54 protein-coding genes and 1 riboswitch (2 of these 55 cut by a window edge) are annotated in these 57,263 nt (G+C 64.6%); of the genes, 31 read left to right on the forward strand and 23 right to left on the reverse strand.

Translation table 11 applies throughout. The features are described 5' to 3' along the window. Positions 1-591: the end of an ABC1 kinase family protein gene (locus tag CH291_RS08615; protein ID WP_094687213.1), read on the forward strand. The gene continues 750 nt to the left of window position 1, outside the view; 591 of the gene's 1,341 nt are visible here — the last part of the coding sequence; its start codon lies off the left edge, out of view; its stop codon occupies positions 589-591. Positions 592-611: 20 nt separating this feature from the next. Here the strand turns inward: CH291_RS08615 and CH291_RS08620 are convergent, their stop codons facing one another. Continuing rightward, entirely contained in the window at positions 612-1,589 is a 978-nt protein-coding gene (locus CH291_RS08620) for an NADPH:quinone oxidoreductase family protein (RefSeq protein WP_094687214.1), read from the reverse strand. 138 nt (positions 1,590-1,727) lie between these two features. Here CH291_RS08620 and CH291_RS08625 point away from each other — a divergent pair, with 138 nt between their 5' ends. After that, positions 1,728-2,414: a dienelactone hydrolase family protein gene (locus CH291_RS08625; protein ID WP_094687215.1), complete on the forward strand. Its 687-nt coding sequence runs from the start codon at positions 1,728-1,730 to the stop codon at positions 2,412-2,414. After that, positions 2,401-3,309, forward strand: coding sequence for an amidohydrolase family protein (locus tag CH291_RS08630; RefSeq protein WP_068048596.1), 909 nt, complete (start codon positions 2,401-2,403; stop codon positions 3,307-3,309). The genes CH291_RS08625 and CH291_RS08630 overlap by 14 nt, the downstream gene beginning before the upstream one ends. A 9-nt stretch (positions 3,310-3,318) precedes the next feature. Here CH291_RS08630 and CH291_RS08635 read toward each other — a convergent pair whose 3' ends face one another. Together CH291_RS08635 and CH291_RS08640 are read right to left on the reverse strand one after the other, a co-directional pair. Next, positions 3,319-4,164 (reverse strand): patatin-like phospholipase family protein, encoded by an 846-nt coding sequence (locus tag CH291_RS08635; RefSeq protein WP_094687216.1) that lies wholly within the window; start codon positions 4,162-4,164, stop codon positions 3,319-3,321. A 28-nt stretch (positions 4,165-4,192) separates the two neighbouring features. Then, the gene (locus CH291_RS08640; protein WP_094687217.1) at positions 4,193-5,047 is read right to left on the reverse strand and encodes an alpha/beta hydrolase; all 855 of its coding nucleotides are present in this window, start codon (positions 5,045-5,047) and stop codon (positions 4,193-4,195) included. A gap of 173 nt (positions 5,048-5,220) precedes the next feature. On the opposite strand from CH291_RS08640, the gene CH291_RS08645 reads away from it, so the two are divergent. Continuing rightward, positions 5,221-6,408 (forward strand): alkane 1-monooxygenase, encoded by a 1,188-nt coding sequence (locus CH291_RS08645; RefSeq protein WP_094687218.1) that lies wholly within the window; start codon positions 5,221-5,223, stop codon positions 6,406-6,408. A gap of 1 nt (position 6,409) precedes the next feature. Here the strand turns inward: CH291_RS08645 and CH291_RS08650 are convergent, their stop codons facing one another. After that, on the reverse strand, positions 6,410-7,612 hold the full coding sequence (locus CH291_RS08650; protein WP_068048586.1) for an ATP-binding protein: 1,203 nt from the start codon (positions 7,610-7,612) through the stop codon (positions 6,410-6,412). A 229-nt stretch (positions 7,613-7,841) separates the two neighbouring features. Between CH291_RS08650 and CH291_RS08655 the strand changes: the two genes are divergently transcribed. Beyond that, positions 7,842-8,309, forward strand: coding sequence for an alpha-isopropylmalate synthase regulatory domain-containing protein (locus CH291_RS08655; RefSeq protein WP_094687219.1), 468 nt, complete (start codon positions 7,842-7,844; stop codon positions 8,307-8,309). 64 nt (positions 8,310-8,373) lie between these two features. On the opposite strand, the gene CH291_RS08660 is transcribed toward CH291_RS08655, so the two are convergent. Further along, positions 8,374-9,567 carry an ATP-binding protein gene (locus CH291_RS08660; RefSeq protein ID WP_094687220.1) on the reverse strand — a complete coding sequence of 398 codons (1,194 nt, stop codon included), beginning with the start codon at positions 9,565-9,567 and terminating at the stop codon, positions 8,374-8,376. Between the two features lie 171 nt (positions 9,568-9,738). Continuing rightward, complete coding sequence (locus CH291_RS08665; RefSeq protein WP_094687221.1) at positions 9,739-10,254, reverse strand: hypothetical protein; 516 nt, start codon at positions 10,252-10,254, stop codon at positions 9,739-9,741. Between the two features lie 114 nt (positions 10,255-10,368). On the opposite strand from CH291_RS08665, the gene CH291_RS08670 reads away from it, so the two are divergent. From CH291_RS08670 to CH291_RS08680, 3 genes are read left to right on the forward strand one after another with little or no spacing between them, the layout of a single operon-like run. Then, positions 10,369-11,268: a metal-dependent hydrolase gene (locus CH291_RS08670; protein ID WP_068048582.1), complete on the forward strand. Its 900-nt coding sequence runs from the start codon at positions 10,369-10,371 to the stop codon at positions 11,266-11,268. Next, positions 11,265-12,371: a PDR/VanB family oxidoreductase gene (locus tag CH291_RS08675; protein ID WP_094687222.1), complete on the forward strand. Its 1,107-nt coding sequence runs from the start codon at positions 11,265-11,267 to the stop codon at positions 12,369-12,371. The genes CH291_RS08670 and CH291_RS08675 overlap by 4 nt, the downstream gene beginning before the upstream one ends. Positions 12,372-12,383: 12 nt before the next feature. Further along, complete coding sequence (locus CH291_RS08680) at positions 12,384-13,286, forward strand: alpha/beta fold hydrolase (protein WP_094687223.1); 903 nt, start codon at positions 12,384-12,386, stop codon at positions 13,284-13,286. On the opposite strand, the gene CH291_RS08685 is transcribed toward CH291_RS08680, so the two are convergent. From CH291_RS08685 to CH291_RS08705, 5 genes are all read right to left on the reverse strand, one after another. Beyond that, positions 13,287-14,555, reverse strand: coding sequence for an LLM class flavin-dependent oxidoreductase (locus CH291_RS08685; RefSeq protein ID WP_094687224.1), 1,269 nt, complete (start codon positions 14,553-14,555; stop codon positions 13,287-13,289). A gap of 1 nt (position 14,556) precedes the next feature. Then, a complete protein-coding gene (locus CH291_RS08690) occupies positions 14,557-15,318 on the reverse strand; it encodes a 3-oxoacyl-ACP reductase (protein ID WP_094687225.1) in 762 nt (253 codons plus the stop codon). Between the two features lie 49 nt (positions 15,319-15,367). Continuing rightward, a riboswitch (TPP riboswitch) is annotated at positions 15,368-15,460 on the reverse strand. 74 nt (positions 15,461-15,534) lie between these two features. Next, entirely contained in the window at positions 15,535-16,830 is a 1,296-nt protein-coding gene (locus CH291_RS08695; protein ID WP_094687226.1) for an alpha-amylase family glycosyl hydrolase, read from the reverse strand. After that, positions 16,830-18,008: an alpha-hydroxy-acid oxidizing protein gene (locus CH291_RS08700; RefSeq protein ID WP_094640522.1), complete on the reverse strand. Its 1,179-nt coding sequence runs from the start codon at positions 18,006-18,008 to the stop codon at positions 16,830-16,832. The genes CH291_RS08695 and CH291_RS08700 overlap by 1 nt, the downstream gene beginning before the upstream one ends. Positions 18,009-18,017: 9 nt before the next feature. Continuing rightward, a complete protein-coding gene (locus tag CH291_RS08705; RefSeq protein WP_068048557.1) occupies positions 18,018-18,731 on the reverse strand; it encodes a type 1 glutamine amidotransferase in 714 nt (237 codons plus the stop codon). A 48-nt stretch (positions 18,732-18,779) separates the two neighbouring features. Between CH291_RS08705 and CH291_RS08710 the strand changes: the two genes are divergently transcribed. The 3 genes from CH291_RS08710 to CH291_RS08725 all read left to right on the forward strand — a co-directional run bounded on the left by CH291_RS08710 (position 18,780) and on the right by CH291_RS08725 (position 22,153). Then, positions 18,780-20,729, forward strand: a complete 1,950-nt coding sequence (locus CH291_RS08710) for a helicase-related protein (RefSeq protein WP_256980776.1) — start codon at positions 18,780-18,782, stop codon at positions 20,727-20,729. 93 nt (positions 20,730-20,822) lie between these two features. Further along, positions 20,823-20,978, forward strand: a complete 156-nt coding sequence (locus tag CH291_RS26745; protein ID WP_094611554.1) for a DUF6131 family protein — start codon at positions 20,823-20,825, stop codon at positions 20,976-20,978. A gap of 422 nt (positions 20,979-21,400) precedes the next feature. Further along, on the forward strand, positions 21,401-22,153 hold the full coding sequence (locus tag CH291_RS08725) for a GTP pyrophosphokinase (protein ID WP_068282717.1): 753 nt from the start codon (positions 21,401-21,403) through the stop codon (positions 22,151-22,153). 65 nt (positions 22,154-22,218) lie between these two features. Here the strand turns inward: CH291_RS08725 and CH291_RS08730 are convergent, their stop codons facing one another. Continuing rightward, positions 22,219-23,802, reverse strand: coding sequence for an MFS transporter (locus CH291_RS08730; protein WP_094640520.1), 1,584 nt, complete (start codon positions 23,800-23,802; stop codon positions 22,219-22,221). A 119-nt stretch (positions 23,803-23,921) separates the two neighbouring features. On the opposite strand from CH291_RS08730, the gene CH291_RS08735 reads away from it, so the two are divergent. Further along, complete coding sequence (locus tag CH291_RS08735) at positions 23,922-24,488, forward strand: TetR family transcriptional regulator (protein WP_094648551.1); 567 nt, start codon at positions 23,922-23,924, stop codon at positions 24,486-24,488. 181 nt (positions 24,489-24,669) lie between these two features. On the opposite strand, the gene CH291_RS08740 is transcribed toward CH291_RS08735, so the two are convergent. The 5 genes from CH291_RS08740 to CH291_RS08760 all read right to left on the reverse strand — a co-directional run bounded on the left by CH291_RS08740 (position 24,670) and on the right by CH291_RS08760 (position 29,739). Then, the gene (locus tag CH291_RS08740; protein ID WP_094669911.1) at positions 24,670-25,650 is read right to left on the reverse strand and encodes an NAD-dependent epimerase/dehydratase family protein; all 981 of its coding nucleotides are present in this window, start codon (positions 25,648-25,650) and stop codon (positions 24,670-24,672) included. Between the two features lie 81 nt (positions 25,651-25,731). After that, the gene (locus CH291_RS08745) at positions 25,732-27,051 is read right to left on the reverse strand and encodes an MFS transporter (protein ID WP_094687228.1); all 1,320 of its coding nucleotides are present in this window, start codon (positions 27,049-27,051) and stop codon (positions 25,732-25,734) included. Continuing rightward, positions 27,048-27,596, reverse strand: a complete 549-nt coding sequence (locus CH291_RS08750) for a 3-isopropylmalate dehydratase (RefSeq protein WP_094687229.1) — start codon at positions 27,594-27,596, stop codon at positions 27,048-27,050. Before CH291_RS08750 ends, CH291_RS08745 begins: the two co-directional genes overlap by 4 nt. Continuing rightward, positions 27,593-28,858: a 3-isopropylmalate dehydratase large subunit gene (locus CH291_RS08755; protein WP_373455120.1), complete on the reverse strand. Its 1,266-nt coding sequence runs from the start codon at positions 28,856-28,858 to the stop codon at positions 27,593-27,595. The genes CH291_RS08750 and CH291_RS08755 overlap by 4 nt, the downstream gene beginning before the upstream one ends. Positions 28,859-28,863: 5 nt before the next feature. Beyond that, entirely contained in the window at positions 28,864-29,739 is an 876-nt protein-coding gene (locus CH291_RS08760; RefSeq protein ID WP_094687230.1) for an isocitrate lyase/PEP mutase family protein, read from the reverse strand. 109 nt (positions 29,740-29,848) lie between these two features. Between CH291_RS08760 and CH291_RS08765 the strand changes: the two genes are divergently transcribed. Continuing rightward, positions 29,849-30,655, forward strand: coding sequence for an IclR family transcriptional regulator (locus tag CH291_RS08765; protein ID WP_094687308.1), 807 nt, complete (start codon positions 29,849-29,851; stop codon positions 30,653-30,655). Between the two features lie 41 nt (positions 30,656-30,696). Here CH291_RS08765 and CH291_RS08770 read toward each other — a convergent pair whose 3' ends face one another. Next, the gene (locus tag CH291_RS08770; protein WP_068048522.1) at positions 30,697-31,530 is read right to left on the reverse strand and encodes a DUF72 domain-containing protein; all 834 of its coding nucleotides are present in this window, start codon (positions 31,528-31,530) and stop codon (positions 30,697-30,699) included. Between the two features lie 94 nt (positions 31,531-31,624). On the opposite strand from CH291_RS08770, the gene CH291_RS08775 reads away from it, so the two are divergent. Beyond that, a complete protein-coding gene (locus tag CH291_RS08775; RefSeq protein ID WP_094640514.1) occupies positions 31,625-32,728 on the forward strand; it encodes a S1C family serine protease in 1,104 nt (367 codons plus the stop codon). A 3-nt stretch (positions 32,729-32,731) separates the two neighbouring features. On the opposite strand, the gene CH291_RS08780 is transcribed toward CH291_RS08775, so the two are convergent. After that, positions 32,732-33,145: a VOC family protein gene (locus tag CH291_RS08780; RefSeq protein ID WP_094640513.1), complete on the reverse strand. Its 414-nt coding sequence runs from the start codon at positions 33,143-33,145 to the stop codon at positions 32,732-32,734. A gap of 59 nt (positions 33,146-33,204) precedes the next feature. Between CH291_RS08780 and CH291_RS08785 the strand changes: the two genes are divergently transcribed. The 6 genes from CH291_RS08785 (at position 33,205) to CH291_RS08810 (ending at position 37,476) form a co-directional block, all read left to right on the forward strand. Then, entirely contained in the window at positions 33,205-34,182 is a 978-nt protein-coding gene (locus CH291_RS08785) for an LLM class F420-dependent oxidoreductase (RefSeq protein WP_179276489.1), read from the forward strand. Between the two features lie 67 nt (positions 34,183-34,249). Next, on the forward strand, positions 34,250-34,858 hold the full coding sequence (locus CH291_RS08790) for an AIM24 family protein (protein ID WP_037194903.1): 609 nt from the start codon (positions 34,250-34,252) through the stop codon (positions 34,856-34,858). 1 nt (position 34,859) lies between these two features. Further along, positions 34,860-35,537 carry an AIM24 family protein gene (locus tag CH291_RS08795; RefSeq protein ID WP_094687231.1) on the forward strand — a complete coding sequence of 226 codons (678 nt, stop codon included), beginning with the start codon at positions 34,860-34,862 and terminating at the stop codon, positions 35,535-35,537. Then, positions 35,507-36,286: an AIM24 family protein gene (locus CH291_RS08800; protein ID WP_094640510.1), complete on the forward strand. Its 780-nt coding sequence runs from the start codon at positions 35,507-35,509 to the stop codon at positions 36,284-36,286. The genes CH291_RS08795 and CH291_RS08800 overlap by 31 nt, the downstream gene beginning before the upstream one ends. An 84-nt stretch (positions 36,287-36,370) precedes the next feature. Continuing rightward, a complete protein-coding gene (locus CH291_RS08805) occupies positions 36,371-36,697 on the forward strand; it encodes a hypothetical protein (RefSeq protein ID WP_094640509.1) in 327 nt (108 codons plus the stop codon). A 257-nt stretch (positions 36,698-36,954) separates the two neighbouring features. Beyond that, on the forward strand, positions 36,955-37,476 hold the full coding sequence (locus tag CH291_RS08810) for a hypothetical protein (protein ID WP_094687232.1): 522 nt from the start codon (positions 36,955-36,957) through the stop codon (positions 37,474-37,476). Position 37,477: 1 nt separating this feature from the next. Here the strand turns inward: CH291_RS08810 and CH291_RS08815 are convergent, their stop codons facing one another. After that, complete coding sequence (locus CH291_RS08815; protein ID WP_094687310.1) at positions 37,478-38,626, reverse strand: macrolide family glycosyltransferase; 1,149 nt, start codon at positions 38,624-38,626, stop codon at positions 37,478-37,480. A gap of 204 nt (positions 38,627-38,830) precedes the next feature. Between CH291_RS08815 and CH291_RS08820 the strand changes: the two genes are divergently transcribed. The 3 genes from CH291_RS08820 to CH291_RS08830 all read left to right on the forward strand — a co-directional run bounded on the left by CH291_RS08820 (position 38,831) and on the right by CH291_RS08830 (position 43,733). Further along, on the forward strand, positions 38,831-39,418 hold the full coding sequence (locus tag CH291_RS08820; RefSeq protein ID WP_094687233.1) for a GNAT family N-acetyltransferase: 588 nt from the start codon (positions 38,831-38,833) through the stop codon (positions 39,416-39,418). A 9-nt stretch (positions 39,419-39,427) separates the two neighbouring features. Then, a complete protein-coding gene (locus CH291_RS08825; protein WP_094687234.1) occupies positions 39,428-41,797 on the forward strand; it encodes a lysylphosphatidylglycerol synthase transmembrane domain-containing protein in 2,370 nt (789 codons plus the stop codon). A gap of 91 nt (positions 41,798-41,888) precedes the next feature. Further along, positions 41,889-43,733: a bifunctional diguanylate cyclase/phosphodiesterase gene (locus CH291_RS08830; RefSeq protein ID WP_231893754.1), complete on the forward strand. Its 1,845-nt coding sequence runs from the start codon at positions 41,889-41,891 to the stop codon at positions 43,731-43,733. A gap of 23 nt (positions 43,734-43,756) precedes the next feature. Here CH291_RS08830 and CH291_RS08835 read toward each other — a convergent pair whose 3' ends face one another. Continuing rightward, positions 43,757-44,053 carry a putative quinol monooxygenase gene (locus tag CH291_RS08835; RefSeq protein ID WP_094687235.1) on the reverse strand — a complete coding sequence of 99 codons (297 nt, stop codon included), beginning with the start codon at positions 44,051-44,053 and terminating at the stop codon, positions 43,757-43,759. A 24-nt stretch (positions 44,054-44,077) separates the two neighbouring features. Beyond that, the gene (locus CH291_RS08840) at positions 44,078-45,583 is read right to left on the reverse strand and encodes a PucR family transcriptional regulator (RefSeq protein WP_256980777.1); all 1,506 of its coding nucleotides are present in this window, start codon (positions 45,581-45,583) and stop codon (positions 44,078-44,080) included. Between the two features lie 148 nt (positions 45,584-45,731). Between CH291_RS08840 and CH291_RS08845 the strand changes: the two genes are divergently transcribed. From CH291_RS08845 to CH291_RS08880, 8 genes are all read left to right on the forward strand, one after another. Further along, positions 45,732-46,598 (forward strand): FAD binding domain-containing protein, encoded by an 867-nt coding sequence (locus CH291_RS08845; RefSeq protein WP_094668606.1) that lies wholly within the window; start codon positions 45,732-45,734, stop codon positions 46,596-46,598. A 2-nt stretch (positions 46,599-46,600) separates the two neighbouring features. Next, positions 46,601-47,074, forward strand: coding sequence for a (2Fe-2S)-binding protein (locus CH291_RS08850; protein WP_068048485.1), 474 nt, complete (start codon positions 46,601-46,603; stop codon positions 47,072-47,074). Continuing rightward, positions 47,071-48,423, forward strand: a complete 1,353-nt coding sequence (locus CH291_RS08855) for an 8-oxoguanine deaminase (RefSeq protein ID WP_094687236.1) — start codon at positions 47,071-47,073, stop codon at positions 48,421-48,423. Before CH291_RS08850 ends, CH291_RS08855 begins: the two co-directional genes overlap by 4 nt. Then, complete coding sequence (locus CH291_RS08860) at positions 48,420-50,744, forward strand: xanthine dehydrogenase family protein molybdopterin-binding subunit (RefSeq protein WP_256980778.1); 2,325 nt, start codon at positions 48,420-48,422, stop codon at positions 50,742-50,744. Before CH291_RS08855 ends, CH291_RS08860 begins: the two co-directional genes overlap by 4 nt. Before the next feature lie 122 nt (positions 50,745-50,866). Next, on the forward strand, positions 50,867-52,309 hold the full coding sequence (locus tag CH291_RS08865) for an NCS2 family permease (RefSeq protein WP_068048478.1): 1,443 nt from the start codon (positions 50,867-50,869) through the stop codon (positions 52,307-52,309). 1 nt (position 52,310) lies between these two features. Further along, positions 52,311-53,393, forward strand: a complete 1,083-nt coding sequence (locus CH291_RS08870) for an XdhC family protein (protein ID WP_217901107.1) — start codon at positions 52,311-52,313, stop codon at positions 53,391-53,393. An 85-nt stretch (positions 53,394-53,478) separates the two neighbouring features. Then, the gene (locus tag CH291_RS08875) at positions 53,479-53,808 is read left to right on the forward strand and encodes a hypothetical protein (RefSeq protein ID WP_094687237.1); all 330 of its coding nucleotides are present in this window, start codon (positions 53,479-53,481) and stop codon (positions 53,806-53,808) included. Positions 53,809-53,956: 148 nt separating this feature from the next. Further along, positions 53,957-56,230 (forward strand): HNH endonuclease signature motif containing protein, encoded by a 2,274-nt coding sequence (locus tag CH291_RS08880; protein WP_094687238.1) that lies wholly within the window; start codon positions 53,957-53,959, stop codon positions 56,228-56,230. 4 nt (positions 56,231-56,234) lie between these two features. Here CH291_RS08880 and allB read toward each other — a convergent pair whose 3' ends face one another. Continuing rightward, positions 56,235-57,263: the 3' portion of an allantoinase AllB gene (gene allB / locus CH291_RS08885; protein WP_094687312.1), read on the reverse strand. It continues 345 nt past the right edge of the window; the window shows 1,029 of its 1,374 coding nt (coding positions 346-1,374); its start codon lies beyond the right edge, outside the window — the gene reads right to left on this strand; it ends in the stop codon at positions 56,235-56,237.

Genomic DNA, 57,263 nt, shown 5'->3' on the forward strand with positions numbered 1-57,263 from the left:
GACCGCTACGAGCCGGGAGAGCAGTCCGAGCTCATCGTCCGCCGCGCCGCCAAGGTCTGGATGGAAGCCCTTGTGCTGCATGGTCTCTTCCACGGCGACGTGCATGCGGGCAACGTGTGGGTGCTCGACGACGGCAGGGTGGCGTTCCTCGACTTCGGAGTCATGGGCGAGGTGGACGAGCAGTGGCGCGCACTGCTGCTCGATCTGTTTCACGCCACCGTGATCGACGGCGACTTCACCCGACTGGCCGGTACCGTCAAGCGGCTGGGAATCGTTGCGCCGCAGATGGGTTCGGACGCCGAGGTCGGGGCGATCCTGCAGTCGGTGTTCGCTCCGATGCTCTCGGCAACTCTCGCCCACTTCAGCCTGGCCGACTTCATTCGGGCGCTGGTGAGTATGGGTAAGCAGTACAAGACGTCGAGCCCGGAAGAATTGATCCTGGTGGCCAAGCAACTCGGCTACTTCGAGAGATACGCCATCGAACTGGCACCGAACTGGGCCCTGGGTACCGACCCGTTCGTGTTCAAGAACGTCTTTCCCGCCGAGATCGCGGCACTGGCCGAGGCGCGAGGCGTCGAACTGCCGGAGTGACCCGGCAGCTCGACCCAGCATCAGTGGGTGAAGTCCAGCACCACTTTGCCTGCCGCAGTACGGTTTTCCAGTGACGCGATGGCCGAGGCAGCGTCTGCGGCCGGGAACACCGACGGCTCCGGCGCACCGAGAGAACCGTCGGCGAGGAGCGGTTCGATCTCGGCCCACTGGGTGGCGAGGTAGCCCGGGCGCGTCATCCACCACGCACCCCAACCGACGCCGACGACGTCGACGTTGTTGAGCAGCAGTCGATTTACCTTGACCGTCGGGATCTCACCACCGGTGAAGCCCAGCACCAGGATTCGGCCCGAGGGCGCGAGCGAGCGAATGCTGTCGGTGAACCGGTCACCACCCACCGGATCGACGACGATGTCGACGCCACGGCCGCCGGTCAGTTCCTTCACCGCGTCCTTCCAGCCGTCGACGAGAACGACGTCGGTGGCTCCGGCGGATCGTGCGATGTCGGCCTTGGCCTCCGAGCTCACCACAGCGATCACGCGAGATGCCCCGAGCACCGGAGCCATTCGCAGCGCGGAGGTTCCGATGCCCCCTGCTGCGCCGTGCACCAGAACCGTCTCGCCCGGTGCCAACCGGCCACGTTCCCGGAGCGCGAAGTGCACCGTCAGGTCATTGAACAACAGCCCAGCGCCTGCGGAGAGCGACACCGACTCCGGCAGCGCGAACACCGTGTCCGGGGATACGACGGCGACCTCGGCCATACCGTCGCTCAGTCCCGTCAGGGCCGCTACTCGATCACCGGCGGAGAAGCCGGACTCCGGCGGAGCCGACCGAACGATGCCGGCGATCTCGCTGCCGGGGACGAACGGCAACTCGGGCTTGTACTGGTAGAGCCCGCGAGTGAGCAACGCATCGGGAAAAGCGACGCCGGCGGCATGGACCTCGATGACCACCGACCCGTCGCGCGCAGCAGGCTCGTCGATGTCCACCACACTCACCGAGTCGGGTCCGTCGAGGCTGGAGATCTGTACCGCGCGCATGAGTTGTCCTCTCGGTCGGGATCGTTCCCTGCACGCCACCGTACAAAACTGCAGCAATCACCGTCGCTACCGGCATCCACTCCTGCCTGCTGGGTCGTTCCGCAGGCTCCACTCCTGGTGGTGTGCTCCAATCGACGGATGAACACCACTCCCCTCACCGTCGTCCGTCCCGACGGGGATGCCCGCGGCGGCGTCATCGTCATCCAGGAAGCCTTCGGCGTCACCGATCACATCGTCGACGTCTGCAACCGGCTCGCCGCCGCCGGTTGGGTCGCGGTCGCACCGCACCTGTTCCACCGACAGGAGGGTGTGACCGTGTTGTCGTACTCGGACATGGATTCGGCGATGGCGGCAATCGGGCGGCTGCAGGCGGACGAGGTGGACTCCGACGTGGACGCGGCGGCGAGTGCGCTCGCCGAGCTCGGACTCGAGCCGTCGTCCATCGCGATCGTCGGCTTCTGCATGGGCGGCACCGTCGCGTTCCACACCGCTGTTCGACGGCAACTCGGTGCGGCAGCGACGTTCTACGGCGGCGGAATCGGCAAGGGCCGCTTCGGTTATTCCGCAATGGCGTCGGTGGGCGACGCACTGCAGACACCCTGGCACGGATTCTTCGGGGATCTGGACGAGGGCATCCCCGTCCAGGAAGTCGAGACGCTGCGCGAGATCACCGCAACGGCGCCGGTCGACACGGAGATCACCCGCTACGAACACGGCAAGCACGGGTTCCACTGCGACGACCGCCCCGCCGTGTTCGACGCCGACGCCGCCGCCGACGCCTGGGGCAAGACGCTCGAGTGGTTCGACGCCCATGTCGCACGCTGAGCCACCCCGCTCCGACGCCGAACTCGCAGACGAGACCGAAGGCATCGTCGCTTTCTGGACCGAACTGTCGCTGCCGGGACTGTTCGACGTCCACACGCACTTCATGCCGAAGAACGTGATGGACAAGGTGTGGAGTTACTTCGACAGCGCCGGGCCGCTGACCGGCAGCGTCTGGCCCATCTCCTACCGGTTCGCCGAAGAGCAACGGCTCGAGGTCATTCGGGGGTTCGGAGTCCGGCACTTCACGTCGATGATCTACCCGCACAAGCCGGCGATGGCAGCCTGGCTCAATTCCTGGGCAGCAGATTTCGCGGCGCGCACCCCCGACTGCCTGCACACCGCGACCTTCTACCCCGAGGACGGTGTCACCGGGTACGTCGAGCAGGCGTTGACGAGCGGTGCCCGAATCTTCAAGTCGCACATTCAGGTCGGGAACTATTCACCGAACGATCCGCTGCTCGACGGCGTCTGGGGCGCACTCTCGGACGCGCAGGTACCCGTGGTGATCCACTGCGGGTCCGGCCCGGCTCCCGGCACCCATACCGGCCCGGAGCCGATTGCGGCACTGCTGCAACGGTTTCCCGAACTCCCGTTGATCATCGCGCACATGGGGATGCCGGAGTACGGCGACTTCCTCGATCTGGCCGATCGCTACCGGAACGTGCGACTCGACACCACGATGTCGTTCACCGACTTCTCCGAGGCGAGCGCACCGTTTCCGAAACACGAACTGCCCCGGCTGGTCGACCTGCAGGATCGCATTCTGTTCGGCAGCGACTATCCGAACATCCCGTACCCGTATCTGCATGCCCTGCAGGCGGTGCGCCGACTCGACCTGGGAGACGACTGGGTTCGTGCAGTGTGCTGGGGCAACGGCGCCGCACTGTTCGGATAGAGAGGTTCTCTAGACCCAGAACTCGGCAATACGCTCGGCGATGGCATTGCCCTGCGCCCGTCCGGCAACGGCCGCAGCCGATCGGACCGCGATGTCGGTGGCATCGGGGCCGATCGCGGCCGCCGAATCTGCGTCGGGGGCAATCACTTCCACCTTCGAGCCGCCCTTGACCAGCCGCTCCCGTTCGATGTCGAACGGATCGTGCTCGAGGTCGAGTGCACCGACCCTGAACACCAGTACCTTCTCGAAACCGACTGCCAGATCCGCATTTTCGCTGGCGCGGATACCACCGTCGACGTAAAGATGATCACCGATCGTCACCGGCGGCCACATTCCCGGGATGGCGCAGCTCGCGGCCACCGCATCGACCAGCTGAACGCCCGAGCCACGATCGAGAACCCGATGCCGACCGCTCACCGCGTCGACCGTGACGATACGCAGATCGCGGTTCGGCCAGGAGTGCGACGGTAACCGTCGTTCGATGATGGCCCTGCGCTCACGCTCGCTGATCGTCGAGGCCGACAGCGCCTCAGTGCCGATACGCCTGCGCGTGTCGATGGCACTGCCGTCGGAGTTCTGGGCAGCCCGAGCCAACATGGAGACCAGTTCGTCGATGGTCGAGTCGGCATGCGGTTCGTGGTCCTGCTTCGCTTCGTCTGCCTGCCGCTCGAACAGCTCGGTCAAGGCGGCTCCGCTCGAGATCTGGGCTGCGACCGAGGACCCGGCCGAGGTCCCCAACAACATCTCGGCGTCGCTGACGTCGGCTCCGGCTTCTGCCAATCCCAGTAGGACACCCGTCTGCCACGCAATGCCTGCGACTCCGCCGCCGCCCAATACGAGTGCTCGCCTGGTCATGGTCGTACCCCTTCTTCGAAAAGATCCGTCAGGAACTTACAGCGCCGGTGTGTACACGTGGACGCAGCCAGTCGATGAGATCGTCGAGTACGCGCTCCTTCTCCGGTTCGTTGAACACTTCGTGGAACAGCCCGTCGTACGTTTTCAGGGTCAGATCGTCGGATCCGGCGAGCTCGGCGATGAGCTCGCTGCCCGAGACGTCCGCCAAGCGGTCCGCCGTCCCGTGCTGGAGCAGCACGGGGATCTTCAGCGACGGCAGGCGAGCAGGGAACGTATCTCCGACGCCCAGCATCGCCGCGGCAAGGCCCGCCGAGACGCTGCCGTGGTAGCCCAACGGGTCGGCGACATAGGCGTCGACGACGTCCTTGTCGCGGGAGACGAGAGTGGGATCGAGCTTGAGCACCGGGGCGGCCGGTACGAAGCGTCCGAGGAGCTTACCGACCGCCACCAGCGCTTTCGGTTGCCCGACGCTGGGGACGACGGCAGGGCCGGACAGCATCAGACCGTCGAGATCGGCCTGATGGTCGAGGGCGTAGGACAGTGCGATGGCACCGCCCATGCTGTGGCCGAGCAGGAAGGTGCGCTGATTCGGATGCTCGGCAGCTGCGATGCCGAACAGCGTGTGCAGGTCGTCGGTGAAGTCGGACCACTTGTCCAGTGACACTCGTTTGCCACCGGATCGGCCGTGTCCGCGGTGGTCGGGCGCGTAGACGACGAGGCCGAGCGAGCCCAGCCGTTCGATGACGTGCCGGTACCGACCCGCGTGCTCGGCCAGGCCGTGGGCGAGCACCACAATCCCGGTCGACGTGGTCTCGGGGGTCCAGACGTCGTAGACGATTCGGGTTCCGTGAACTCCGACGAACGACGACTCGACATGCTTCATCCGGTCACCGTACAAGGGCAGCGGGGCGTTCGACTGCCCATCGGAGAACCTGCAAAATTTGCTTGGGTAACTATCCTGGTGGAACGGGCGATGTAGTTGTGACACGCCACTACCGTTTGTCCCCGCACCTCGGGGCACGGCACCGACCAGGACTCAGGAGTGAAGAATCCAGAATGCGTGATGAGTCCGCCACGAGCACGTCGCCGCGGTGGCGCGACCCCAAGCGCTACCTGTGGCCGCTGGGGCTGACGATTCCTCTCAGCCCGTTCCTGGCCTGGGGGCTGGTGACCCTTCTCGGCCCCGGTGCGTTCTGGACCCTCGGCCTGATGATCATGGGTGTCGCACTGCCTCTGGTGGACAAATTCGCCGGAGTGGACCGCAGCAATCCCCCGGACGAGGCGATCGCCGCACTGGAGAAGGATCCGTACTACCGCTGGTGCGTCTATCTGTTCCTGCCGTTGCAGTACGCGGGTCTCGTTGCGGCCTGCTATCTCTGGGCGCACGGCCCGCTGGGAGTTCCGGAGCGGATCGGCCTGGCCATCACCGTCGGCATCGTCGGTGGGGTCGGCATCAACGCCGCGCACGAGCTGGGCCACAAGCGTGAGCGTCTGGAGCGATGGCTGTCGAAGGTGACACTGGCACAGTCCCTGTACGGCCACTTCTACGTCGAGCACAATCACGGCCACCACCTCCGCGTCGCCACCCCGGAGGATCCGGCGTCGGCAAAGTTCGGCGAGTCGTTCTGGAAGTTTTTGCCGCGCACGATCGTGCACGGCCTGCGCTCGGCCTGGCAGCTCGAGACTCGACGCCTCGCCCGCCAGGGCCTGTCTCCCTGGTCGTACCGAAACAACCTGTTCAATGCCGCGGCCATGAGCGTTGTGCTGTTCGGCGTGCTGATCGCCGTCTTCGGTGTGGTGACCGTGCCGTACCTGTTCCTGCAGGCTGCGATCGCGATCGTCCTCTACGAGGCAGCCAACTACCTCGAGCACTACGGACTGCTGCGGGAGAAGCGCAAAAGCGGTCGATACGGCAAACCGACCCACCGCGACAGTTGGAACAGCGACCACCTGTGGAGCAACCTGTTTCTCTACCACCTGCAACGGCACAGCGACCATCACGCGAATCCGGTGCGCCGCTACCAGGCACTCCGGACCGTCGACGAGTCCCCGCAGCTACCGGCCGGATATGCAGTGATGATCTTCTGCGCGCTGGTTCCGCCGCTGTGGCGCAAGGTGATGGATCAGCGACTGATCGACTTCTACGACGGTGACGCCGAGCTCGTCAACGTCGATCACTCCGACCCCAAGGCGATGCGCAAGCTCGAGCAACTGTGCGTCGAGCGCGCCGAGGCGTACCGATAGTTCACACCGCCGCAGGTTCGTCGGTCTGGGCCCGTAGGTAGCGACCGAAGTGCGGCACCGTGAACGCGATGGTGCCGCGCTCGGCCGAATAGATCAGACCCTTCTTGATCAGTCCGTCGCGGGCCGGGGACAGCGATGCCGGCTTGCGCTTCAGTTCGGTCGCCACGGCCGAGGTCGGCACCGAGCCGTCGTCCACGGACAGTTCGGCCATCGCACGCATGTATTCACGCTCGGCAGGCGTCGCACGCTCGTAGCGAGAACCGAAGAATCCGACGGCCAATTCCTCCTCCGCCGTCGGAGCGGCGACGCGCACGTCCTCGACGGTGATCGGGGTGTCGGCCGCGAGATCCCACGTCGCCTTGCCGTAGGCCTGGACGAAGTACGGGTAGCCGTCGGCGGCCGCATACAGCGCGTCGAGCGCGTCGGGGGTGAATTCGACGTCCTCGCGGTCGGCCGGAGCGATCAACGCGAGGTCGGCCGCGGCTCGTTCCAGTCGGCCGATCCGGTGGTAACTGAACAGGCGCTCGGAGTAACTCTTGGATGCCGACAACACCGCAGGTAGGTGTGGCAGCCCGGCCCCGACGATGATCAGCGGCGCGGTGTCCTGACTGAGCTCGTGACAGGCCGCACACAACGCGGAGATGTCCGCGGCACCCAGATCCTGCATCTCGTCGATGAAGATGGCGATGCCCACGCCCACGTCGCCGGCCAGCGCGGAGGCGTCGAGCAGCAGTTCCACGAGGTCGATCTCGATGTCGCCGGAGTCGGCGCGGCCCGTCTTCGCCGGGACGTCGATGCCGGGCTGCCACCGCTCCCGCATGCCCTTGTCCGCGGTGGCGCGTAGGGCGAAGGCCTTGAGGACGCCGAGGAACTCGTCGACGCGTTCGGGATCGCGATGCGAGGCCGCAATCCCGCGGACGGCCATGTGCAGCGCAGACGACAGCGGTCGACGCAATTCCTGGTCGGGCCGAGCCTCGATCTTGCCGGTGCCCCAGCCGCGGGCGATCGCCGCGGATCGGAGTTGGTTGAGCAATACCGTCTTCCCGACGCCTCGCAGCCCGGTGAGAACGACGCTGCGTTCCGGCCGGCCGCGGGTGATGCGTTCGAGTACGACGTCGAAGGCGTCGAGCTGCTTCTTTCGGCCTGCGAGCTCGGGTGGGCGCTGGCCGGCGCCGGGGGCGTAGGGGTTACGCACGGGGTCCATGGGGCCAAAGTTACAACGAATCGTGCGATATATGCGGACATCTAGTTCGTGTCCTAGAGATCTGTATTCACTCGATACTTGCGCGCGACTGCGACGGAGGACTACTTTCTGGGGTGTGAAGCGCATTCTCGTAGTACGCCGCCGTAGCGGGGTCTGATTCGGACCGACCCCTCGCTGCGGGTCGTCGTGCTCTCTCGGTCCTCCCTTCACATTCGCCAGGACCATCCTCATGAATGCATTTGCTTCCACTCTCGCCACAGATCCGTTCCACGCCCGTTTCGGTTGCGCCCTGCCGCGCACGATGCGCGACGAGATCACCTGGCAACACATGTCGTGGACGAACTTCACCGACCGCTTCTCGCCCAGCACCGGGCCTCTTCGGCTGGGGTCATGGACGGCCGACAGTGCAACTGGCGGGAGGACTGCTTTCGACGCGACCTTCGGCGTCGGCGATACGATCATCGCCTGTGCGGCAACGACTTACGGGCCGATCGAGGCATTGACGTCGATGCTCCACGACGCCGGATTCCGCATCGAGATCCTCGCGTTCCACCAGCAGATCATCGGCGACGAGACCGCCACCTTCGTCCTCGCCGAGCACGACGGTCGCCGCGAATGGTCGATGGGCATGGATCCCGACGCACACCTGTCGGCCGTGCGAGCCGTCGTCGCCGGAGCGAACATTCTGCATCGGTAGCGCTTTCTCGGGCGTTCTAGCGCGTATGCAAGACAGGCGAAGATCTCGCTAGCGAAACCAACACTCAGGTCGGAGGTTGCCCGTCGATCTCCGGCATGTATCGGCGCATGAATCGATCGAACTGGGGAACGGTGAACTTCGCGTAACCGTAATTCGGGGTGTACAGCAAACCCTTGTTGATCAACCGTGAGCGCAGCGGCGACACCTGTTCCGATTGCTTTTGCAGGAGGAGCGCCACGTCGACGGCCTTTTGTTCCTTCGGTCCAAGCTCGGCCATAGCCCGCATATAGCGAAGCTCTTCCTTCGTACAGCGCTGAACACGTGTCCGGAAGAAGCTGTCGTCGAGTTCATCATCGACAAGATCGGCAGCAGCGACCGCGTCAGCTTCCGTGATCCTCGGACCCTCGGCCAAGTTCCACACTGCTCTCCCGAATTCCTGGATAAAATAAGGATACCCTTCGGTGTAGTGCAGGATCTTGTCCATGGCTCCGACGTCGTACTCGACGCCTTCCAGCTTCGCTGGTTCGGTCAGGGCCGCGATCGCTTCCGGCCCGGGTAGCTCACCGATAGACGGGAATCGGAACAGCCGCTCAGCATAGGACTTGGCATCACCTGCCAAACCCGGAAGCTGCGGCAGACCGGCACCTGCAAAGGTGATCGGAAGCTCCCGCTGGACAGTTCTGTGGACGGCACCGATCAACGCTTCCAGCTCACCCTTCGACAGAAATTGAATCTCGTCGAAAAGGAATACCACCCCACTGTCGCTCTCCCGAGCGGCCAACCCGACTGCCTCGAAGACATCAGCGAGGTCGTCATTCAGGTTTCCCGTGTCGGCCTGTCCAGCAGCTGGATCGACGTCCAAACCAATATTCAGTGATCCATCCGGCTGGATCGACAGCGAGAACGACTTGAGCACCGCAGCCGATCTGTGAATACGGTCGTTCCACTTCGCCCTAGGTGACGTTTGCAACAAAGCGCGCCGGGCCAGGCTGGCAATCTGCGGACCGAATGCGGTGCTCTTCGATACCTCGGCTTCGACTGCAACCCAGCCCTCATCCTCAGCTATTTCGCGATACCGACCAAGCAAAACAGTCTTGCCGACGCCACGCAGGCCAGTGACGATCAGCGACTGCTCGGAATAGCCCCTCCGCAACCGATAGAGCAGGGTTCGAAAGTCATCGAGCTCCACCTCGCGACCCGCCAAATAACGCGGTGGCGCGCCAGCGTTGGGCGTATACGGGTTTCGCCGACGGTCCACTGTTCATCCCCCAAATAGACAACCTGAACCTACTTTAACAAATCTTGTTAAACTCTACATAGCTCGTAAAACTGGCCGTTTCGATCGAGAAGTCGCGTGGTTCGCTCAACCACATCGACATACGCCGCAGTCACCCACCTTCGATGAACAGCAGTCCTTGGTCCGCGCGAACTAGGGCATCTCGATCGTCTCGGCGCGGCGCACCTCGGCCAGTGCGTACCGCAGATAGGTCTCGGCTCGGCCACGGCGCACCGCGAGCAGGTCTGCGACCACCAGCAACGCATGTGCGGGACGCGGCCTCACTCGCGACTGCTCTTCGACGTCGGACACCCCCAGCGCTCCGGTGAGCACCTCGACGAACCCGGCGATGTCCAGGTTCGGCAGCCAGTCCGCTCCTCGTACGGTTCGGCCGAGCACCTCCTGGACGTTCTCGCCGGTCAATCCATCGCTGTATACCTCTTCGAGCAACGTGCGTACCATCTCGGCATGCACGTGCCCGGCCTGCGCCGAGTCCGAGCGGCCCAACGATTCGACGGCATCGTCGAACGCGACCGAATTCCGCGAGGCGACAGCAGCCAGCGCGTCGTTCGTGGCATCGGCGATGCGCCGAACTTCGGTGGGCCACTCGGCAGGCCAGGTGACGGGCATACGACTCGGGGGAGTCGACACGGGGGAGGAGTCGGTCATGACAGAAGTGTCTCATCGGATACCGTCACGGTTCCCTTTATCTGTTACCGGTGTTTATACTAAGTCTCGCACTGTGGCATCGGCCACACCTGCGAACGTGGAGGAGGTGGCTCGATGAGCGAACGGAAGATCGTCGCATCGGATCCCGGTGAAGTGATGCTGCAAGCCAGAAACGTCAAGTTCGACTGGAGCGATCTGCCGATGCACTGGGTGCCGGGCGATCCGTACACCACGCACGTACTCAACGTGCTGCATCTACTGCTGCCCGCCGGCGAGCACTGGTTCGTCGACACGTTCAAGGAAGCCCTGCCGTACATCGACGACGAGAAGCTGCGCGACGACGTCATCGGCTTCATCGGCCAGGAAGCCGTACACGCCGAGGCCCACACCGGCGTCCTCGTGCATCTCCAGGCCAAAGGACTCGACCCGACTCCGTTCACCGACCAGATGGAGTGGGCCTTCGGCAAGGTCCTCGGCTCCGATTCGGTGACCAGCCTTCGATCGAAGAACAATCTGGTCGAGCGCTTGGCGCTGATCGCCGCGATCGAGCACGTGACGGCATTTCTCGGTGACTGGGTACTCAACGCCGACGGTCTCGACCGCGCGGGCATCCACCCCACCATGCTCGATCTGCTGCGCTGGCACGGTGCCGAGGAAGTCGAGCACCGATCGGTCGCCTACGACACGCTGCGATACTTCGACAAGCGCGAGGTTCGCCGATTGCGCACGTTCGTCGTGGTCGTGCCGTTGATGGCCTACATCTGGATGCGCGGGATCATCTTCCTGATGAAGAACGACCCGGAGCTGCAGTCGGCCCCGAAGTCCGTCCGCAAGCCGCGCTCGGCACTGTGGCGAAAATCGGTCCGCCGCGGCACCCTTCCCGCGCTGACGCACGTCGGTCGCAGCATGTCGCGCTACCTCAAGAAGTCGTATCACCCCAGCCAGGAAGGCTCCACAGCTCAGGCCGTCCGGTACCTGGCGTCCTCTCCGGCCGCTCAGGCTGCAGCGAGGTGAAGCTGTCTTCACGACGCGTTCCGCGGCTGCTCCCCAAGGATGCGCCGCCGGATCTGCGCGGGCGCGGACGTCCTGATCGCTCGATGCAGCTGCTCGGTACGTTTCTCAACGGCTACATGCAGGCGGCGGCCGGAGCGGAGTACAACGATGCCGTCGCCGGCCACAACCCCGATTCAGCGCTGAAGTTGGTCGTCACCGAACGCGAGATCGTCGCCGAGGACAACGATGTCGCAGCCCTCACCCTTGCGTCGCCGACGGGTGCGCAGCTGCCCATCTGGCATCCAGGGTGTCATCTCGATCTACATCTGCCCTCGGGGCGTCGTCGGCAGTACTCACTGTGCGGCAACCCGTCCGACCGCAGCTCCTATCGAATCGCGGTGCGTCGAATCCCCACCGGTGCAGGCGGATCCATCGAAATGCACGGACTGGAACCCGGCACCGAGGTCACCGTCCGTGGCCCTCGCAACGGATTCCCTTTCGTCGGTGAGGGCAGCGCTCTGTTCGTCGCCGGCGGTATCGGGATCACTCCCATCATCGCGATGGTCCGCGCCGCACGGATTCTCGGCATGGACTGGCAACTCGTGTACTGCGGTCGATCCCGCGACACCATGCCCTTTCTCGACGAGATCGAGAGCTGGGAATCGGACCGGGTGTTCGTCCGGACCGACGACGTGTACGGGTACCCCACCGAGGGTGAATTGCTCGAGCGCGCACCCGCAGGCGGTGCCGTCTACTGCTGCGGCCCCACCCCCATGCTCGACGCCGTCCGCCGCGACTTTCGCTGGTGCCCCTCCACCGCACTGCATTTCGAGCGATTCGGCCCGCCGCCGATTCTCGACGGCACGCCGTTCGAGGTGCAGTTGATCAGCACGGGCGCCGTGCTCGACGTCGCCGCCGACGCCTCCGTGCTGACAGCGGTCAAGGAGCAGAAACCCAACGTCGCGTACTCGTGCCAGCAGGGCTTCTGCGGTACCTGCAAGGTACGGGTGCTCTCCGGTGAGCCCGAGCACCTGGAAAACAGACTGACGCCGGAAGAGCAGCGCGATCACATGCTCATCTGCGTTTCGCGCGCACGCAGCGGGCGTCTCGTACTCGATCTATAGAACGGAAAATAGTTGAGCAGCAATGCGGTTCGTACGACGGTCGTCAACGAGGGCATCCGCCTGGCGGTGTTCGAGAGCGGCAATCCCGACGGCGATCCCATCGTCCTCGTGCACGGCTGGCCCGATACTCATGAGCTGTGGAGCCACATCGTGCCGCAGCTGGAGGACCGCTTCCGGGTGATCAGCTACGACTCCCGCGGCGCAGGCGAGAGCTCGGTCCCCGCCGAGCAGTCGGCGTACAAGCTGGCCCGGCTCGCCTCGGATTTCTATGCCGTCGCCGATGCCGTCAGCCCCGACGCCCCGGTTCATGTGCTCGCCCACGACTGGGGTGCCGTCGAGGTATGGGAGGCCGCAGCCCAGCCCCAGGCGAAGGACCGAATTCGTTCGTACACATCGATTTCCGGGCCGAACCTCGATCACCTCGGCAAGTGGTCGCAGTCCCGCCTGCGCAAACCTACCCTCACCGGCATCAAGCAGGTGCTCGCCCAGGTACGCGCGTCGTGGTACACCGTCACCTTCCACATCCCCGGCCTGTCCACGCTGCGCATCAAGCGGCAGTTCGCCAAGGGGTGGCCGGCGTTCCTCCAGGAGTTCTCGGGCGTCGACCCCAAGCTCGTCACCCAGAACCCCACACTGTGGTCGGATGCCACCAACGGCACCAAACTCTACCGGGCCAACATCATTCCGCTCCTCGGCAATCCACGCGAGCGGTACATCGACATCCCCGTGCACCTCATCGTCAACACCGAGGACGTCGCAGTGCGTCCGTACCACTACGACGACACCGGCAAGTGGGTGAAGAACCTCACGCGCAACGACATTCCGGCGGGACACTGGTCGCCGATCTCCCATGCCGACGACATCGCGAGACTGACGAGGGAATTCATCGACTCTTTGGACCGACGCCAGCCCTGATCACCCCGCCAGGTGCCCGCGCAGCGTCGACGCGGTGTAGTCGGCGCGAAAGGCCCCGCGCCGCTGCAGGATCGGAACCACCTGATCGACGAAGTCCTCCAATGAGTCCGGGTAGCGCGGACACATCAGATTGAATCCGTCGGCTCCGCGGCCGATCCACGACTGCATCTCGTCTGCAATCGATTCCGGTGTGCCGATCATCGTGGCGTGGCCTCCGCCGGCCGCGAGGGTACCGAGCAATTCCCGCACGGTGGGAGCGTCCTTCTCGACGATCCGCAGGATTGTCTCGTAGCGGCCCTGCGGTCCGGTGAACTCCGATGCCGGCGGCAGGTTCGGTACCGGAGCATCGAGTTCCCAAGCAGCGCAGTCCTGCCCGGTGAACGTCGACAGCATCGCCAACGACTGCTCGGTGGGGAGCAGCCGATCCAGTTCCGCTTTCTTTCGGCGGGCTTCTTCCATGGTCGAGCCGATATAGGTCACCAGACCCGGCATGATCCCCACCGCCGCGCTGTCGCGACCCGCATGGCGGATTCGCGTCTTCACGTCCCCGTAATAGCTTTGCGCTGCAACGAGATCGTAGGCGACGGCGTAGATTGCCTCGGCGTATTTCGCCGCCAGTTGGCGACCCGGCCCCGACGCCCCGGCTTGGAACAGCACCGGCCTGCCCTGCGGCGACCGCGGTACCGTCAACGGGCCGTCGACCCGAAAATGTTTGCCGTCGTGGTCGATCAAGTGGACCTTGGCCGGGTCCGCATACTGTCCGCTTCGATCGAGCGTCAATGCGTCGGCATCCCACGAATCCCACAGCGCCAGAGCCGTATCGACGAACTCTTCGGCGCGCGCGTAGCGCTCCTCACGAGCGGGGATGACGTCCATTCCGTGATTGCGGGCCTCGGCGTCGAACATGGAGGTGACGACGTTCCAGCCTGCCCGGCCGCCGCTGATGTGATCGAGCGACGCCAGCATGCGTGCAGCATGGAACGGGGTGTAGAACGTCGACGACACCGTGGTGACCAGACCGATGTGCGTGGTCGCCCTGGCCATGGCCGACAGCGCGGTGATCGGCTCGAGGAACCAGGTGCCTGCCCCGGCGGGGTCACGCACCGAATGACCGTCGGCGAAGAACACCGCATCGAACTTTCCCCGTTCGGCGAGCTGCGCGAGTTCCTCGTAGTAGGAGATGTCGCCGAGATCCTCCACTCGCGAACCGGGATGCCGCCACGCGGCGCTGTGGTGGCCGCAACCGTAGAGAAATGCGTTGAGGTGCATGTCAGTTCTTGACCAAGCCGCCGTCGACGACGAGATTCTGGCCGGTCACCGAACGCGCCCACGGCGAAGCGAAGAACAGCAGGGCATCGGCGAACTCCTCGGGCGTGGTGACGCGTTGCAGCGGAGTGGAGGCGGCGATGAAGTCGAACACCTCGACCGGGGTAGCGGCACTGGCGTCGGTGGTGCGCAGCAGTCCGCCCGAGACCATGTTGACGGTGATGTTGTCTGCACCGAGGTCCGCGGACAGAGTGCGGGTCAGCGAAAGCAGTGCGGCCTTGGAGGCGGTGTAGTCGTGGTACGGGACCACCGGATTCTGGAACAAATTGGTGCCCACGTTGATGATTCGTCCGAACCCCGCCTCGCGCATGCCCGGCAGTGCCGCCTGGGTGGTGAGCAACGCCGCGCGGACGCTGCCACGCAATTGAGCGTCGAAGCGTTCCCAGGTGATGGTGTCGGCCTTGGGCCGGGCATCGCCGTCGAAGGAGAAATCGGCCAGCGCATTGTTGACGACGGTGGTGATCGGAGTGCCGAAATACTCACGCGCAGTATCGAACAGCGCGGCCACCGCGGAGTCGTCGGTGACATCACCCTGGACCGCGATCGCGTTCTCACCGAGTCGGTTCGCCAGCGCTTCGGCGTCCTCTTTGCTGTTGCGGTAGTCGATCACCACTCGGGCACCCTGGCCGGCGAACGCCGCGGCGATCGCTGCTCCCAGTCCGCGTCCACCGCCGGTGACCAACACTGTCTGCTCGTCGAATTTCATGCGCCTCGCCTCTCGTTCGAGGTCGGGACCGTCACGAGGGGACAGGAATACCGCAACGCCACGACATTCCCTTCGCTGGTCCTAACCAGATCAGGTTCGACGGGTGTGTTCTCAGCCCTGACGGGCACCCCGTGTCGCGGTCGACTGTACCTGTAGCGGTTTCTCGCCGTGTCTTGTTTTCACGCTAGAGAGACGAATGGAACCGAATGCACGCGTTCAGCCGATCACGGCCCAGCCGTGCGGCGGGACGCTCACCCGCCCGTCGTGCAGATCCGCTTCGCCTGCGAGCACCTCGTCGCCTTGAACCGGGTAGTCGATGGCGTCGTCACCGAGGTTGAGCGCGACCGTCAGCGATTCGGCGTCGGCGTGCGCGCGATAGAGCAGTGCGGTGTTGGTGAGTTCGAGCGTCTCGGTGCGCGCGGAGTACAGCCACGGATTGCGACGCCGAAGTGCGATCAGCTCCTGATGCACTCGGTACACCGGCCAACCGTACGGAGCGAGATTCTCGGACGTGTCGGGGTACTCCGGACGCACCTCGTCGTCACCGCCGACCCGATCCTCCTTGATGCCTCGAAACGCCTGCTCGTCGCCGTAGTAGATCATCGGCATACCGCCCACGGTGAACAGAACCACCAACGCGTGCAGCAGATGTCGCTCGTCCTCGATGACGCTGGCGATGCGGTTGACGTCGTGATTTCCGACGAACGTGGCGGGCACGAAGGCGTCGAGCCAGCCGTTGTGACGCTCGAGCGCATGGGAGAGCTCGAAGAAGTTGAGCTCGCTCAGGCCGCTCCAGACGGCCTTCCACAGCTCGTACTGAGTGACCGAGTCCAGTGTGGAGGCCGAGACGATTCGGTCGTAGTCGCCGTGGATGACCTCGCCGAGAAAGTATGCGTCCGGGTGCTTTTCCCGAACCTTCGGCAGCACCGCGGCCCAGAAGCGTGGCGATACCGCATAGGCCGCGTCGAGCCGCCAGCCGTCGACGCCACGTTCGAGCCAGTGCGAGAGCACGTCCACGACGTACTGCTGCACATCCGGGCTCTCGTGATTGAGTGCGACCAGTTCGTCGTGGCCCTCGAAGTTGCGATGCGTCGGCTTTTCACCGGACCAATCGAGGTGGAACCACCCCGCGGCCTCGGAGTCCGCACCCTCGGTCAGCGCTTCCTGAAACTTCGGAAAGCTCTGCGCCACATGGTTGAAGACGCCGTCGAACATGATCTTCAGGCCGCGGGAGTGCGCCGCGGCGATCAGGGAGTTGACATCTTCGTCGGTGCCGAGCCGGCCGTCGATGTGGAAGTAGTCGACAGTGTCGTAGCCGTGCTTCTCGGACTCGAAGATCGGACCGAGGGCGATGCCCGACGCACCGAGTTCGAGCGCGTAGTCGAGCCAGTTCTCGATCCTGTTCAGCCGGTGCAGATCCGCCTGGGATTCACCGTCCCAGCCGTGCACCGGCGCTCCGGTGAAGCCGAGCGGGTACAGGTGCCACCAGATGGCGTGCTTCGTCCACTCCATCAGGACTCCATGATCGAGTCGCGGCCCAGCTCGCCCGCACCGGTATGACCGGACAGGCTCGTCACCAGGTCGAATTCGGCCAGCAGACAACGCAATACGTGCGTGACGCCCTCTTGACCACCGAGCGCCAGGCCGTAGAGGAACGGGCGGCCGAGCAGCACCGCATCGGCTCCGAGAGCAAGAGCCTTGGCCATGTCGGCTCCGGTGCGTACTCCGGAGTCGAACAGGACTGTCAATTCCTCGCCCACCGCCTCGACGATGGACGGCAACGCGTCGAGTGACGCTCTGGCCCCGTCGATCTGACGGCCGCCGTGGTTGGAGACGACGATGCCGTCGACTCCGTGCGCGGCCGCCTCCCGGGCGTCGCCAACGGTGCAGATTCCCTTGAGCACGATCGGCCCACTCCAGTGCTCTCGGAGGAACGCCAGGTTCTTCCACGACAGACCGGGGTTGGGGAACATCTGCGCCCAATGCATCGCGGCGGCAACGGGATTCTCCTCGACCGACTGTCCTAGTCCGGCCTGGAACGCCGGATCGCTCAGGTAGTTCTCGATGCCGAGGTTGGCCAGGAACGGCAGGTAGCCGCGGTCCAGATCGGCAGGCCGCCAGCCCAGCAGCGTCGTGTCGAGCGTCAGTACCAGCGCGCTGAATCCGGAATCCTTCGCGCGCTGCAGGAAGCTCAGCAACACCGACTCGTCCGTCGGCCAGTAGAGCTGATACCAGCGCGGAGCGTCGCCACCCGCCTCGGCGATCTGCTCGAACGAGTGCGAGGCCTGGGTCGAATGTATGTACGGCACACCGAGTTCCGCGGCGGCGCGGACGGTGGCGAGTTCCCCCTCGGGGTGCGCGAGAGTCTGAATGCCCACGGGAGCGATCATGAGCGGTGCAGGCATATCGGTGCCGAGCACGGTGCACGCGTGATCGCGGGCAGCCGAGCTGCGCAGCATCCGCGGCGTGATGGCCCAACGGTCGAAGGCAGCCCGGTTCGCCCGAGCCGTCGAGCCACTGCCCGCGCTGGCGACGATGTAACCGAGGGCCTCGGGCGAGAGCGTCTCGGCAGCCTGGTCCTCCAACCTCGCCAGATTGGTGGTGATCGACGGTGTCTGCTGCGCGAACATCCCGGCGGCGTAGATGCCGAGTTGGTGATCGCTGAAGTTGCTGGGCCTGGCCTCGGTCATCGTTCGACCCTACCGGGGCACCGCCGAGGATCGGGCGAGAAATGCGTCGAGCAGAGCCGAGCAACGCACCCGAGCTGCAGGTTCGGCGTCGGCGATGGCTCGGCGGATCTCGTGCACATCCACCGCATGTTCGACGCCGTCGCGGTCCCACGCCGCGGCCCACGCGTCGTAGGTGTCGAGGTCGATCTCGGGGTGGAACTGCAATCCGAGGTGCGGCCCGAGTACGAAGGCCTGCTGCGCGGCTTCGTTGCGGGCGATCACTGTGGCCTGCGGGGGAGCGGTGAATGTGTCGCCGTGGAACTCCATCCACGGTCCGGGGGCGATGAGCTCGGGCTCGGACGTCTCGACGTCGACGAATCCGTACTCGGGATGCTCGGATTTGCGAACGGTGCCGCCGAGTACCCGAGCGAGCAACTGTCCGCCGAAGCAGACACCCAGGATCGGGACTCCTGTGTCGATCGCCTCCCGGACGTACGCGATCTCCGGCGCGAGCCAGGCCAGCGTGTCGTCGTACGCGGCGTCGGGCGAGCCCATGACGACCAGCACCTGTGCGCCGAACAGTGGCGGCGGCGCGAGGTCGGGGCTGTGGTCGAAGGAGTGCACGTCCAACTGGAAACCCCTGGTGCGTAACTCGGCGTCGAGAGTACCGATGTCGCGTCGCGCGAGAGCCGGGTCCTGATCGTGGACGAGCACTACGGCGCGCGGGTCGTTCGTGTGTGTCACAGGGCTCCTTTACGGTGTTCGTGCACACCGTACGACAGACTGGATCCGATGCCACCTCGTAGACGCACAGCCCGATCCACCACTGCCCGCACCGTCAAGGCCGGGCAGAGCAGTGCTGCGCGAAAGTTCGCGGCCGCCGAGAACGGTGAGCCTGCACCGAAAAAAGCTGCCCCGAAGAAGGCCGCGCCACGCAAGCGCGCAGCGCCGCGCAAGACGTCGCCTCGCAAGACTGCTGCCCCCGATCTGCGGGTGCCCGATCCCGGTGAGCGCGTCTGGGTGCTGGACGTGCCGTTCGAGGATCGGTCGGCGGCGGGCGCTGCCGGGGCGCGCTGGTATCCCGGACCGCGGGTGTTCGCGTACTACGGCACCGAGTTGCCCGAGTATCTGCAGCCGTACGAGTCGATGCCGTACAGCCTGCAACGGTGGCTCGAGGACGATGCCAACGAGAACTGGCGAGACGAGGTGGTGCGGGAGCGCGCGATGCAGCCGCGTGAGACCCAACTCGAATCCGTTCGACGCCATCTCGCCGCCCTCGACGCGGGATTCCCGTACTTCGCGCAGATGGATTCGACGGGTCTGGGCAAGACGTTGGCGGTGTGCGAGGCCGTTCGGCAGATGTCGGCGGCCGAGATCGGCACGGTGCTGGTGGTCGCACCCAAGGGCGCGCTGCCGGGATGGCGGCGCACCATTGCAGACAGCGAGGCCGATATCGAGCCCTCCGAGCGCAAGCGCTGGCTGCTGATCACGTACCAGTCGACGAAGAAGCTCCTGTCCGTTCCGCCCGAGACCGACCTGGGCAAACGTAAACGGACACAGAACAAGCGGACCATCTCGCTCGGCGAGCTTCGATTCGACATCGACGTGGTGATCGCCGACGAATCGCATGCGCTGATGAACATCGAATCGCAGCAGTCGCAGATCCTCTGGCGATATCAGCAGGCAGCGCGCTCGGTGGTGTGGATGTCTGCCACGCCCGGTTATCAGCCCCTGCACTTCGCGTACATGGCTCGTGCGGTCGAGCGCAGCCGTGGGGTCGAGATCCTCGGCGACGAGGAGTATCTCGGCTACGCGGTGACGATGAAGTGGGCCGAGTTCCTCATCGAGTCGGGGTTCGCCGTCAAGGCAGGCAAGGCGACGACGGGATTGACGACGTGGCGGTGGGAGCCCGAGGACGCGGCCCGACGCGCCCGCGATATTGCGTCCGTACATGGGTGGCTGTCGGGAGGTGCTGTGCCGTGGTCGATTTCGCGTCCCTCGCCACCGACCCCACGCGAGCCGCTCGGCCAGGAACTCACCGCCGCGCAGAAGCGGCTGTACAACTCGGCGTGGGTGGACTACCGCAAGGAAGTCGGGCTACCGATCTGGAAGGCCGTCGGCGGCAAGCGCGTGCTGCAGAAGAACCCGAGCACCCGCGCCGCGACCCTGCGATTCCGCCAGAAGTGTTCGTACCTACGCATTCCCGCGTCCGCCGACCAGGTACGCACCTGGGTCAAGGCCGGCAACCAGGTGTTCGTCTCGATGTTCTACCGCGAGTCGGTCGCGGCGTTGGCGCAGACGCTTCGGGACGAGGGCCTCGAGGTCGCGGTCGTCGACGGGAGTATGAGCAGCCCGGATCAGGAGGCGTCGATCAGACGCTTTCAAACCGGTGACGCGTCGGTCATCGTCTCGACCACCACCAGTGCGATCAATTTGCACACCAACGAATTACTGCTCCCGGAGGGCACGGTCTCCACCCTCGCACCACGCGTGACGCTGATTCACGATCCACGGTGGACGCCCATCGACATTCGGCAGATCGAGGGCAGGGCCAACCGAATAGACAAGGACCACAACCACACGACGTCGACATGCTATTACGGCTACGCCGAGGGCACGGTCGAAGAAGAGATGGTGCTCACCGGTATCGAACGTATCGCTGACCTGGGATCGATCGTCGGGCAGGCGGATCTCATCGACCCCGAGGCGTTTCTCGCTGCGAAAGTGGACGCCGGAAAATAGCGACAATTGTGAGCGATCGTCCACGCGCCCGAGTAGGTTCGGTCCCATCGGCAATTCGTCGATAGCGGGCTCACAGTGGCACCAGGAGTAGTCATGATCGTTCTCGGAATCATCCTCGCCCTCATCGGCTATTTCGCCGGTATCTCGATCTTGACGACCATCGGCATCATTCTCGTGGTCGTCGGCGCGGTTCTGACGTTGCTCGGTTCGATGGGGCGCGCAGTCGGTGGCCGCAAGACGTGGTTTTGACCTACGAGTTAGAACACACGTTCGATTTCTGTTAGTCTGAGCGGGCCCCCGAAGTTGGCGATGCGGCCAGCGGAGCCACTTCGGGCGGTCCATATCGGACGGTAGACAGTGTCGAAGGCGGTTGCGCGCGATGGCATCCGACGAGCGCGACACCGACCCGATTGCCGGATCGCTCTATCGCGTCGGCGATCGGTGGGCGGAACGAGCGCCTTCTCGCTGCACCAACGGCCATCCACTCGTCGCCGGTTCGGTGTTGGTGGGTTCACGTGCCTGTTCGTGCGACCGAGGACATCACCGCACCCATCAGTGCGAACGCTGTGGCGTCGTGCTGTTCACACCGGAGCTACGCAACTCGTGCAGTGACGCCAGCTTCGATTCCCGCGCTGCGCGAACACAGTCGCCCGTCGTGGACAATCAATGGCATGAACAACAGTGAGCCCGTCGTCGATCTGGGTCAACTGAGACAAGATTTCACGCGATTCATGATGAGCTACAAGTTCGGGATCGACGAGCTGATCACGAAGATCAACATCTTGAAGCAGGAATTCACCCACATTCACCGGTACAGCCCCATCGAGCACGTCTCGTCGAGGTTGAAGACTCCGGAGAGCATTTTCGAGAAGGCGCAGCGGAAGAAGTGCGCCCTGACGCTCGATGCGATTCGCGAGAACATCTTCGACGTCGCCGGAGTGCGCATCACCTGCAGCTTCATCTCCGACACCTATCGCATCGCCGACATGCTCAGCAGTCAGAGCGACGTGCGCGTCGTCGAGATCAAGGACTACATCGCGAACCCGAAAGCCAACGGCTACAAGAGCTTGCATCTGATCGTCGAGATTCCGGTGTTCATGTCCGATCGCGTCCAGCCGGTCCTCGTCGAACTGCAGATCAGAACCATCGCAATGGATTTCTGGGCGAGCCTCGAGCACAAGATCTTCTACAAGTATCGCGGGCAGATTCCGGAGACCCTGTTGGCGGAGCTGACCGAGGCGGCCGAGAGCGCCAACAAGCTCGACGAGAAGATGGAAAGCCTGCACGACGAGGTGGTCGAGCTGGGCGGCGAGGCGGAGAACTCCATCGCTCTCGGCGCGCTGCCTCCCATGGCTCTGCCTCCCGAGTTGCTGCACATGCTGCTCACGGCGCAGGCCGAGGCGATCGACCCCGATCGGGCTTGACGGCCACCACAACGAAAAACCCCGCTGCTCGACGGCCGAGCAGCGGGGTTCTCTTCTCGTATGCGCTAGCCGATGTGGACCGGAGTGTCCCCGACGGGCAGGTCGTCCTTCTTGGCACGGACCAGCACCAGCACGACCGGGCACACCAACGCGACCAGGATCGCGGCGGTTCCGAAGGCCCACGCGTAGCCCGACACCTCGGCTGCGAAAGCGTGATCGATGGTGGCGAGCACGAAGTTGCGGATCGGTTCCGGTAGCGCGGCCAGCATCTCGTCGCTGGGGATTTCCTGGCCGGCAAGAGCCTCCGCAGGAACTCCTGCGGGCGGCGTCGGTGCCGGGTTCTCGGCCAGGAACGTCGTCTTGGACGAGGTGTACACCGTGGTGAACACCGCTGCGCCGAGTGCGCCGCCGACCTGAAGCGTGGCGTTGATCAGCGCGGATGCAGCACCCGCATCGTGATCGGGGACGCCGATGAGAGCGACGTTCTGCATCGGCACCATCAGCAGGCCGAGACCGAGCCCGAGCAGTACGACTCCGGGGAGCACGTGCGTCCAGTACGAGGTGTCGACGCCGATCTGCGTGAGCAGCAGCAGGCCGATCGCCGAGACGACAGGGCCGACAGCCATCATCGGCTTGGGACCGATCTTGGGCACGAGCGCCGAGGCGATCGCGGCGGTGATCAGAATTCCGCCGGTCATGGGCAGTGACGCAACACCTGCGATGACCGGGCTCATCTGGAGCACTATCTGGAAGTAGAAGGTCAGATACAACGTGCCACCGAGTAGTGCTGCACCGATGACGGCGGACCCGATGTATGCGGCACCGCGGTCTCGGTCGAGCAGAACGCTCAGGGGGAGCAGCGGGTTGGCGGACTTGGATTCGACCACGACGAACGCGGCGAGCAGCGCGAGGCCGAGAGCGATGAAGGAGATGGTGGGTACCGTCGCCCAGCCGTCCTCGGCTTCGGTGAAGCCGTAGACCAGCGAGGCCAGTCCGAGTGCGACGAGGATCGCTCCGGGCAGGTCGTAGCGGGTGTCGCCGTGTGCCTTGCTCTCCTTGACCAGCGGGACTGCGGCGGCGATGGCAATGATGGCGACGGGGATGTTGACGAGCAGGCACCAGCGCCAGTTCGCGTACTCGGTGAGCACTCCGCCGAGGAGCAGTCCGACGGCTGCGCCGCCACCGGCGATCGCGCCGAACACGCCGAATGCCTTGGCGCGCTCCTTGGTGTCGGTGAACGTGACCGTCAGAATAGCCAGCGCTGCGGGTGCGAGCAGTGCCGCGAAGACGCCCTGACCTGCGCGTGCGATGAACAGCTGCCAGCCCTCCTGGGCGAGTCCGCCGACGGCGGAGGCAACGGCGAAGCCGGCCATGCCGACGATGAACGAGCGCTTGCGGCCCCAGTAGTCCGCGATTCGACCACCGAGCAGCAGCAGCGCGCCGAACGCCAGCGCGTATGCGGTGATCACCCAGGTGCGGCTGGTGTCGCTGATGCCGAGATCGATCTGCGCCTGCGGCAGGGCGATGTTGACGATGGTGCCGTCCAACACGATCGTGAGCTGCGTGATGGCGACGATGCAGAGCACCAACCAGCGGCGTTCGTAATTCGGATTCTCGGCCAGCGCCCCGTGTTCGGAGACCTGCGACATGTTTCTACCCCACTCGTACTCGTTGATTCTCTGGGCACGAAAAATGTCCCGACCGAAAAGGTAAGCGACGATGGACCGACTGTCAAACGAACTAGTTGGTTGGCGGTAGGGTGGCCGCCATGAAGCCTGACGCAAGCGCCACCCGCGCCCGCATCGTCGTCGCTGCCCGCGCAGAATTCTCCGAGCACGGCCTGGCCGGCGCGCGGGTCGACCGCATCGCGGTCTCGGCCAAGGCGAGCAAGGAACGCCTGTACGCATACTTCGGAGACAAGGAAGCACTGTTCCGGGCCGTCGTGGAAGACGGGTTCGCGCGCTTTCTGGAGTCGGTTCCCTTCACCGTCGACGATCTCGGGGGATACGCCGCGCGCGAGTATCTGCACCTCGCCGCGAATCCCCAGGAGCACCGACTGCTGCTGTGGACGCAACTTCAAGGCGGCACGGCGGTCGCCGCTGCCGACGACATTCATGCGGTGATCGCCGAGCGGCGAAACGCCATGGCGGCCGCACAGCAGGCCGGACTGATCTCCGACGCCTTCACCGTCGACGACCTGTTCACCATGATCTTCGGCATCACCTCCGCCTGGATGACCGCGCCCGGCAGCGACTGCGGACCCGTCGACGACGCCGAACACCAGCGTCGGGCGTCGAAAATCGAAGCAGCGGTCCGGCGACTCTGCGCTCCGTAGCATTGTCTATCGATATCTAGCTTCGAGTGAAGAGTTACGAATAGTGGGGTAGCGGGCCGATTTTCCCGCAGACGCGCGCGCGTTCGCCATACGCGCGCGAATTCGACACCGATCCGTTGACGATTCCGAACGCGTCTGACAATTCCGCGCGCATCTGTTCCCTACGCGTACCCAGCCCAACTCACGTGAGCCCGCGGGCCGCCAGAATTGCCGCTTCACGGTCTGCCGAGAGCCCGACCGGTGGTCGCTCACTCCTCATCGGCGATCGACCTTTCAGCGATTGCAGCCACGTCCACGTGTCCGCGACGGTCTCCTGAATCGGTCGCGTCCGAAGCCCCGCGGCGAATGCCTTCGATACGTCGGATGCATGCAGCGAATCATGATCCGCGCCCGGCGGAATCCAGATCGGGAGCTCCGTCCACGGCTGCACACCTGCAGTGCGAAGCACGTCCGGCTCCACCCAGCACAAGCGTGCGTCGGACCGGGTGGCGGCGATGCAGCACTGCAGAAGCTCGCCGATCGTGGCGTGACCCGGCCGACTCACCACGTCGAATGCCCCGCCGAGACCCCGGGCGGCAGCGTCCAGACTCCAAGCGACCAGATCACGGGCATCGATGTACTGCAGTGCCAGATCGACCGGACCGGGCGCAAGCACATCCCCGGCGGGCTCGATTCTGTTCAGCCACCAGGGAAGTCGACCGATATTTTCGTAGGGTCCCAGGATCAGACCGGCACGAACCAGCAACGCATCAGTTCCGAAGCCGGCGACTACGGCCTGCTCGCCGCCGAGCTTGCATCGCGCATAGTCCTCGCCAGACCCCTGCACCGTCGGCCAGGCCTCGGTAGCTCCCGCTTGCGGGGCGTCGTACACCGAACGGCTGGAGACATACACGTAACCACCGACTCGACCGGCGAGCAGCGCCGCCGACTGCGCCACCACGTCCGGCTCCCACGACCAGGTATCGAAGACTATGTCCCAGTTACCTTCTCGGATCTCATTCAGTCCGTCGGGCGAGCGCCTGTCTCCCCGAAGTTGTGTGACACGAGGATCCGACGCGGTTGTGCCGCGATTGAGTACCGTGACGTCCCACTGCAGATCGAGAGCATGTTCGACGGCAGTTCGCCCCACGAAGTCGCTGCCACCGAGGACCAATAGCTTCATGAATCCAGTGTGCCGGTGAGCAGTCCGTCCGTTCTGCCGAACGCCCGGTTCGGATCTCTGCTGACAGCAGAGCGGCTCGGGCTACACAGGAAGCTTGCTGAGTCCCGTCTCCTTGATGGTCAGTACCGTCGCTACACCGATGACGCACACGCCCATGACCCAGTACGCCGGTGACATGGCATTGCCGGTCGATTCGACCAATTGTGCTGCAACGTAGGGGGCAGTTCCGCCTGCCGCGATCGTTCCGATGTTGAAGCCCAACGACACTCCGGTGTAGCGAACCGCCCGAGGGAAGAGTTCGGTGAACAGCGGGAAAGCCGGGACCTGCACCACACCGTTGAGCACCATGTAGACGAAGTAGACGACGCCGACGACGAGAATGCTCGACGTGGCACCGAGAATCATGAACACCGGCAGCGCAATGATCACGTAGGCCACATAGCCGAACAGCAGCACCGGTTTGCGGCCGAACCTGTCGGTGAGCATCCCACTCAGCGGGAATGTGGCGCAGGCCAATGCAATTGCCACAGCAGACGTCCAGTACACCGAATCTTTCGAGAAGCCGAGGTCGTTGATCAGATACACGCTGAAGTAGGTCAGTCCGATGTACCCGGATCCGTTCATGGCGATCGCAATGCCGACGACGCGGAGCACAGACCACGGTTGCTTCTTCACCACGTCGCTCAACGGGCTCTTGGCGACCTCGTTCTTGGCTGCCATTTCCTCGAACTCAGGGCTGTCCTCGAGCTTGAGCCGCACACGGAGGCATACGAAGGCCAGGGGCAGTGCCAGCAGGAACGGGATGCGCCATCCCCACGACGACATTTGTTCGTCGGTCGTGATCAGAGCCACGAGCCCGACGACGGCTGCGGCGACCGCGAAGCCGAGAGTCGATCCCACCGGCGTGAAGGACCCGAAGAATCCTCGACGGTTCGGCGGTGCCGACTCGGCGATGTAGGTTGCGGCACCGCCGATCTCACCACCTGCCGAGAATCCCTGGGCGAGCCTGATGATGACCAGCAGAACGGGGGCCAGCACCCCGACACTCGAGTGCGTCGGCAGCAGTCCGAGAATGCCGCAGGCAACACCCATGCACACCACGGTGATGACGAGGGCGTGCCGACGACCCTTGCGGTCTCCGAGCCGACCGAAGAAGATTCCGCCGAGCGGACGGGCGACATAGGCGACGCCGAACACGGCCAGGGTCGCGAGAATCGACACGCCTGGGCTGGTGGATGGGAAGAACAGCGGTGCGATGATGACGGCGAGGAAGCCGTAGACCGCGAAGTCGTAGTACTCGATGAGCGTACCGACACCTCCGGCCAGCGCAGCTCGACGCGCGGTCGTGGTGTCCGCCTTGGGCGGTGCAACTCCTGCGCGGGAGTGTTCGGTGTTCGTCATCGCGCTGATCCTTCTGTGAGTGGTTGCTTGCTTCGGTGTTCGGAGAGAAGAAGTTCGTACGAACCGCCCGCTTCGATGACGGCGACGGTTCGGGCATTCGGTGGATGGCCGGTGATCGTGGTGCCGTCCTGCTTCGACACCTCGGCCCGACGCCAGTCGAGTCTGACATCGTCGCCGACGGCCACCGCGTCGGATATCCCGGGAACGGTGATCAGGGGCATACCGTTGAAGGTCTCTCCACGCCAGAATCCAGGCGAGAACGATTCCGCCACAACGGCACTGATGCCCAGGTTGCGCAGCGCGACCATCGGCGGATAGTGCGGATGTCCGTAGCCGAAGTTCCGCCCACCGACGATGACGTCTCCGGGTCGAACTCGATCGACGAATTCCGGGTCGTACGCCGCCATGCAGACCGACCTCAAATGATCGGGGTCGTAGGACTTGATGTTCCCAACGCCCACGACCAGGTCGATATCGAAGTCGTCACCGAATATCCACGCGACCGCACCGTCGATGACGTCGGGCGGGGGCGGGTAGGCGCTCACGACCCCACCTGCGCGATCGTCCCGGCGAGGGCGCTGGCCGCGACGGTGAAGGGCGAACCCATGTAGATGTTGGCGTCGGAGCTACCCATTCGCCCGGAGATGTTGAGCACCCCGGTGGAAATGCAATTCTCGCCGGCCGCGAGGGGCTTCTGGTATCCGAAGCAGAAGTCGCAGCTCGACACCGCGATGTGTGCACCAGCTGACCGCAGGATGTCCAGCAGCCCTTCGCTTTCGGCTTGATCGTGCACCTTCTGGGAGGTCGGTACCACGTTCAACTCGACGCCGGGGGCGACAGTCCGCCCGTCGAGCACCAGTGCAGCAGCGCGCAGGTCCTCGATGCGGCCGCTGGCGCAGGATCCGATGAACGCCTTCGTGATCGGGATTCCGGCCAGATCGGCAGCGGTGTGCGTGTTGGCTGCGCGAGCCGAACCGGGTTGCACCACCTGCGGAACGATGGTCGACAGGTCGATGGTGTGGCAGGCGGCGTAGGCGGCACCCTCGTCGGGGAGCACGGGGGTGAACGCCTGCCGGGCGACGTCATGGGCGTAGGCGAGAGACAGTTCGTCGGGTTCGAAGATCGCCGAGACCGCACCGGTGAACATCGCCATTCCGCACAAACCCTGGCGGTGGTCGATCTTCATCGACCGCGCTCCTGGACCACCGAACTCCATCACCTGGTGGGCACATCCGTCGGCACCGACCAGGTCGATGATCGTGTGAACGAGATCGCGACTGTCGACGCCGGCACCGAACTCACCCACGAGGTCGAACCGTGTGGTGGCCGGGATGTCGACGTACAGCTGTCCCGTCACCCAAGCCTCGATCAGATCGCGCCTGATGCCCCATCCGAGAGCACCGAAGGCACCGATTCCGCTGATGTGCCCGTCGAAGTGGACGAGAAAGTCTCCTGGCGTCGCGAGTCCGAGTTCGGCAGTGAGCTGGTGGCCGATGCCTCGGCCCTCGTGCAGCTCGATGCCGTAGAACTCGCACCAGTCTCGCGTGACCTGATGCACCTCTTGCTCTTTGGCGTTCTTCTTGGTGAGCATGTGGTCGATGAAGACGACGTAACGAGATGGGTCGTCGAGTTCGGTGATGCCGAAGTCCTCGCGCATCTGCCGGAACATCACGTCGGTGTAACCGGGGAAATCGTAGGCAATCATGCGAGCGGGCCGGACGGCGTGATTCTCTCCGGCGTGCACCACATCGGCATCACAGGTTCGGCCGAGGATCTTCTCGACCATCGTCAGTGCGTCGGAGCTCATACCGATCACGCCTTCGCGTCGGCGGGAAGGTACTTGCGTTGTGCTGCTTCCACTTCCGGGAAGCCGATGAGATCGACGAACTCGTGGTGCTGCAACGCGTCGGCGCTCACGTCGGCCGGGGCTTCGCCGCCTGCGAGTCGGCGCAGAGCTTCACGAGCTGCTCCGGTGGCGGCCATCAGCACCTGGGTGGGCAGGAGAGCGAGTCGAACGCCGATCTGCCCGAGAACCTCGGGGGTGAACTCACGCTCGGTCCAGGTCGACGCGGTCAACGTCGCCATCAGCGGAACGCCTACAGCGTCGTGACAGCGAGCCCACTCGTCGGCGGTCTCGAAGGTCTTCGTGACGGGCATGATCATGTCGGCACCGGCGTCGACGTATGCGGTAGCGCGTCGGATTGCGTCGTCGCCACGAGCATCGGTGCGGGCGATCATCAGGACGTGCTCCGGCAGCGAATCTCGGACGGCTCGAACCTTGCCCGACGCTTCCTCGATGCTGATGAGGTCCACCGGCTCGCCAACGCAGATCGGGCACTTCTTGGGTGAGAGCTGGTCTTCCATGAAGACGCCCTGCACGCCCGCGGCAGCGAATCGGCCCGCGGTCCGCGCCGCGTTGACGGCGTTGCCGTAGCCGGTGTCGATGTCCGCGACGAGCGGGAGGGAGGACGCTTCGCCGATCGTGCGCACCGCCTGGAGGTTCTCGGTCATCGTGTAGAGCTCCGCGTCGGGCAGCCCGAGGGCCGCCGACACGGCGAAGCCGGATGCACACAGGGCCGAGAACCCGGCCTGTTCGGCCAGCTTCGCCGTCAGGCCGTCCCATACGCCCGGGGCGTACACGAGGCCCTGTTCGGTCAGATCTCTGAGTGTCGCGGTCATGAGCACCATCCATTTCGTATTGCGGAACGCATTCCGAAACTAGAGTGGTGGCGATCACAAGTCAAGGGGGGTTCGTAGGATGGCGGCAGCACTTCCCAGTCCGATCGAAGGAGCACACGTGGCATCGCCCACCGAGTCCGACGACCACGCCGGCCGCGACATCGTGGGCGCGGTGGTCAAGGCCTGCACGCTGCTCGATCATTTCGATACGACGCACCCCGTGTGGACGCTCAACGAGCTGACGACGGCAAGTCGAATGAACAAGACGACAGTGCACAGACTGATGACCACACTGATCCACGCCGGCTGGGTGGACCGGACGGCCGAGGGCTCGTATCGAATCGGCATGCCCGTGTTCGAGATCGGGTCGTCGGCACTGACCCAACTCGACATCCGCGGTGCGGCACAACCGTACCTGTCGGAGATTGCGGAAAAGTTCGGCGACACTGCGTATCTCATGGTTCCCGCAGACGAGGGAGCCGTGTGCATCGATCGCCATGAAGGGAGCAATCCCCTTGTGGTCGCGGGTATTTCCATCGGTTCGGTTCTCCCGTATCACGCCACCGCAGGCCCGATGGCCATGCTGGCGTTCTCAGCTCGGATTCGCGACCGCTGGCTCACCCAGGATCTACCTGCCTTCACGGATCGAACACCGACGGCGCCGGACGAGTTGCTGACACGCCTCGAACAGATCCGATCGAAGGGGTACGCACTGAGCAATTCGGACTACCTCACCGGCGTCGCGGCCGTCGGAGCACCGATCCTCGGACGAGACGCCGCGGTAATTGCGTCGATCAGCGTAGGCGGCCGAGCGGAGACATTCGAGGGCGATGCCCTGAGCGCAAAGGTCGCGACGATTCTGGCCGCCGCAAAGGGTCTGTCTCGGGTTGCAGAGGCCCTACCTGCGCCAGGAGGAGAACATTGAAGTATCCGCATATCTATGAAATGGGCTAGAGAGTCGAATACTCATCTACCGATTCGTTCGATCAGTTTCATTGCGTCGAAGGGTGCGTAGCCCTTGATGTCGTTGTCGAAGTACACATGGACGTCTCTGCCCGTGGCCGTCCAGTCCGAGATCTTCGCAGCCCATCGATCGAGCGCCGCATCCGTGTAGCCGCTGGCGTACAGCTCCTCGTCGCCGTGCAGGCGGGCGTACATGAAATCGGCTGTGGGGGTGTCGACGTATGGGTACTTACCGGCGGTGTCGGCGACGACGAACGCAATATCGTTCTCTCGCAACAACTCCACTGCCGCTTCAGAGGCGAAACTCTGATGCCGCGCTTCCACACAGTGCCGAAGCGGCCGCGACGACGAAGCAGGCAACAACACTCGATCCTCGGCCAATTTGTCGTCCCTCATGCCCGCCAACGAGACTGCAGCAGAGACCGTTCGGGGCAACATGGCAAAGAAATCCGACATCTTCTGCGCGTCGAATTCGAGATTCGGCGGCAACTGCCACAGGAACGGTCCGAGCTTGTCGCCCAGCGTCAGCACCCCGGTGGCGAAGAAGTTCGCGAGTGCCGCCTCGACTCCGACGAGCCGCTTGATGTGGGTGACGTACCGACCACCCTTGATGGAGAACACGAAGTCGTCCGGCGTCTCGTCGTGCCACTTGGTGAAGCTCGATGGCTTCTGCATCGCATAGAACGTGCCGTTGATCTCGATCGATGTCAGATGTTCCGACGCGTACCCGAGTTCCTTGCGATGCGCCAAGCCCGCCGGATAGAAATCTCCTCGCCAGGGCGCGTACGTCCAACCGGAGATGCCGATCAGAACTCGGGGTCGACGCGACGCGGGCATGAGCAGACTGTAGACGGGCGCACAAGCAGGCACCGCAGGCCGTGATTGCCAACTAGCTGGCACCACCATCGCCACCGGACCATAATCGGTCTCTATGCGGTCGGGTGGACGAGCGGTGGTGTTGACGCTGGTCGCTGCCGGCGTGTGGCTCTTCGCGACGCCGTCGCTCGATCCCGGAACCGCGGACTTCGTCGCAACTCCGGCACCGGCCGTCGCACCCGTCGCCGAACCGCCACCCCTGACGCTCGAAGAGCTCACAGCTCGCGTCGATCCCACCGTTGTCACACTCTCGGCATCCGCAGGATTCTCCGGGGTCGCGGGCACGGGCTTCGTCGTCGCCCCCGACGGAATCGTGCTCACCAACTTCCACGTCGTCGAGAACGCCACCGACATCAGCGCAGTGCACATGGGCAACGGACTCATCTACGACGCCACCGTGTTGGGTTACGACAAATCTCGTGACGTGGCGGTCGTGCAGTTGATCACCGCGGCCGACCTGCCGGTGGTCGAGCTTGCCCCGGACCCACTTCCCGAGGTGGGTGATGCGGTGACCGCCGTCGGGAATGCCTCGGGTGCAGGGGTATTGGTTCCGGCGCCGGGAGCGGTGACCGCCCTCGATCAGCAGGTGCGTACGCGCAGTTCGGTGGACGGTTCGGGGAATACGTTGGAGCGAATGATTCGCGTCGATGCCGATGTGCGAGCGGGGGATTCGGGCGGGCCCCTCTTCGATGCCTGGGGCCGAGTGGTGGGCGTGAACACCGCGGGGTTGTCCGACGAGGCGCGCAACGGCACCGAGTTCACGCCGCCGCAGGCACCCGAGGCGTACGCCGTCCCCATCTCCGAGGCGGTCTCGGTACTCGACCAGGTCCTCGCGGGCCAGTCCGGTGGCACCGTACATGTCGGTCCCACACCGTATTTCGGAGTTTCGGTGCGCGATGTGTCGGTCTTCGAGAACAAGCCGGCGATCGGTGCGGCCGTGGTATCGGTGACCTTCGATTCTCCGGCGGAGGTCCTGGGACTGTCCGCGGGGGACATCATCGTGACGTTCGACGGCACGGAGATCGGATCCTCGTCGGACCTGTCGGAGGCGCTGCTCGGACGTCGCCCCGGCGAGCCCGCCGTCGTCGAATGGGTCGATGACGCAGGCGTAACCAGCTCCGGCACAATCACACTCGCCGCGGGAATGCCGACAGCCTGAGGGTCAGTCCTGCAGCACCGACAACACATTGCCCGCCGGGTCGGTGAACCAGGCGATCAGCGGTCCGCCATGGCGAAAGATTCCCTTCTCGTCGGTACCCATGGCAGGAGTGGAGCCTGCGGAACGACCCTGTATGTCCGGATACTGCGCGAAGACAACTCCTTTGGCGATCAGGGAGTCGACAGCGCTCTCGATATCGGTCACCGGAAAGTTCAGGATGGTGTACTGCGCGGGTACGTGCCCTGGACGCGGATAGATCAGCACGATCGCCCCGGTCCCGAGGTGCAGCTCGAGCATGCCCATCTCGTTCTCGGTGACCGTCAGTCCGAGCGTCTCGGCATAGAACGTGCGCGCCGCCTGCAGGTCGTTTACGCCGAATCCGGAGAACGGCTGCCTGGTCAGCTCCAAGAATGTCATCGTCGAATTATCGCGCTCCGGCACATGCCACGGGCCGATATCCGAGTAGCGTGGATCTCGTGACTATTCGCCTCGGTTACCAGATGCCCAACTTCAGCTACGACGGTTCGGTCGCAGAGCTCTTTCCCCAGGTCATCGCGCAGGCGCGCGAGGCCGAAGCGGCCGGGTTCGACACCGCATTCGTGATGGATCACTTCTACCAACTTCCCGGGATCGGCAAGCCCGACGAGCCCATGCTCGAGGCCTACTCTGCGCTGTCCGCGCTCGCGACGGCCACCGACACCATCCAGCTCTCCGCGCTGGTCACCGGCAACACCTACCGCAACCCGGCGATCCTCGCCAAGACCGTCACCACGTTGGACGTCGTCAGCGGCGGTCGCGCGATCCTCGGGATCGGAGCCGGCTGGTACGAACTCGAGCACCAGAGCTTCGGACTCGAGTTCGGCACGTTCACCGACCGTTTCGAGCGACTCGACGAGGCACTGCAGATCATCGAACCGATGCTCCGCGGCCAGCGTCCCACGTTCGACGGTCTCTGGTACCAGGTCGAGAACGCGATGAACGAGCCCCGCATCCGCGACGACCTGCCGATCATGCTCGGCGGTGGCGGCGAGAAGAAGACCTTCGGCTTGGCCGCCCAGTTCGCCGATCACCTCAACATCATCTGCGACGCAAACGAATTGCCGCGCAAGATGGCGGCCGTCCAGGCCCGCTGCGAGGAAGTCGACCGCGACCCGAAAGACCTCGAGACGAGCTTCCTCGCGTTCGTCATCGTCGACGAGAACGGCGACAAGGCCAAGGAACTGCAGCGCGAGTTCGTGCTGAAGCAGGGCCTCGATCTGACGAACCTGTCGGAGGAGGATGCGGCAAAGGCCACCGATCGCCACTTCTGCGGAACCCCCGACGACGTCGCCGAGCAGGTGCAGAAGCGGGTCCTCGATCAGGGCGTCGACGGCATCATCATCAACCTGATCACCAACGGACACCAGCCGGGAGCCGTCGAACTGGCAGGTAAAGCCCTGAAGCCGCTCGTCTAGATATTTTCTCCAGCAGTAGCCGCGGGGGCGCGTGCAGTGGCATAGTTCCCCCGTGGCTCAGCTGAGGATGAACGGGCACCGTGTCTTGGTCGCCGACCTGACCGGCGACTCCCTGCGCGCAATGTCGGGCTCGATGGTGGCATACGAGGGCGATGTCGCTTTCAAGAGCGCCGGCATGGGTGGTGGCGGGGGATTGCGCGCCGCACTCAAACAGAAAGTGACCGGCGAGTCGCTGTCGCTGATGGATGTGTCCGGCAAGGGCACCGTCTACTTCGCCGTCGACGCTCAGGACATCACTCTCGTCGAGGTCCAGGGCGACAACCTCCACGTCGAATCGTCCCAATTACTGGCTCTCACAGGGCAATTGAAGACGGACATCAAATTCTCTGGCTTACGCGGTGCGAGTTCCGGCCAGGGACTGTTCACCACCGTCGTCAGCGGATCCGGCACCGTGGCATTGCTGTCCAAGGGCGGGCCGATCATCGCCCTCGCCGTCGATCCGCAGTACCCACTCGTCGTCGATCCCGATGCCTTCGTCGCCCATCGCGGTCAGCTCAATCAGAGCTTCGTCACCGACGTCACGTGGCGTTCCGCCATCGGCGGCGGCAGCGGCGAGGCGTTCTCCCTTCGCTTCGACGGCCAGGGCGTCGTCTACATCCAACCCGAGGAGCGCTGACGTGCCGCTCGAACTCGTCAACGGCAAAGTCGTGAAATCCGTTCTGGCACCGAACCAGAACGTGCTCGCGCGTCGGGGATCGATGCTCTACTACACCGGCGACGTCCGGTTCGTTCCGCACTCGATGGGCGGCTCGGCCGGTGCCATGCCGGGCATGGGCGGCGTCGCCGGGATGGCCGGGCGGATGATGGCGGGCGAGCACGTGGCGATGATGGCCGCCGAGGGGCAGGGCGAGGTCTTCTACGGTCACGCCGGGCTGTACATCGAGGTGATCCATCTCGATGGTTCGTCGATGCTCACCGTCGAAGCCGATCGACTCCTGGTGCACGACGGCTACCTCCAGAGCTCCATCGTGGCCCTGACCTCGCAGGGCGGTGTCCGCGGAGCGGTGCGCGGCGCGATGACCGGACAGGGCTTGTTCACGACACAACTGACCGGCCAGGGCAGCGTCGCGGTTCTTTCGCACGGGGGCGCGACTCCGCTGCAGATCGGACCGGATCACCCCCAGGTGGTGGTCGATCCGCAGGCGTACGTCTGCCACATCGGCAACATCAACGTCGACATCTCCGCGAACGTCGGGTGGCGCGACGCCGTCGGCAAGGGCAGCGGCGAGGCGATCCAATTGAAGATGACCGGCATGGGCACCGTATGGGTGCAGGCGTCCGAGCAGAAGTTCTAGGGAGCACTGTCGTGGAAATACACACCCCGTACACCCTCCCGGTCAACGACAACGTTCCCGGAAACGACTATGCGTTCTGCGTCGAACTCGCAGGCCAGCCGTGGTTCACGTCGAAGGGCGCGATGATCGCTTACTACGGCAACGTTCGCTTCGAGCCGCTCGGGCAGACGTCCATGCCCGCCATCGTCGCGGCGCGGTTCTCGTCTCCGTTGTACTCGAACGACTGGGTACTCGCGCAGGGTCAGGGCAAGCTGATCCTCGGCGATCGCGGTTTCAATATCAACAGCTACGACCTCGACGACGGCAACCTCACCATCCGGGCGGCGAACCTCCTTGCGTTCGAGCCGACTCTGGATCTCAAGCAGTCCATCGTCCCGGGATTCCTGACCCTGTTGGGTACCGGCAAGTTCCTGGCCTCGTCCAACGGCCCCGTCATGTTCGCCGAGCCGCCGCTGCGTATCGACCCGGAAGCCCTTGTCGGATGGGCGGATTGCCCCTCGCCGTCGCATCACTTCGACGCCGACTGGATGCAGAACTTCCTCGGTGCAGCCCGCGGATTCCTCGGGGCGAACAGCGGCGAGGAGCGTCAGTTCGACTTCACCGGGGCCGGCACTGTGCTGATCCAGTCGAGCGAGAAGGTGCTCGACGATTCACACCTGTTGCGCTACATCGAATCGCAGACGGTCTCGCTGGGCCAGAACTCGCTGCGGGCGCTGCACAACACCATCGGGGCTCGGCTACAGCAGTAGCCCGCCTCGCAGCACCTCGACGGTGAACACGGCGGCTGTTCGGCGAGAACGCGCATACTGGAGTTTCACCTAGGAGGTACAGCCATGGCCAACCAAGGACCGTTCGGATTCGGATCCGACGACTTCGACAAGTTCGCCCGTGAGGCAACCGAGGGACTACGCGAGGTGGTCGGATCGCTGTTCGCCTCCAACACCGGGGCACCCAAAGCTCCGCCGGAGCCCGAAACCACAGGTCAGAAGGGGGACGGAGTCTGGGCGATCTACAGCGTCGACGACGCCGGATCACCCCAGATCGACCAGCTCTACGCCACCGAACTCGATGCCCTGCGTGCGCACAAGGACAACACCGACCCGCGCCGACGCGTCCGCTTCCTGCCCTACGGCGTGAGCGTCAGCGTTCTGGAGGACTGAATCGGGTGCACTGGACCGCGCTCCGCGCGGCTGGCTGCACCGGATTCACGCATGCTGGAACCGGACCGCGGCTATACCCGGACCTCACCGGTACCGATCGGTGCCGCAAACCGCGATGCAGGACTGCGAGTCGGTCTCGAACAGAAGGTTCGCAGGTTTCTTGATGCGTTTGCTGCGCCGCGCCCGAAAAGTGCCAAACGGTCTATTTTGAGGCAGACTCTGATGCGAACGATGCCACTCGACGACGAGGACCCGTCATGCGAACGACATTGCCCACCTTGGCCATTGCATCAGCTTGCACCACCCTCGCCCTCGTTGCACCCGCGTCAGCGCTCGCGGCCGAGCCCGAGGACATCAGATTCTCGTTCGCGGTCGACGGAAACAGCGTGACCAATACGATCACCAATTCCTCGGGCACGGTTATCGGCTGCGGGACATCGCTCGCACCTGCGCCGAACGGTGTTCTTCCTCCGGTTCTCGAGGTGATCGGTAACGGTCAGTCCCTGTACACCAACGGAGACACCCAGCCAGGTTCGACGGTCCAGACGATTGCCGACGTCCCGGCGGCCGGCTCCTATGTCGCGCTGGCGTCGTGCACTTCCGTCGATGGGGACACCACCACCGCATGGATGTCGGATTACCCCGGACTCGACGAATTTCTGAACGGGCTCCCCTGGACTTCACACAAGGTGGAGCAGTCCTCCACCGTTGTCACCGTCGAGCCGAGTACGCCGACCACCGATCTCGGATCTTTGCTGGACAGCGGTAGCGCCAACTGAATCACGCGAGAAACGCGACTATCGCATCGGCCGCCTGTTCGACGCCACCGTGTGCTCGCACCTGGGCACTCATTGCCGCGGCGCGCGGTGTCAATTCACGAGCTGCAGCGACCGCGTCGACCAGGATCGAAGCCGTGACCTTCTCGAATTCCAGGTGCACGCCGACGCCGAGTTCGGCGAGCATCGCCGCATTGCCGAATTGATCGACGGCCTGGGGGATGGCAACGGTCGGGACACCGAACCACAGCGCCTCGGTACAACCACCCATCCCGGCGTGAGTGACGAAAACGGTCGCAGCATCGAGCACCGCGAGCTGCGGAACATGTTCGTGTACCTGGACATTCGCTGGTAGCTCACCGAGCACGGCCGGGTCGACGCGTCGGCCGATCGAGATCACCAGATGCCAGTCGGAGTTCGCGAAGGTCTCGATGCACAGTCGGTAGAACTCTGGTCGCTCGTTGTAGCCCGTGCCGAAGGAGATGTACAGGATCGGCGCGTCGGGTGCCGTCCAGCTGCGGTCCTGCAGGCGTACCGGATCGAGGCATGGCCCTACGAACCGCACCGATTCCGGTACCCGATCCGCGTTGGGCTGCATCACTTTCGGGATCAGCGACAGACAGTGCTGCGGGTAGGTGATCCATTCCCAGGGATCGGCGTCGATGTCGTTGTCTCGCAACCACGCCGTGTACGAAGCGTGGTACCGCAGACCACCAGCGGATTCACGCATCGGCGTCAGTACATCGGAAAGATCCTCGGCGTACCCATCCCACGCCACGTACGTCGGTGAGAGTTGCACGGCCGTCACTCCGTATCGCACTCCGAGAACCGGTGCTGTCATGCCGCCGATGTCGTACAGAAACAGATCCGGCTGATCGTCGTCGTAGAACGCGGTGAGCACCGGATACGACGCGATCGCCTCGTCGAGGAAGACCTGCATGGCCGCGGCCGGGTCATCCGGCCACGACGCCTCCCCGTCGGGAAGTATCGAGGTGAACGGCACCACCTCGACGCCCGCGGGTTCGACCACGTGTCGCAGAGAATCACCGACGGCATAGGTGACGCGGTGTCCTCGCCGGACCAGCTCGGCAATCACGGCCAGCGATGGATAGATGTGGCTGGGAGCCGTCGTGCCGATCATGGCGATATGCATGATCCCCACCGTAGGGCGCATCACGCGCCGCGAGCCAGCGAATTTCGTCGGCGATCAGATCCATCAGTAACGGTAGCGAGACCGTGATGGTCGCCTGCTGTGACCCCGCCTTCACCGAGGTGATTGCCCTAGTACTCATGGCCGTCACCGCAGTGCTGATCGTCATGCTTTCCCGGACGGGCAGATCCGACGTATCGTCGGCGAATGCCCTTTCTGCAACCGGTGACCCTCACTGACGATCTCGTGACCCTGGAGCCGCTGAGCCACGATCATCTCGAAGGTCTGTGCGATGCCGCCCGCGACGGGGAGCTGTGGAATCTCTGGTACACCAGTGTTCCGAAGCCCGAGGACATGGCGGCCGAGATCGACCGTCGACTCGGATTGCTCGATGCAGGCACGATGCTTCCGTTCACGCTGCGCCGCAACGACACCGGGCAGATCATCGGAGCGACAACGTTGTGCAACGCAGACGCCACCAACCGTCGCGTCGAAATCGGATACACGTGGAATGCCCGCTCCGCGCACGGAACCGGCACCAATCCCGCGAGCAAACTGCTGTTGCTGACGCATGCATTCGAGGAACTGGGATGCATCGCCGTCGAATTTCGTACCCATTGGATGAACCTGCAGTCGCGGACGGCGATCGCGAAACTGGGTGCGAAGCAGGACGGGATTCTGCGCAATCATCAACGCATGTCCGACGGTTCGTTGCGCGACACCGTCGTGTTCTCGATCATCGAATCCGAATGGCCCACCGTCCGCAACGAACTCCGCAGGCGTACCGCACGGTAGGTTGACCCCATGCGTGTGGATGGGCGGGACGTTCCCGTAGCGGGGAACCTGCTTCAGCCGCTGGTGCGCAGAACCAGCGACATCATTCGGGTCGTATCGGCCGCGGCGCTACTGGGTGTGGTGATCGCCGGTTCGCTGATCACCAGAAATCAGTGGGACGCGCTCGAGCAATCGGTGTCGAACATCGTCGGCGTGCTCAGCCCCGACCAATCCAATGCCGTCTACATCGTCTACGGCGTCGCAATTCTCGCGCTCCCGTTCGGCGTCCTGATCGGACTGATCGCGGGCCGCAAATGGAAACTGCTCGCCGGGTACGCGGCCGCGGCACTGCTGGCCGCGCTGGCGTTGTCGATCACCGGAACCGGGATCTCCACTCCCACCTGGGACCTCGACGTTCCCGAGCGACTCGACACGTTCCTCTCGCAATTCCTCGACGATTCGCGCTGGATCGCCATGTTGGCCGCGGCCCTGACGGTGTCCGGCCCGGGCCTGCCCGCACGATGGCGTCGGGCATGGTGGACGCTGTTGCTCGCGTTCGTGCCGATTCACCTGGTCGTCTCCACCGTGGTCCCGGCTCGCTCGATGCTCGGACTTGCGGTCGGCTGGCTCGTCGGAGCCGTCATCGTGTTGCTCGTCGGCACGCCCGCGCTGGAGGTTCCGCTCGACGCGGCGGTTCGCCTGTTCCACAGCCGAGGTGTCACCGTTCGCAGCTTCACCGTCGTACGCCCGGCCGGCCCCGGCCCGTTGGTGTTGAACGCACACACTCCCGACGCCGATGTGGTGGTCGAGTTGTACGGGCAGAATCAGCGCAGCGGTGGTGCCCTACGCCAGTCCTGGAGGTGGATCACACTGCGTGGCAGCGAAACTGCGCCACTGCACGCGTCGATGCGCCGGGCCGTCGAGCATCGCGCCCTGATGGGCCTTGCCATCAAGGGGTTGGGTGCGGCGGGAAGTCACCCACTGGCGGTGGCCGCGCTCGACAGAGGATGGACCCTGTACGCGCACAGCCTTTCCATCGGTGATCCGATCGAGGCGGAGCACGACGACGCCACCCTCGGCGCTCTGTGGTCGGCCCTGCACACTCTGCACGAGAACCAGATCTCCCACGGCGACCTGCACCGAAACGAACTCCGGATTCACGACGGCAAGGCCCTCTTCTGCGGTTTCGGTCATGCCGAACTGGGTGCCTCGGATTCCCAGATGCAATCCGACGTCGCGCAGTTGTTGCTCACCACCGCAGACCTGTTCGGCTCCCAGCGCGCCGTCGCGACCGCCATCGACGTACTCGGCTTCGAGACCGTGGTTGCGGCCTCGGGTCGCTTGACCAAGTCCGCCATCCCGCCGCGCATTCGCCAATCGGTGCGCGACGCCGACAAGACGATGAAGGCAGTCCGGCTCGAGGTTCTCGAGCAGACCGGTGCGGCCAAGATCGAGGCCGAGCAGGTCACCCGATTCAGCCGCAACCAGATCATCTCGCTCGTGCTGTTGATCGGATTGGTCTACGTCGCATACCCGTTCATCAGTGCGGTGCCCGCGTTCGTCACCGAACTCGGTTCGGCGAACTGGTGGTGGGCTCTGCTCGGTCTGGCGGTGTCCGCGCTGACGTACGTCGGTGCCGGAGCCGCGTTGTGGGCGTGCGCGCTGGGCAAGGTCAGCTTCTGGAATCTGACGGTGATGCAGGTCGCCAACACCTTCGCGGCGACGACGACACCCGCCGGCGTCGGCGGACTGGCCCTGAGCGTGCGATTCCTGCAGAAGGGTGGGTTGGGAACGGTTCGCGCGACGGCGGCTGTGGCGCTGCAACAATCGGTCCAGGTGATCACGCACGTGAGCCTGCTGATCTTCTTCAGCGTCGTCGCAGGCACCTCGTCCGGTCTGTCGAACATGGTGCCGGGCAACACCGTGCTGTATCTCATCGCAGGTGCCGCTTTCGGCGTCGTCGGGACGTTCATGTTCGTACCCAAGCTGCGACGCTGGCTGCGGGTAGCCGTTCGTCCGCAGATCAAGGAAGTCCTCGGCGAACTGGGCGAACTCGCCCGCGACCCCAAACGGTTCTCGATCATCATCCTCGGCTGCGCGGCCACGACGTTGGGTGCCGCGCTTGCACTGTGGGCGAGCATCGAGGCCTTCGGCGGCGGCACCACGTTCGTCACCGTGACGGTGGTGACGATGATCGGCGGAACTCTGGCCTCGGCCGCGCCGACGCCGGGCGGTGTGGGTGCCGTGGAGGCCGCACTCATCGGCGGTCTGGCCGCCTTCGGAGTGCCCGCCTCCATCGCCGTGCCGTCGGTCTTGCTCTATCGCGTCCTGACCTGCTGGTTGCCGGTGTTTCTCGGGTGGCCGACACTACGGTGGCTCACCAAGCGAGACATGGTCTGACGCACTGCAGACAGCGTGTATGCCCGATTCCGGCACAGCTCCACGTGGCGCTGGTAGCGTTCAGCCGGCCGGGGATCTGCCCATGAGAGGTATGCCCATTTCCAGACCGGGGATTGCGGTGACGGCCGAGGGCCGTACGCGATACAGGCCTGGGCTCCACGCCACGCGCGCGAGAGTCGACGACGACTACACGTACTTCGCGAACACAGCGCGCGAGCGTTGGGTGCGGTATTTCGTCGGAACCCTGACACTGTTGTTCGGCCTGTCCGGGATCCTGATGGTTCCCACCGGCATCCACTACGACGGCCTGGCGGTATTCGTCCTCCTCGGGGCGTTGACGACGATACCGGTGGCGATCGCGTGGTTCCTCGGACCATGGCCGTCACCGCGTCTGGCCAATGCCTTCGTGTTCTACGCAGACGTCGGCATCGTGGGCATCCTGTTCAGCAGCACCGACCGTTATGTGCCACTGGCCGGATGCATGATGTTCACGATCGTGGCTGTCTTCACCGTGATTGCAAGCTCGTTCCGAGTGATGTGGATTCACCTGGCGGTCTCGGTGGCGACGGTACTTGCACTCGGCATACTTGCGGTCGGTCAGGGAAAGAACCCGTGGCTGGTGGCCGCGACCGCAGTCACCGTCGTCACGTTGTACCTCACCCCCTTGATGATGCGGGCGTACATCCGGCATCTACGTTCTCGGGCATCGGGAGCCGTCATCGATTCGCTGACGGGCCTGTACAACCGGCGCGGATTGCTCGAGGCAATCGATGACGTCGGTACCGCCTCCACCGACAGCCCCTCGGATCGAACCATCGGGGTCACCGTTCTCGACATCGATCGGTTCAAGGACATCAACGACCGATTCGGTCACCCCACCGGCGATGCAGTACTGATCGAGATCGCCTCACGGCTCACCGCCGCGGTACCGCAGACATCGGTGGTCTCGCGCCTGAGCGGAGACGAGTTCGTCATCGTGCACATCGGTTCGCCCGGCGAGATCGAATCGGCCGACCACAGGATCCGGATCGGTCTCGACGAAAGCTTCTCCGGACCGCCTTTCACCGCCAGTGTCGGTTCTGCCTCGGAACTACTCGGCGGCGAACCCGTCACCCCTACCGTCGTGCGCAAACTGATCGCATCGGCCGATATCGAGATGTATCGCAACAAGTCTCGACTCTCCGAGGACGACGGCAGCGCCCGCGGCACCAGCACCGGAACGCGAGCGGACATCCGCACGCGCATCGAGACCTTGATCTCGCGAGGCGGGCCTGACGTGGTGTTCCAACCTATCTGCGACACGGTCACCACAAGGGTCGTCGGTTACGAGGCACTGTCTCGTTTTCCTTTCGGCTACGGCTCGCCGACGATGTGGTTCCGCGACGCCACCAATGCGGGAATCGGACCGCTTCTCGAAGCCGCCGCCATCGACCGCGCGCTGGCCGCGTCCGCGTCACTTCCCCGCGGGATCTTCGTTTCACTCAACGCGTCTGCCGACACCATTCGTTCCACCGACCTGGCCGCCGTGCTGAAGCCGTTCCAGAAGAACCGACAGTTCCACATCGAAATCACCGAACACGAGCGGGTCCACGACTACCGCGCGGTCGCCCGAACCATCGAATCCATGCGCGGAGCAGGCATATCCATCTCCGTCGACGACGTAGGTGCCGGCTTCGCCGGACTTCGCCAGGTGGTCGAACTGCGCCCCGACACCCTGAAGATCGACTACGCACTGGTGCACGGAATCGACACCGACCCGATCCGAAGGGCCGCCGCTGCATCGGTGATCGGATTTGCACACGAGATCGGGTCGACGGTCATCATGGAAGGCGTCGAAACCGAAGCGGAACTCCGAGTGGCCGCCGAACTCGGAGCAGACATGGTGCAGGGCTTTCTCACCGGACGACCACTACCGCTGTCGGACATCACCGGGTAGTGCTGCGCGGCCCCTCCAGCCGATCAGATCGACGAGTCGACCGTGAACTTCGTCAGTGTCGGAGCGGCAGCAAGCATCGGCGGCAGTTCGGTGATCTGGCCGGGACCGGCGCGGAACTCGCGGTACTTCGCATCGGCCTCGGCCGACTCCCACGTCTCGTAGGCCACCACGTGGGCCTCGTTCTCCTCGTCGACCCACACGTCGACGCCGAGGCAACCCTCGAACGCGCGGGTATCGGCCAGCACCGTGCGCAGCAGTGCTCGCGCGTCGGCAAGAGACTCGGGCTTGAACGTCAGATCCAGTGTTGCAATGAGAGCCATGGCTCCAGAGTAGACCGCGACGGGTCACCGCAGCCGTAGTGCCAAGTAGAACTCGATCCGGTCCTCCAGTCGCGACAGATCGCGGCCGGTCAGTTCCTCGATGCGCTGGATGCGATATCGGACGGAATTGACGTGCATGTGCAGTTGTTCGGCACACCGCGTCCAGGCTCCGTTGGTGTCGAGGTACACCGACAGCGTCTCGACGAGATCACTGTTGTGCAGGTCGTCGTAGTCGACCAGGGGAGTCAGCAGTCTCGAGGTGAACATGCGTCGCACGTCATCGGGAACGTTGGCGAGAAGTATTGTCAGCGTGGCCAATTCGTCGTGACCGACGACACTGCAGTCCGAGCCATGACGCTCGGCGAGTCTGCGGGCGTAGCGCGCTTCCTCGATCGCGCTTCGGATGTCGACGGGCGCGGTCGGAGCGCTGACACCGATCGAGGTACCGCTACCGACCAGTCCCGGTGCCAACGTGTGGACCGCTCGCCGAACGGAATCGGTTCGGTCGGTTCGCGCCTCCACCAACGCGATGGCCTCACCGTCGACGATTCCGAGGGTGATCTCCAACGGTGCCAGCACTTCTCGTAACAGCGGGCGTAGCTCGCCGAGCCGCAACGTCTCCCCGGACGTGGCCACAGCCACTGCAGCATACCGTGTTTCGATGTCGAGTCCGATGACGTGCATCTGGGCGAGGATGTCAGCGGCCGTCGCACCGCCGACGATCGTGCGCACGAATTCCTGCGCCAGAATTCCCGACCCGGACAGGCGATCGTCGACGCGACTGCGTTCCACCGCCACGATCGACGCCAGCTGTCCGGCCAGGGAAAGTCTCGGCGCATCCCATGTCTGCCAATCGCTTTCGAAGGCCACGAACCAATCCACGACGCGCGGTGCGGACTCACCGTCGACGGCGAACACCGAGACTCGCTGCTCCGGGCAATAGCGCGGCAGCCGTACCGAGCTCATGAAGTCCTGCGCCACCGCTTCGGTGTCCGGCGGATTTTCGGATCCGGCGAGTACCCGTCCCGACGACGTGACGACCCAGCAGTTCATACCCAGATCGGAGCTGACCATCTCCAGCAGCGGACCGAGACCCCCACCGGGCCCCGCGCTAGCCACCAGGCGTCGATGCCGATCGAGCACCAGACTCAGGTCCGAGGCCCGGGCCGTGGACAGTTGCCGGACCACGCTCTCGGTGACGGTGGCGAAAGCGATGTCGGCGGGTACGCGAAAGAGCGGCAGGCCGTGCTCGAGGCAGGCGTCGACCAGATCGTCGGGCACCACGCCGTCGTCGGATGCCGCCAACGCCGAGATCCCGGCCTTGGACACCGCCCGGACGAACGTCCTCGAGTCCTCGGGGCCCGTCCGCCACATCAGACCGGTCAGCACCAGCTCTCCGCCGCTGAGGTAGCGACTCGGATCGAGCATGTCGGTGGTCACGACCCATCGGATGGTCGGATCGAAGTGCTCGGGAGTGACGATCGGCTGCAGTTTCAGGTCGGGGAGATCGGCCAGATCACGCAGTCTCACGGTGCATCGACCTCCTCTTCGTAGGATCCTCCAAAACCTACACTGTGATCGGCGTCATACTTCGTCGTTCCTGTCTCTCGTTCGCATGGCCTCCGGCGGTTGTACTGGGTGAACACGACCGAAAGACACGTGAGCGGAGAACAGCACGATGGAATTTCTACGACCACAGACCTGGGGCGACGCGTTGGCCGCGAAGGCCGACAACGTCGACGTGGTGCCCATCCAGGGCGGCACCGACGTCATGGTCGAGATGAACTTCGACCTGCACCGGCCGGGCGCATTGCTGGATCTGAACCCGATCACCGAACTCACCGAATGGGCGCACCTTCCCGACGGGACGCTGCGGGTCGGCGCAGGCGTGCCGTACGTCCGCATCATCGCCGAGCTCGGAGACATGCTTCCCGGCATCTCCCAGGCCTCCCGCACCGTCGGCTCACCGCAGATCCGCAATCGCGGGACCGTCGGCGGCAACCTCGGCGGCGCGTCGCCAGCAGGCGATCTGCACGCGCCTCTGCTCGCAGCGGGCGCGACCGTCGAGGTCGAATCGGCCGAGCGCGGAGTACGCATGATCCCCGCCACCGAGTTCTACCTCGGCGTCAAGCGCAATTCCTGCCTGCCCGACGAACTCATCCGCGCCTTTCACGTGGCACCGGCAGCGGGACCGCAGTACTTCTCCAAGATCGGCACCCGCAACGCGATGGTCATCGCAGTCTGCTCGTTCTCGATCGCACTGTTTCCGCAGGAGGGTCGTGTGGGTACCGGGCTCGGCTCCGCTGCGCCGACGCCGCGCCGGGCTTACGATGCCGAGAACTACCTCGCGGCCGAACTCGAGTGGGACGGTGCCCTCGATCCGCGGGTATCGGAGGAATTCGGCCGATTGGTCAGTGCGGCAGCAAGTCCCATCGACGACGTACGAGGCACTGCCGATTACCGCAAGCACGCCCTGTCCGTGATGGCCCGGCGAACACTGGGCTGGGCATGGCGAGACCTCACAGCCGCACGGAAGGTGGCCTGAACATGCGAGTCAACTGCACCATCAACGGAAAAGACATGGAAGCCGACGACGTCTGGGAGGGCGAGAGTCTGCTCTACCTGCTGCGTGAACGCATGGGACTCCCCGGATCCAAGAATGCCTGCGAGCAAGGTGAATGCGGTTCGTGCACCGTCTATCTCGACGGCGTCCCCGCATGTGCCTGCCTGGTGGCCGCCGGTCAGGTCGAGGGCCGCGAGATCCGTACCGTCGAAGGCCTCGCCGAAGGCGACAAGCTCGATCCGATGCAGGAGGCGTTCGTCGAATGCGGAGCCGTCCAATGCGGCTTCTGCACCCCCGGGCTCGTGGTGCAAGCACACGATCTGATCGAGCGCGTTCCCAATCCGTCGGACGTCGAGATCCGTGAATCCCTCGCCGGAAACCTCTGCCGCTGCACCGGATACGAGAAGATCCTGGACGCCGTGCGGCTTGCAGCAACTCGAAAGGCCGAAGCCAAATGACCACTGTCATCTCGGGTGCCTACATCGCGCCCATCGTCGGCGACGAGATCCCCGACGGCTACCTCGTCGTCGAGGGCACGATGATCACCGCCATCGGATCGGGTCCCGCCCCGATCATCCCCGGCGCCGAGACGATCGACGCGTCCGGCTGCCTCGTCACCCCCGGCCTGGTGAACACACACCACCACCTCTACCAGTGGGCGTCCCAGGGCCTCGCCAAGGACAACACTCTCTTCGAATGGCTTGTCGCGCTGTACAAGCCGTGGTCCAAGATGGATGCCGAGGTCGTCGGCGGTGCTGCCGCGGCCGGGCTCGGATGGCTGGCCAAATCGGGATGCACCACGAGCACCGATCATCACTACATCTTCCCCCAGGGCCGAGGCGATCTGTTCGCCGCCGAGATCGACGCGGCGCAACGCATCGGAGTCCGCTTCCAGCCGTGCCGAGGCTCGATGGACCGGGGTGTGTCCGACGGCGGCCTGCCACCGGACGAGGTGGTCGAATCGCTCGACGACATCCTCACGGCCACCGCCGAGGCCATCGACACCTATCACGACGCCTCCTTCGGTTCCATGCTCCGCATCGCGGTCGCGCCCTGTTCACCGTTCTCGATCAGTAAAGAGCTACTCGTCGAGTCCGCAGGGCTTGCTCGCGCCAAAGGCGTTCGGCTGCACACTCATCTGGCCGAAACCCTGGACGAAGAAGAGCACTGCCTCGCTCAGATGAACTGCACCCCGGTCGAGTACATGGAGCAGGTCGGCTGGCTGGGTGACGACGTGTGGTTCGCACACGCCGTGCACCTGCACGATTCCGACATCGCGAAGATTGCGGCAACCGGTACCGGCACCGCCCATTGCCCGAGTTCCAATGCTCGGCTCGGCGCGGGTATCGCCCGGATCTCGGACCTGCTCGCCGCCGGCGCACCCGTCGGCCTGGGGGTCGACGGTTCCGCCTCGGCCGAAATGGTGCCCCTGGCAGGCGAGGTCCGTCAGGCCATGTACATGCAGCGGGCCAAGTACGGACCGACAGCACTGACCGCGCGTCAGGCACTCGAGCTCGGAACACTGGGCGGCGCAACGGTACTGGGTCGTCAGAGCGAGATCGGTTCGCTCGAGGTCGGCAAACTGGCCGACATCGCGATCTGGCGCACCGACGGGTTCTACTCGGCGGTGGACGATCCGGTCGTCGCGTTCGCGTACGGGCAGACACCACCGCTCGCGCGCTTGATGGTGGGAGGCCGGACGATCGTCGAGAACGATGTCTTGACCAGCGCACCGCAGGACGAAATAGGCCGCGCCGGAGCCGATGCGCACCGTCGCCTGATGAAACTCGCGGAGGACGTGCTGTGAGCGCCCCGACCACCACACCCCGGCAAGCTCCCGCCGACATCCCCGCCCCGGGTCGCGGTCGCGTCGGCGACAGCCCGCTGCGACCCGACGGCACGCTGAAGGTCAAGGGCGAGTTCGCCTACTCATCGGATCTGTTCATCGACGGGATGCTGTGGGGTGCAACCCTTCGTAGCCCGCATCCCCGCGCGAGGATCGTCTCTGTCGACATCTCGAAGGCGCTGGCAACTCCCGGCGTCGAGGCGGTACTCACCCACGAGGACGTGCCGGGGCGCAAGTGCTTCGGGCTCGACCACACGTGGGATCAGCCCGTGCTGGCCTTCGACGAGGTGCGGCACGAGGGCGAACCGATCGCGTTGATCGCAGCCGACCATCCCGAAACCGCCCGGCGCGCAATGGAAAAGATCGTCGTGGTCTACGACGTGCTCGAGCCTCTCACCGATGCCCGACGCGCAGCCCTGGATCCGGACTACCCGAAGGTGCAGGAACGCGGCGGAGTGGCGCGACATCAGCCGGTGCGCGTCGGCAACGTCGCCGCCGCACGGGCCACCGCGGATGTCATCGTCATCAGCGACTTCGCCGTCGGCATCCAGGATCAAGCGTTCCTCGGACCCGAGTCCGGCTTGGCCGTTCCCGCCGAGGACGGCGGCGTGGATCTCTATGTCGCGACCCAGTGGATGCACAACGATCTGGCGCAGATCGGGCCGTGTCTCGGCCTGTCCGAGGAGAAGATCCGAATGACGCTGGCCGGCGTCGGCGGTGCATTCGGTGGCCGTGAGGACCTGTCGATGCAGATCCACGCGGCGATGCTCGCCATGCACACCGGCAAGCCCGTCAAGATCGTCTACAACCGGTACGAGTCGTTCTTCGGCCACGTACACCGCCACCCCGCACAGATGCACTACGAGTACGGTGCCACCAGGGACGGCAAGCTCGTGTTCGCCGATGTCGAGATCATCCTCGACGGCGGTGCGTACACCTCGGCCACTCTCAACGTGGTCGGCAACGCGGCCTCGCTCGGTGTCGGACCGTACGTCATCCCCAACATCGAGATCGACGCGTACGGGGTGTACACCAACAATCCACCGTGCGGTGCGATGCGTGGATTCGGCGCAGTGCAAGCATGTTTCGCGTACGAGTCGATGATGGACAAGCTCGGCGAGGCCTGCGGTATCGGGCCGGTGGCAATCCGCCAGATCAACGCCGTCAGCCAAGGTTCCATCCTCGCGACCGGCCAGGTCATCGAAGCACCTGCCCCACTGGCCGAGATGCTCGCCCGAGCCGAGGCGATGGAACTACCTGCCCCGCTGGACGCGTCGGACATTCGAAATCTGCCGGGTGGGGCATCGCAGACCACCCACGGCGAAGGCGTCGTACGTGGGATCGGATACGGCGTCGGCATCAAGAACATCTGCTTCTCCGAGAACTACGACGACTACTCCACTGCTCGCGTCCGGCTGGAGGTGATCGGCGGCGAGGCAACGGCATTGGTGCACACGGCTGCTGCCGAGGTGGGGCAGGGACTGGTGACGTTGGAGGCGCAGATCGCGCGCACCGAACTCGGCGTCACCAAGGTCGTCATCCATCCCGCCGACACCAAGGTCGGCAATGCCGGCTCTTCGTCCGCGTCGCGCCAGTCGTACATGACCGGTGGCGCAGTGAAGACCGCGTGCGAGGCCGTGCGCGAGGCGGTGTTCGTCCTGGCCGGCCTGTATCTGGGCCGCGCGGTGGCCGACCTCAGCCTCGACGGCGGCAAGATCGTCTCGGCCACCGACGGTGTGCTGGCCACGATCGAGGACGTACTCGGCGATCGCGTCATCGAGCAGACTCGTGAATTCCACCATCGCCCCACCAGCGGAATGGATCCGGTCACCGGACAGGGCGCGAGCCACACCCAGCTCGCCCTGTGTGTCCACCGCGCCGTGGTGGACGTCGACGTCGAACTCGGACTCGTCAAGGTCGTCGAGATGGCGGCCGTGCAGGACGTCGGCAAGATCCTCAACCGGCTTTCACTCGAAGGCCAGATCCACGGCGGCACAGCGCAGGGCCTCGGCCTCGCGGTGATGGAAGAAATCGTCGTCGTGGACGGTCTGGTGAAGAACCCGTCGTTCACCGACTATCTGATTCCGACCATTCTCGACATGCCGCCCATGAAGCTGGACATCCTCGAGAACCCGGATCCCCTGGCACCGTACGGCCTTCGTGGTGCCGGCGAGCCACCCACCCTCTCGTCGACGCCCGCCGTCGTCGCAGCCATCCGTAACGCCACCGGACTCGCGTTGACCCGCGTACCCGTTCGACCCGAACACATCATCAACAGCTGATCCGAGTTCCATCCCCATTCGACGAAACCTTCTCCGGCACAACCGTACCGACTCCAACTCCCCCGGCATGTCGGCCCGGCCCGACGCTCGACGAGGTTGATCACGCCCTGGGAGGGCCGATCATGACCGACGTACACACATCCAGCACTCGCCAAAGCGGACGAGGTCGATCCCAGATCGACAAGTTCTTCGACATCACTGGCCGCGGTTCGACGCTGTCACGCGAAATTCGCGGTGGTGTCACCACATTCGTGGCCATGGCCTACCTGATCGTTCTCATCCCTCTGATCATCGGTGATGCACGCGATGTCACCGGTGCCACGCTCGATCCGGCTCAGCTGTCGACCATGGTGGCACTGTCCGCCGGGCTGACGACCATCCTGATGGGGGTCGTCGGAAACGCGCCCCTCGCGATGGCAGCCGGCCTCGGGGTGACGCCGATCGTGGTGTTCCAGGCGGCCCCGTACATGACCTGGCCGCAGGCGATGGGTCTGGTAGTTCTCGAGGGCGTCGTCATCGTCGTCTTCGCTCTCACCGGCATTCGGCAACTCATCATGGATGCCATACCACTGGTACTCAAGCAGGCGATCGGCGTCGGAATCGGTGCATTCATCGCGCTGATCGGCCTGGTCGATGCCGGGTTCGTCGGGCACCACGAGTCGGCAGCAACCGCCGTCACCCTCGGCACCTTCGGCAAGCTCGCCGGCTGGCCGGTGTTCGTGTTCTGCGTCGGGCTCATCCTGATGATCATGCTGTTCGTTCGGAAGGTGCCGGGCGCGATGCTGATCGGCATCTTCGTGGCCACCAACTTGGCGATCATCCTGAACTCGGTGTTCGACATCGAGCCGGAGGCGTGGGGACCGGTCGTACCGAAGGTGCCCGACTCCATCGTCGCCACACCACAATTCGACCTGCTGTTCAACGTCGACCTGTTCGGCGGCTTCGCTCGGGCCGGAATCGTCACGGCGTCGGTCGTCCTGTTCACGCTCGTTCTCTCGGGCTTCTTCGACGCGATGGGCACCATCCTCGGAGTCGGCGAGGAAGCGGGTCTGGTCGACAAGCAAGGCAGGATGCCCGGACTGAGCCGCATCCTCACCGTCGACGGCATCGGTGCCATCGTCGGAGGCGCAATCAACGGCTCCGCCAACACCGCCGTGGTGGAATCTGCGGCCGGCGTCACCGAGGGTGCCCGAACCGGTCTCGCCAGCGTCGTCACAGGCGGGTTGCTGACCAGCTTGATCTTCTTCACTCCGTTGGCCGGGGTGGTTCCCGTCGGTGCAGCTGCGCCGGCCCTGGTTTTGGTGGGCGCGCTGATGATGACGCACGTACGCAAGATCGACTGGGAGAACACCGAAATCGCGATCCCCGCCTTCCTGACCATCGTGCTGATGCCCTTCACCTACTCCATCACCGTCGGTGTTGCGGCCGGTGTCATCTCGTACACCCTCGTTCGTCTGGCCAAAGGCAAAGCACGCCAGACGCATTGGCTGCTGTACCTGATGTCGGGTATATTCTTGGTCTACTTCGCCCTGCACCCGATCGAAGAAGCGTTGGGAATCTCGTAACGTGAAAGAGATCGTCGATCGTCTGTCCGCCTGGGACCGCGCTGGCATTCCCTATGCGGTAGCGACTGTCATTGCGGTATCCGGAAGTGCCCCAAGGCTTCCGGGTGCCGCGATGGCGGTCTGCGCCGACGGTGAAGCAGTGGGCAGCGTCTCCGGTGGCTGCGTCGAAGGCGCCGTGTACGAGCTGTGCCGCGAGGTTCTCGAGACCGGTGAGTCCAAGCGAGAGTCGTTCGGCTACAGCGACGTCGACGCTTTCGCTGTCGGTCTGACCTGCGGGGGAGTGATCGAGGTGTTCGTCCGCCTCGGACCTCCGCGTGCCGTGCTCGCGGCCATCGCGTCGGACTCGGCGGTGGCCACGGTGACGATGCTCTCCGGGTCAGGGGAATCGCTTGCAGTGTCCTCCTCGGCCACTATCGGCAGCACCGGGTTCTCCGACGTCGACGCCGTGGTCGTCGGTGAGGCGCTGGCGATGCTGGACTCCGGCGGTACCGGAATCCGGTCGGTGCGGTGCCGGCCTGATCTCGACGTGTTCGTGCAGTCCTACGCCACGGCCCCGCGGCTGCTGATCTTCGGGGCAATCGACTACGCCGGCGCACTCGCCCGCGTGGGTAAGTTCCTCGGGTATCACGTGACGGTCTGTGACGCGAGACCGGTATTCGCCACTGCTGCACGGTTTCCCGACGCCGACGAGGTGGTCACCGAATGGCCGCACAGCTACCTGGCGCGGACGGCCGTCGATGCCCGCACGGTGATTTGCGTCCTGACGCACGACGCCAAATTCGATGTGCCGCTGCTCGAGGTGGCCCTGCGACTGCCGGTGGCCTTCGTCGGGGCGATGGGATCACGCAGGACTCACGACGATCGCGCCGTCCGGTTGCGTGACGTCGGGTTGACCGAGCAGGAGCTCGCACGCTTGAAGTCGCCGATCGGCTTGGACTTGGGTGCGAGAACTCCAGAGGAAACTGCACTGGCCATCGCGGCGGAATTCGTCGCCGTGCGACGTGGGGGTAGTGCTCTGCCCCTGACACATACAGCGGGTCCGATCCACCACGACGGGGCGGCGGGGGATGCGAAGTACGCGTAACTACCCTGGGTACGGGATGTCCACCTCTCTGCCGTAAGGGATCCAGTTGATTCGCGACCTACCTCGGTATCGACGACTGAACCTGTTGAGCGTTGCCCTTCTCGGCACCATGGCTGCAGTCGCCACGATCCAGGTACTCGCCCTGTCCAATTTCGGCAGGGGACTCGCGCACGCGGCAATCCTCATCTGTGCGGTTGCGGCCGTTGTGTACGGAGTCTGCCGCGCAGCCCGCAAGCCCACGTGGCTGCTTGCTCGCATGGCGCTCGTCTTCTTCACGCTCGGATCCGTGGCGTCACTCATCGGAGGGAGTTATCTCCCCGCAGCCAGCGGCGCGATCATGGCTGCCATTCTCCCGATGTTCTTGACTGATGAACGGTGGGACAGGCTCTTCGGGTACCGCGCGATCGCGAATTGAACCAGGACTTCGGGCAATCGATAGTCGCAGTGCAGACGGATTCACGCCGCCCTCGATTCCGACCTCGAGTTCTTGTCGGTGGGTCGAGATAGTCTTCTTTCAGTTCGAACGCACGTTCTGAAATGTTGCTCACCGGGGGGGTGAAAAAATGGGTGCAATACCGACCGTGTCACTGGAGGCGTTGACCGCTGCCGCGCGCGAGGAGAATCGACAGGCGGCCCGCAAGATCACCGCCTGCTACCGCGTGCACTGCGACTGGATCACCCGCGACACAAAACACAAGCACTACAGCCGATACGGACGCACCGAAATGTCAGTGGCGTTGGGCTGTTCGGCGACCGTCGCCGAAGCGTACGTCTCGGTCGGCGTCGCCCTGCACACGCGGATGCCGCTGCTACGGGCAGCGTTCGAGGCCGGTGAGATCGACCTCCCCCGCGTGCGGACGGTGTGCCGGATCCTCGACAACCTCTCCGACGACATCGTCACCCGCGTCGAAGCCGAGGTGGTCGAGGCGGCGCGGAGATCGTCCCCGGGCCCGCTCGAACAGGCGATCTGGGACATCCTGCTGCGCGTCGCACCCGAGGAAGCCGCCGCGTTGCGGGAGTTCGCGAAGAAATTCCGCACCGTCACCTACAGCCCCGCCGGCGAACTCGCCCGCATCCGAGCCGAGCTGACCGCCCCCGAAGCCGCCGCCGCATGGCAACTCCTCGAAGAAATGGCCGACACCCTCTGCCCCAAAGACCCGCGCGGTAAAAAAGAACGCCTGTGCGATGCATTCATGGCCCGCATGCACGGCGAACCCCGACTGGCATGCCTGTGCCAACGCACCGATTGCCCGAAGAAAGACACAGCGTTGCCGGATCGACGGGTGCCGCTCACGATGATCACCGTCGACATCGCCACCCTCATCGGACTACTCGCCAACCCCGCCTACCTCGCCGGGCACGGATCCATCGACCCCGACCTCGCGCGAGAGTTGGCACGCAACAGTCACTGGCAGATCCTGCTCACCGAAGCAGTGACCCTCGCCGAGAAACTCGGACTCGCTGTGCAGAACCCGGAGACCGGGGAATGGGAACAACGCTCGGACGGCGAGAAGGCAGGGGCTGCAACAGAACCCGAGACGGGAACAGCGACGGAGACAGACGCGGGCTTGGGCTTCGCTGCAGACTCGGCTGCGGATGCGGATGCGGGAACTGGGTCGGGCGCGGACTCGAGGGCTGCGACAGAATCCTCGACCGAACCGACCCCGGCCAGTTCACCTGCACCTGCACCTGCACCTGCACCTGCACCGGGAAATACCTCGACACCAGCACCGACGCCCGCAGCACCGGCAGATGAGGTCGACGAGACCGGGGAGACCGGCGAGACCGGCGATGCCGAGGAGAACGACGAATCCGCACCCGTACCTGCGACCGCCCTTCCAGCTCAAGCAACGTCGGCCACCGGCCCTGAAGCCGCGGCTTCGCCTGCACCGGCGTCAGCGTCAGCATCACCACCACCTGCGGAACAGACACCGCCGATGCCTGCTATCACACCGAACTGTTCGGAATCACGCTCTTCCACAACACCATCCGACTCCACAACATCCGGTCCGACGTCAGCCCGAGGCCCGGAACCGGGAACAGGCTCGACTGCCACTGCCACTGACGCTGCTACTGCCGCCAGCGACAATCCACGCCAGCGTCGCCTGGGATCACTGACCTCCGCTGCAGCCCTGTTCTGCACCCACACTCCCGTCGGCCGGGGCACACGGCACAGCTCTGCCCTCGACCTGGACGACATCAGACATCCCGCCCACAACATGAGAGCACTCGACCTACGCTCGGCGATCCGGATGGACAACCGAACCATCAACACACCCTCAGGCCTCTACCTCGGCAACGCCACCCTTGCCGCCGCGCTCGAAGCCGCGATCGCCGCCGACCCCACCCTCGGAAAATCGGTCCCCCGCGACCCGCTCACCGACCGCGCCCTGATCTACCGACCCGACGCCCTCACCACCGCCGCGGTCCGCCTGCGCGACAAACACTGCCGATTCCCTGGCTGCCACCGACCCGCCGCACGCTGCCAACTCGACCACATCGTGGCCTTCGACCACGCCAACCCTCGCGGCGGCGGCTGGACCACCGTCAACAACCTCCAATGCCTCTGCGACTACCACCACTCCGTCAAAACCGCCGGCTACTGGACCGCCACCATGCTCCCCGGCGGAGCCATCCTGTGGACATCGACATCCAAGACCGCCCGAATCACCCTGCCCACCAACGCAACATCCGTACCCATCCTCGGCAACGACCTCAGACCACACATCCCCACCACACCGAAACGATCCGGCCACATCGCCTACCCCAACCCACCCGACAACCACGACCCCGAAACAAAACCCATAGCCGAAGACTCCGCAGAGCCACCGTTCTAGAAGGTCAGCGCTGACGCCGCAACAACTGTCCGGTCGACGACTCCGAGCCCGCGATCCATGACCGTCGCACCACACCCGACAAGCCCACCCGGTCGTACGCAGTCACCGGGTTACGGTGGTACAGCTGCGCGACGTCGACGGTGAACTTCTCATCCGGAGCGAAGACCACGAGATCTGCAGCACAACCGATCTCGATGCGTCCACGATCTGCCATACCCACCTGATCGGCCGTGTTGGTGGCCATCCATCGCACGATGTCGGTCAGTGCGAAGCCGCGAGAACGCGCCTCGGTCCACACCGCTGCAAGTGACACCTGCAGCGACGCAATCCCACCCCACGCATCGCCGAAGTCTCCGGTGTCGAACCGCTTCAGGTCGGGCGTACAGGGCGAGTGATCGGTGACAATGGTGTCGATCGTGCCGTCGGACAGACCCTGCCACAACAACTCGCGGTTGCCGGCCTCGCGGATCGGCGGGCAGCACTTGAACTGGGTCGCCCCAGCCGGCACGGCCTCGGCGTCGAAACACAGGTAGTGCGGACAGGTTTCGACGGTCACCCGCACACCGTCGCGCTTGGCCGCCGCAATCATCGGCAACGCATCGGCGCTCGACAGATGCAGAATGTGCACCCGACACCCCGTCCGCCGAGACAGCTCGATCACCTGCTCGATGGCCCGATTCTCGGCCGCACGTGGACGCGATTCCAAGAATCCCGAGTACTCACGGCCCGCCGCGGACGGTGCCTCGGCGATCACCTCGGCGTTCTCGGCGTGGACGATCATCAGCCCGTCGAACGATGCAATCTCGATCAGAGCCTTCTCGAGCTCCGGAATCGTCAGCGGCGGAAACTCGTCCACGCCCGACGCCAGCAGGAAGCACTTGAAGCCGAAAACACCCGCATCGTGCAGTGGCCGCAGCTGATCGACGTTCCCCGGCACGGCACCGCCCCAGAACCCGACGTTCACGACCGACTGATCCGCTGCCACCCGCCGCTTGATCTCCAACGCCGCAACGTCCACCGTCGGCGGGATGCT

This window comes from Rhodococcus sp. 14-1411-2a (assembly GCF_002259485.1).
In the GTDB taxonomy this organism is placed as follows: Bacteria; Actinomycetota; Actinomycetes; order Mycobacteriales; family Mycobacteriaceae; genus Rhodococcoides.

What these genes read in the sequence shown, in the direction of transcription:
- CH291_RS08620 (WP_094687214.1), bottom strand. Translation starts at nt 1,589, where the DNA reads ATGCGCGCGGTACAGATCTCCAGCCTCGACGGACCCGACTCGGTGAGT.
- CH291_RS08625 (WP_094687215.1), top strand. Translation starts at nt 1,728, where the DNA reads ATGAACACCACTCCCCTCACCGTCGTCCGTCCCGACGGGGATGCCCGC.
- CH291_RS08630 (WP_068048596.1), top strand. Translation starts at nt 2,401, where the DNA reads ATGTCGCACGCTGAGCCACCCCGCTCCGACGCCGAACTCGCAGACGAG.
- CH291_RS08635 (WP_094687216.1), bottom strand. Translation starts at nt 4,164, where the DNA reads ATGACCAGGCGAGCACTCGTATTGGGCGGCGGCGGAGTCGCAGGCATT.
- CH291_RS08640 (WP_094687217.1), bottom strand. Translation starts at nt 5,047, where the DNA reads ATGAAGCATGTCGAGTCGTCGTTCGTCGGAGTTCACGGAACCCGAATC.
- CH291_RS08645 (WP_094687218.1), top strand. Translation starts at nt 5,221, where the DNA reads ATGCGTGATGAGTCCGCCACGAGCACGTCGCCGCGGTGGCGCGACCCC.
- CH291_RS08650 (WP_068048586.1), bottom strand. Translation starts at nt 7,612, where the DNA reads ATGGACCCCGTGCGTAACCCCTACGCCCCCGGCGCCGGCCAGCGCCCA.
- CH291_RS08655 (WP_094687219.1), top strand. Translation starts at nt 7,842, where the DNA reads ATGAATGCATTTGCTTCCACTCTCGCCACAGATCCGTTCCACGCCCGT.
- CH291_RS08665 (WP_094687221.1), bottom strand. Translation starts at nt 10,254, where the DNA reads ATGACCGACTCCTCCCCCGTGTCGACTCCCCCGAGTCGTATGCCCGTC.
- CH291_RS08670 (WP_068048582.1), top strand. Translation starts at nt 10,369, where the DNA reads ATGAGCGAACGGAAGATCGTCGCATCGGATCCCGGTGAAGTGATGCTG.
- CH291_RS08685 (WP_094687224.1), bottom strand. Translation starts at nt 14,555, where the DNA reads ATGCACCTCAACGCATTTCTCTACGGTTGCGGCCACCACAGCGCCGCG.
- CH291_RS08690 (WP_094687225.1), bottom strand. Translation starts at nt 15,318, where the DNA reads ATGAAATTCGACGAGCAGACAGTGTTGGTCACCGGCGGTGGACGCGGA.
- CH291_RS08695 (WP_094687226.1), bottom strand. Translation starts at nt 16,830, where the DNA reads ATGGAGTGGACGAAGCACGCCATCTGGTGGCACCTGTACCCGCTCGGC.
- CH291_RS08700 (WP_094640522.1), bottom strand. Translation starts at nt 18,008, where the DNA reads ATGACCGAGGCCAGGCCCAGCAACTTCAGCGATCACCAACTCGGCATC.
- CH291_RS08710 (WP_256980776.1), top strand. Translation starts at nt 18,780, where the DNA reads ATGCCACCTCGTAGACGCACAGCCCGATCCACCACTGCCCGCACCGTC.
- CH291_RS26745 (WP_094611554.1), top strand. Translation starts at nt 20,823, where the DNA reads ATGATCGTTCTCGGAATCATCCTCGCCCTCATCGGCTATTTCGCCGGT.
- CH291_RS08725 (WP_068282717.1), top strand. Translation starts at nt 21,401, where the DNA reads ATGAACAACAGTGAGCCCGTCGTCGATCTGGGTCAACTGAGACAAGAT.
- CH291_RS08730 (WP_094640520.1), bottom strand. Translation starts at nt 23,802, where the DNA reads ATGTCGCAGGTCTCCGAACACGGGGCGCTGGCCGAGAATCCGAATTAC.
- CH291_RS08735 (WP_094648551.1), top strand. Translation starts at nt 23,922, where the DNA reads ATGAAGCCTGACGCAAGCGCCACCCGCGCCCGCATCGTCGTCGCTGCC.
- CH291_RS08740 (WP_094669911.1), bottom strand. Translation starts at nt 25,650, where the DNA reads ATGAAGCTATTGGTCCTCGGTGGCAGCGACTTCGTGGGGCGAACTGCC.
- CH291_RS08745 (WP_094687228.1), bottom strand. Translation starts at nt 27,051, where the DNA reads ATGACGAACACCGAACACTCCCGCGCAGGAGTTGCACCGCCCAAGGCG.
- CH291_RS08755 (WP_373455120.1), bottom strand. Translation starts at nt 28,858, where the DNA reads ATGAGCTCCGACGCACTGACGATGGTCGAGAAGATCCTCGGCCGAACC.
- CH291_RS08760 (WP_094687230.1), bottom strand. Translation starts at nt 29,739, where the DNA reads ATGGTGCTCATGACCGCGACACTCAGAGATCTGACCGAACAGGGCCTC.
- CH291_RS08770 (WP_068048522.1), bottom strand. Translation starts at nt 31,530, where the DNA reads ATGCCCGCGTCGCGTCGACCCCGAGTTCTGATCGGCATCTCCGGTTGG.
- CH291_RS08775 (WP_094640514.1), top strand. Translation starts at nt 31,625, where the DNA reads ATGCGGTCGGGTGGACGAGCGGTGGTGTTGACGCTGGTCGCTGCCGGC.
- CH291_RS08780 (WP_094640513.1), bottom strand. Translation starts at nt 33,145, where the DNA reads ATGACATTCTTGGAGCTGACCAGGCAGCCGTTCTCCGGATTCGGCGTA.
- CH291_RS08790 (WP_037194903.1), top strand. Translation starts at nt 34,250, where the DNA reads ATGAACGGGCACCGTGTCTTGGTCGCCGACCTGACCGGCGACTCCCTG.
- CH291_RS08800 (WP_094640510.1), top strand. Translation starts at nt 35,507, where the DNA reads ATGGGTGCAGGCGTCCGAGCAGAAGTTCTAGGGAGCACTGTCGTGGAA.
- CH291_RS08805 (WP_094640509.1), top strand. Translation starts at nt 36,371, where the DNA reads ATGGCCAACCAAGGACCGTTCGGATTCGGATCCGACGACTTCGACAAG.
- CH291_RS08810 (WP_094687232.1), top strand. Translation starts at nt 36,955, where the DNA reads ATGCGAACGACATTGCCCACCTTGGCCATTGCATCAGCTTGCACCACC.
- CH291_RS08815 (WP_094687310.1), bottom strand. Translation starts at nt 38,626, where the DNA reads ATGCATATCGCCATGATCGGCACGACGGCTCCCAGCCACATCTATCCA.
- CH291_RS08820 (WP_094687233.1), top strand. Translation starts at nt 38,831, where the DNA reads ATGCCCTTTCTGCAACCGGTGACCCTCACTGACGATCTCGTGACCCTG.
- CH291_RS08825 (WP_094687234.1), top strand. Translation starts at nt 39,428, where the DNA reads ATGCGTGTGGATGGGCGGGACGTTCCCGTAGCGGGGAACCTGCTTCAG.
- CH291_RS08830 (WP_231893754.1), top strand. Translation starts at nt 41,889, where the DNA reads ATGCCCATTTCCAGACCGGGGATTGCGGTGACGGCCGAGGGCCGTACG.
- CH291_RS08835 (WP_094687235.1), bottom strand. Translation starts at nt 44,053, where the DNA reads ATGGCTCTCATTGCAACACTGGATCTGACGTTCAAGCCCGAGTCTCTT.
- CH291_RS08845 (WP_094668606.1), top strand. Translation starts at nt 45,732, where the DNA reads ATGGAATTTCTACGACCACAGACCTGGGGCGACGCGTTGGCCGCGAAG.
- CH291_RS08850 (WP_068048485.1), top strand. Translation starts at nt 46,601, where the DNA reads ATGCGAGTCAACTGCACCATCAACGGAAAAGACATGGAAGCCGACGAC.
- CH291_RS08855 (WP_094687236.1), top strand. Translation starts at nt 47,071, where the DNA reads ATGACCACTGTCATCTCGGGTGCCTACATCGCGCCCATCGTCGGCGAC.
- CH291_RS08865 (WP_068048478.1), top strand. Translation starts at nt 50,867, where the DNA reads ATGACCGACGTACACACATCCAGCACTCGCCAAAGCGGACGAGGTCGA.
- CH291_RS08880 (WP_094687238.1), top strand. Translation starts at nt 53,957, where the DNA reads ATGGGTGCAATACCGACCGTGTCACTGGAGGCGTTGACCGCTGCCGCG.